The sequence below is a fragment of the Pseudomonas reactans genome (assembly GCF_013387025.1).
Lineage (GTDB): Bacteria > Pseudomonadota > Gammaproteobacteria > Pseudomonadales > Pseudomonadaceae > Aquipseudomonas > Aquipseudomonas reactans.
Map to the genome: position 1 here is coordinate 112,526 of NZ_JACAQP010000004.1, position 55,247 is coordinate 167,772.

The 55,247-nt window shown below is 61.1% G+C and carries 54 protein-coding genes and 1 other RNA gene (1 of these 55 cut by a window edge); 31 read left to right on the plus strand and 24 right to left on the minus strand.

The annotated features are described in order from the left end of the window. A partial coding sequence (locus tag HX793_RS31185) for a hypothetical protein (RefSeq protein ID WP_256354619.1) occupies positions 1 to 545 on the plus strand: 545 nt, incomplete at its 5' end. On the opposite strand, the gene HX793_RS03955 is transcribed toward HX793_RS31185, so the two are convergent. Further along, positions 542 to 1,009, minus strand: a complete 468-nt coding sequence (locus HX793_RS03955) for a TIGR02444 family protein (protein ID WP_177097190.1) — start codon at positions 1,007 to 1,009, stop codon at positions 542 to 544. The genes HX793_RS31185 and HX793_RS03955 overlap by 4 nt on opposite strands. Before the next feature lie 50 nt (positions 1,010 to 1,059). Here HX793_RS03955 and HX793_RS03960 point away from each other — a divergent pair, with 50 nt between their 5' ends. The 3 genes from HX793_RS03960 (at position 1,060) to HX793_RS03970 (ending at position 4,340) form a co-directional block, all read left to right on the plus strand. Next, positions 1,060 to 2,970 carry an ATP-binding cassette domain-containing protein gene (locus HX793_RS03960; RefSeq protein ID WP_016975857.1) on the plus strand — a complete coding sequence of 637 codons (1,911 nt, stop codon included), beginning with the start codon at positions 1,060 to 1,062 and terminating at the stop codon, positions 2,968 to 2,970. Continuing rightward, the gene (locus HX793_RS03965) at positions 2,970 to 3,536 is read left to right on the plus strand and encodes a mechanosensitive ion channel family protein (RefSeq protein WP_016975856.1); all 567 of its coding nucleotides are present in this window, start codon (positions 2,970 to 2,972) and stop codon (positions 3,534 to 3,536) included. Before HX793_RS03960 ends, HX793_RS03965 begins: the two co-directional genes overlap by 1 nt. Positions 3,537 to 3,707: 171 nt before the next feature. Then, positions 3,708 to 4,340, plus strand: a complete 633-nt coding sequence (locus tag HX793_RS03970) for a LysE family transporter (protein ID WP_028618426.1) — start codon at positions 3,708 to 3,710, stop codon at positions 4,338 to 4,340. 121 nt (positions 4,341 to 4,461) lie between these two features. On the opposite strand, the gene HX793_RS03975 is transcribed toward HX793_RS03970, so the two are convergent. From HX793_RS03975 to HX793_RS03990, 4 genes are read right to left on the minus strand one after another with little or no spacing between them, the layout of a single operon-like run. Then, entirely contained in the window at positions 4,462 to 5,202 is a 741-nt protein-coding gene (locus HX793_RS03975; RefSeq protein ID WP_177097188.1) for a penicillin-binding protein activator LpoB, read from the minus strand. A gap of 3 nt (positions 5,203 to 5,205) precedes the next feature. After that, complete coding sequence (gene lpoB, locus HX793_RS03980; protein WP_028618424.1) at positions 5,206 to 5,793, minus strand: penicillin-binding protein activator LpoB; 588 nt, start codon at positions 5,791 to 5,793, stop codon at positions 5,206 to 5,208. Between the two features lie 35 nt (positions 5,794 to 5,828). Then, entirely contained in the window at positions 5,829 to 6,200 is a 372-nt protein-coding gene (locus HX793_RS03985) for a YcfL family putative periplasmic lipoprotein (RefSeq protein WP_177061156.1), read from the minus strand. A gap of 10 nt (positions 6,201 to 6,210) precedes the next feature. After that, positions 6,211 to 7,605 (minus strand): COG3014 family protein, encoded by a 1,395-nt coding sequence (locus HX793_RS03990; RefSeq protein ID WP_177097187.1) that lies wholly within the window; start codon positions 7,603 to 7,605, stop codon positions 6,211 to 6,213. 257 nt (positions 7,606 to 7,862) lie between these two features. Between HX793_RS03990 and HX793_RS03995 the strand changes: the two genes are divergently transcribed. Together HX793_RS03995 and HX793_RS04000 are read left to right on the plus strand one after the other, a co-directional pair. Continuing rightward, positions 7,863 to 9,758, plus strand: a complete 1,896-nt coding sequence (locus HX793_RS03995; RefSeq protein WP_177097185.1) for an FTR1 family protein — start codon at positions 7,863 to 7,865, stop codon at positions 9,756 to 9,758. Position 9,759: 1 nt separating this feature from the next. Further along, the gene (locus HX793_RS04000) at positions 9,760 to 10,215 is read left to right on the plus strand and encodes a YaiI/YqxD family protein (protein ID WP_177052623.1); all 456 of its coding nucleotides are present in this window, start codon (positions 9,760 to 9,762) and stop codon (positions 10,213 to 10,215) included. A gap of 182 nt (positions 10,216 to 10,397) precedes the next feature. Here HX793_RS04000 and elbB read toward each other — a convergent pair whose 3' ends face one another. Beyond that, positions 10,398 to 11,063 (minus strand): isoprenoid biosynthesis glyoxalase ElbB, encoded by a 666-nt coding sequence (elbB, locus tag HX793_RS04005; protein WP_016975848.1) that lies wholly within the window; start codon positions 11,061 to 11,063, stop codon positions 10,398 to 10,400. 116 nt (positions 11,064 to 11,179) lie between these two features. Between elbB and HX793_RS04010 the strand changes: the two genes are divergently transcribed. After that, positions 11,180 to 12,415, plus strand: a complete 1,236-nt coding sequence (locus HX793_RS04010; protein WP_016975847.1) for a sterol desaturase family protein — start codon at positions 11,180 to 11,182, stop codon at positions 12,413 to 12,415. Here HX793_RS04010 and HX793_RS04015 read toward each other — a convergent pair. Continuing rightward, positions 12,396 to 13,031, minus strand: coding sequence for a DedA family protein (locus HX793_RS04015; RefSeq protein ID WP_033897595.1), 636 nt, complete (start codon positions 13,029 to 13,031; stop codon positions 12,396 to 12,398). The genes HX793_RS04010 and HX793_RS04015 overlap by 20 nt on opposite strands. 208 nt (positions 13,032 to 13,239) lie before the next feature. Between HX793_RS04015 and hemB the strand changes: the two genes are divergently transcribed. Continuing rightward, positions 13,240 to 14,253: a porphobilinogen synthase gene (hemB, locus tag HX793_RS04020; RefSeq protein ID WP_177052624.1), complete on the plus strand. Its 1,014-nt coding sequence runs from the start codon at positions 13,240 to 13,242 to the stop codon at positions 14,251 to 14,253. Positions 14,254 to 14,271: 18 nt separating this feature from the next. Continuing rightward, positions 14,272 to 16,494 carry a polyphosphate kinase 1 gene (gene ppk1 / locus HX793_RS04025; protein WP_016975844.1) on the plus strand — a complete coding sequence of 741 codons (2,223 nt, stop codon included), beginning with the start codon at positions 14,272 to 14,274 and terminating at the stop codon, positions 16,492 to 16,494. A 194-nt stretch (positions 16,495 to 16,688) separates the two neighbouring features. Here the strand turns inward: ppk1 and ppx are convergent, their stop codons facing one another. Next, entirely contained in the window at positions 16,689 to 18,191 is a 1,503-nt protein-coding gene (ppx, locus tag HX793_RS04030; RefSeq protein ID WP_033897523.1) for an exopolyphosphatase, read from the minus strand. A 444-nt stretch (positions 18,192 to 18,635) separates the two neighbouring features. Here ppx and HX793_RS04035 point away from each other — a divergent pair, with 444 nt between their 5' ends. The 4 genes from HX793_RS04035 (at position 18,636) to HX793_RS04050 (ending at position 23,163) form a co-directional block, all read left to right on the plus strand. After that, positions 18,636 to 19,286: a DUF1120 domain-containing protein gene (locus tag HX793_RS04035; protein ID WP_177097183.1), complete on the plus strand. Its 651-nt coding sequence runs from the start codon at positions 18,636 to 18,638 to the stop codon at positions 19,284 to 19,286. Between the two features lie 140 nt (positions 19,287 to 19,426). Next, positions 19,427 to 20,119, plus strand: a complete 693-nt coding sequence (locus HX793_RS04040; RefSeq protein WP_177097181.1) for a fimbria/pilus chaperone family protein — start codon at positions 19,427 to 19,429, stop codon at positions 20,117 to 20,119. 7 nt (positions 20,120 to 20,126) lie between these two features. Next, positions 20,127 to 22,643 carry a fimbria/pilus outer membrane usher protein gene (locus HX793_RS04045; RefSeq protein ID WP_256354611.1) on the plus strand — a complete coding sequence of 839 codons (2,517 nt, stop codon included), beginning with the start codon at positions 20,127 to 20,129 and terminating at the stop codon, positions 22,641 to 22,643. Then, positions 22,633 to 23,163 (plus strand): DUF1120 domain-containing protein, encoded by a 531-nt coding sequence (locus HX793_RS04050; RefSeq protein WP_177097179.1) that lies wholly within the window; start codon positions 22,633 to 22,635, stop codon positions 23,161 to 23,163. Before HX793_RS04045 ends, HX793_RS04050 begins: the two co-directional genes overlap by 11 nt. Here HX793_RS04050 and HX793_RS04055 read toward each other — a convergent pair. From HX793_RS04055 to HX793_RS04070, 4 genes are read right to left on the minus strand one after another with little or no spacing between them, the layout of a single operon-like run. Next, entirely contained in the window at positions 23,144 to 23,881 is a 738-nt protein-coding gene (locus HX793_RS04055) for an amino acid ABC transporter ATP-binding protein (protein ID WP_177097176.1), read from the minus strand. The genes HX793_RS04050 and HX793_RS04055 overlap by 20 nt on opposite strands. Continuing rightward, positions 23,868 to 24,518 (minus strand): amino acid ABC transporter permease, encoded by a 651-nt coding sequence (locus HX793_RS04060; protein ID WP_016978951.1) that lies wholly within the window; start codon positions 24,516 to 24,518, stop codon positions 23,868 to 23,870. Before HX793_RS04060 ends, HX793_RS04055 begins: the two co-directional genes overlap by 14 nt. After that, on the minus strand, positions 24,515 to 25,183 hold the full coding sequence (locus tag HX793_RS04065; protein ID WP_028618408.1) for an amino acid ABC transporter permease: 669 nt from the start codon (positions 25,181 to 25,183) through the stop codon (positions 24,515 to 24,517). The genes HX793_RS04060 and HX793_RS04065 overlap by 4 nt, the downstream gene beginning before the upstream one ends. Before the next feature lie 17 nt (positions 25,184 to 25,200). Next, positions 25,201 to 25,986 (minus strand): transporter substrate-binding domain-containing protein, encoded by a 786-nt coding sequence (locus HX793_RS04070; protein WP_095013955.1) that lies wholly within the window; start codon positions 25,984 to 25,986, stop codon positions 25,201 to 25,203. A gap of 255 nt (positions 25,987 to 26,241) precedes the next feature. Here HX793_RS04070 and HX793_RS04075 point away from each other — a divergent pair, with 255 nt between their 5' ends. The 5 genes from HX793_RS04075 (at position 26,242) to HX793_RS04095 (ending at position 31,474) form a co-directional block, all read left to right on the plus strand. Continuing rightward, a complete protein-coding gene (locus HX793_RS04075; RefSeq protein WP_016978955.1) occupies positions 26,242 to 26,937 on the plus strand; it encodes a FadR/GntR family transcriptional regulator in 696 nt (231 codons plus the stop codon). Positions 26,938 to 27,058: 121 nt separating this feature from the next. Beyond that, positions 27,059 to 27,388, plus strand: coding sequence for a thioredoxin TrxA (trxA, locus tag HX793_RS04080; RefSeq protein WP_015886460.1), 330 nt, complete (start codon positions 27,059 to 27,061; stop codon positions 27,386 to 27,388). A 235-nt stretch (positions 27,389 to 27,623) separates the two neighbouring features. Then, entirely contained in the window at positions 27,624 to 28,883 is a 1,260-nt protein-coding gene (rho, locus tag HX793_RS04085; protein WP_016973082.1) for a transcription termination factor Rho, read from the plus strand. A 156-nt stretch (positions 28,884 to 29,039) separates the two neighbouring features. Then, a complete protein-coding gene (ubiD, locus tag HX793_RS04090; RefSeq protein WP_003176824.1) occupies positions 29,040 to 30,506 on the plus strand; it encodes a 4-hydroxy-3-polyprenylbenzoate decarboxylase in 1,467 nt (488 codons plus the stop codon). Beyond that, positions 30,506 to 31,474, plus strand: a complete 969-nt coding sequence (locus HX793_RS04095) for a CDP-6-deoxy-delta-3,4-glucoseen reductase (RefSeq protein ID WP_033897532.1) — start codon at positions 30,506 to 30,508, stop codon at positions 31,472 to 31,474. The genes ubiD and HX793_RS04095 overlap by 1 nt, the downstream gene beginning before the upstream one ends. On the opposite strand, the gene HX793_RS04100 is transcribed toward HX793_RS04095, so the two are convergent. Further along, on the minus strand, positions 31,471 to 31,953 hold the full coding sequence (locus tag HX793_RS04100; protein WP_177052629.1) for a sn-glycerol-3-phosphate transporter: 483 nt from the start codon (positions 31,951 to 31,953) through the stop codon (positions 31,471 to 31,473). The genes HX793_RS04095 and HX793_RS04100 overlap by 4 nt on opposite strands. A 327-nt stretch (positions 31,954 to 32,280) precedes the next feature. On the opposite strand from HX793_RS04100, the gene HX793_RS04105 reads away from it, so the two are divergent. Together HX793_RS04105 and HX793_RS04110 are read left to right on the plus strand one after the other, a co-directional pair. After that, positions 32,281 to 34,668, plus strand: a complete 2,388-nt coding sequence (locus HX793_RS04105; protein WP_177097174.1) for a TonB-dependent receptor plug domain-containing protein — start codon at positions 32,281 to 32,283, stop codon at positions 34,666 to 34,668. Positions 34,669 to 34,694: 26 nt separating this feature from the next. Then, complete coding sequence (locus HX793_RS04110; RefSeq protein WP_016978959.1) at positions 34,695 to 35,348, plus strand: gamma-glutamylcyclotransferase; 654 nt, start codon at positions 34,695 to 34,697, stop codon at positions 35,346 to 35,348. On the opposite strand, the gene glpT is transcribed toward HX793_RS04110, so the two are convergent. Both glpT and HX793_RS04120 read right to left on the minus strand, forming a co-directional pair. Then, entirely contained in the window at positions 35,345 to 36,682 is a 1,338-nt protein-coding gene (glpT, locus tag HX793_RS04115) for a glycerol-3-phosphate transporter (protein ID WP_016978960.1), read from the minus strand. The genes HX793_RS04110 and glpT overlap by 4 nt on opposite strands. Positions 36,683 to 36,934: 252 nt before the next feature. Beyond that, positions 36,935 to 37,912 carry an NADPH:quinone oxidoreductase family protein gene (locus HX793_RS04120; protein ID WP_016978961.1) on the minus strand — a complete coding sequence of 326 codons (978 nt, stop codon included), beginning with the start codon at positions 37,910 to 37,912 and terminating at the stop codon, positions 36,935 to 36,937. A 150-nt stretch (positions 37,913 to 38,062) separates the two neighbouring features. Here HX793_RS04120 and HX793_RS04125 point away from each other — a divergent pair, with 150 nt between their 5' ends. After that, positions 38,063 to 38,470, plus strand: a complete 408-nt coding sequence (locus HX793_RS04125) for a flagellar basal body-associated protein FliL (RefSeq protein ID WP_016978962.1) — start codon at positions 38,063 to 38,065, stop codon at positions 38,468 to 38,470. A gap of 19 nt (positions 38,471 to 38,489) precedes the next feature. Here HX793_RS04125 and HX793_RS04130 read toward each other — a convergent pair whose 3' ends face one another. The 4 genes from HX793_RS04130 to HX793_RS04145 form a co-directional block, all read right to left on the minus strand. After that, positions 38,490 to 39,605 (minus strand): ABC transporter permease, encoded by a 1,116-nt coding sequence (locus HX793_RS04130; protein ID WP_177097172.1) that lies wholly within the window; start codon positions 39,603 to 39,605, stop codon positions 38,490 to 38,492. Next, positions 39,605 to 42,322 carry a ribosome-associated ATPase/putative transporter RbbA gene (rbbA, locus tag HX793_RS04135; RefSeq protein WP_177097170.1) on the minus strand — a complete coding sequence of 906 codons (2,718 nt, stop codon included), beginning with the start codon at positions 42,320 to 42,322 and terminating at the stop codon, positions 39,605 to 39,607. Before rbbA ends, HX793_RS04130 begins: the two co-directional genes overlap by 1 nt. Further along, complete coding sequence (locus tag HX793_RS04140; RefSeq protein WP_177097168.1) at positions 42,319 to 43,284, minus strand: HlyD family secretion protein; 966 nt, start codon at positions 43,282 to 43,284, stop codon at positions 42,319 to 42,321. The genes rbbA and HX793_RS04140 overlap by 4 nt, the downstream gene beginning before the upstream one ends. Positions 43,285 to 43,458: 174 nt before the next feature. Further along, positions 43,459 to 43,908 (minus strand): EVE domain-containing protein, encoded by a 450-nt coding sequence (locus HX793_RS04145; RefSeq protein WP_177097165.1) that lies wholly within the window; start codon positions 43,906 to 43,908, stop codon positions 43,459 to 43,461. A gap of 195 nt (positions 43,909 to 44,103) precedes the next feature. On the opposite strand from HX793_RS04145, the gene HX793_RS04150 reads away from it, so the two are divergent. Beyond that, the gene (locus tag HX793_RS04150; RefSeq protein ID WP_010207387.1) at positions 44,104 to 44,253 is read left to right on the plus strand and encodes a hypothetical protein; all 150 of its coding nucleotides are present in this window, start codon (positions 44,104 to 44,106) and stop codon (positions 44,251 to 44,253) included. A 7-nt stretch (positions 44,254 to 44,260) separates the two neighbouring features. On the opposite strand, the gene HX793_RS04155 is transcribed toward HX793_RS04150, so the two are convergent. The 4 genes from HX793_RS04155 to HX793_RS04170 all read right to left on the minus strand — a co-directional run bounded on the left by HX793_RS04155 (position 44,261) and on the right by HX793_RS04170 (position 45,680). Further along, positions 44,261 to 44,890: a 5-formyltetrahydrofolate cyclo-ligase gene (locus tag HX793_RS04155; RefSeq protein ID WP_177097158.1), complete on the minus strand. Its 630-nt coding sequence runs from the start codon at positions 44,888 to 44,890 to the stop codon at positions 44,261 to 44,263. A 57-nt stretch (positions 44,891 to 44,947) separates the two neighbouring features. Then, positions 44,948 to 45,126, minus strand: a non-coding RNA gene (gene ssrS, locus HX793_RS04160) — 6S RNA. A 30-nt stretch (positions 45,127 to 45,156) separates the two neighbouring features. Beyond that, positions 45,157 to 45,474: a cell division protein ZapA gene (locus HX793_RS04165; protein WP_003176812.1), complete on the minus strand. Its 318-nt coding sequence runs from the start codon at positions 45,472 to 45,474 to the stop codon at positions 45,157 to 45,159. After that, positions 45,471 to 45,680, minus strand: a complete 210-nt coding sequence (locus HX793_RS04170; protein WP_007982902.1) for a TIGR02449 family protein — start codon at positions 45,678 to 45,680, stop codon at positions 45,471 to 45,473. The genes HX793_RS04165 and HX793_RS04170 overlap by 4 nt, the downstream gene beginning before the upstream one ends. A 138-nt stretch (positions 45,681 to 45,818) precedes the next feature. Between HX793_RS04170 and HX793_RS04175 the strand changes: the two genes are divergently transcribed. The 9 genes from HX793_RS04175 to gcvH all read left to right on the plus strand — a co-directional run bounded on the left by HX793_RS04175 (position 45,819) and on the right by gcvH (position 55,162). Beyond that, positions 45,819 to 46,376: a YecA/YgfB family protein gene (locus tag HX793_RS04175; protein ID WP_095013944.1), complete on the plus strand. Its 558-nt coding sequence runs from the start codon at positions 45,819 to 45,821 to the stop codon at positions 46,374 to 46,376. Positions 46,377 to 46,396: 20 nt separating this feature from the next. Continuing rightward, entirely contained in the window at positions 46,397 to 47,719 is a 1,323-nt protein-coding gene (gene pepP / locus HX793_RS04180) for a Xaa-Pro aminopeptidase (RefSeq protein ID WP_177052636.1), read from the plus strand. Continuing rightward, positions 47,716 to 48,903: a 2-octaprenyl-6-methoxyphenyl hydroxylase gene (ubiH, locus tag HX793_RS04185; RefSeq protein ID WP_177097155.1), complete on the plus strand. Its 1,188-nt coding sequence runs from the start codon at positions 47,716 to 47,718 to the stop codon at positions 48,901 to 48,903. Before pepP ends, ubiH begins: the two co-directional genes overlap by 4 nt. Continuing rightward, positions 48,896 to 49,381 (plus strand): DUF4442 domain-containing protein, encoded by a 486-nt coding sequence (locus HX793_RS04190; protein ID WP_177052638.1) that lies wholly within the window; start codon positions 48,896 to 48,898, stop codon positions 49,379 to 49,381. Before ubiH ends, HX793_RS04190 begins: the two co-directional genes overlap by 8 nt. 9 nt (positions 49,382 to 49,390) lie before the next feature. Further along, positions 49,391 to 50,608: a 2-octaprenyl-3-methyl-6-methoxy-1,4-benzoquinol hydroxylase gene (locus tag HX793_RS04195; RefSeq protein ID WP_177052784.1), complete on the plus strand. Its 1,218-nt coding sequence runs from the start codon at positions 49,391 to 49,393 to the stop codon at positions 50,606 to 50,608. Between the two features lie 95 nt (positions 50,609 to 50,703). Beyond that, a complete protein-coding gene (locus HX793_RS04200) occupies positions 50,704 to 51,708 on the plus strand; it encodes an extracellular solute-binding protein (RefSeq protein WP_133075516.1) in 1,005 nt (334 codons plus the stop codon). Positions 51,709 to 51,869: 161 nt separating this feature from the next. Next, positions 51,870 to 53,486: an ABC transporter permease gene (locus tag HX793_RS04205; RefSeq protein ID WP_177002560.1), complete on the plus strand. Its 1,617-nt coding sequence runs from the start codon at positions 51,870 to 51,872 to the stop codon at positions 53,484 to 53,486. Between the two features lie 156 nt (positions 53,487 to 53,642). Beyond that, a complete protein-coding gene (gcvT, locus tag HX793_RS04210; protein ID WP_016978975.1) occupies positions 53,643 to 54,725 on the plus strand; it encodes a glycine cleavage system aminomethyltransferase GcvT in 1,083 nt (360 codons plus the stop codon). Positions 54,726 to 54,778: 53 nt separating this feature from the next. Further along, positions 54,779 to 55,162, plus strand: a complete 384-nt coding sequence (gene gcvH / locus HX793_RS04215; protein ID WP_095013937.1) for a glycine cleavage system protein GcvH — start codon at positions 54,779 to 54,781, stop codon at positions 55,160 to 55,162. A gap of 41 nt (positions 55,163 to 55,203) precedes the next feature. Here the strand turns inward: gcvH and HX793_RS04220 are convergent, their stop codons facing one another. Beyond that, positions 55,204 to 55,247 carry the end of a DegT/DnrJ/EryC1/StrS family aminotransferase gene (locus tag HX793_RS04220; protein WP_177097153.1) on the minus strand. 1,096 nt of this gene lie beyond the right edge of the window, so the window shows 44 of its 1,140 coding nt (coding positions 1,097-1,140); its start codon lies off the right edge, out of view; its stop codon occupies positions 55,204 to 55,206.

Sequence of the window (55,247 nt, forward strand, 5' to 3'; positions counted from 1 at the left end):
AACCAGCCGCCAAGCCAGCTGCCAAAACTGCTGCTGCAAAACCAGCCGCCAAGCCAGCTGCCAAAACTGCTGCTGCAAAACCAGCCGCCAAGCCAGCTGCCAAAACTGCTGCTGCAAAACCAGCCGCCAAGCCAGCTGCTAAAACTGCTGCTGCAAAACCGGCCGCGAAGCCAGTTGCGAAAACGGCTGCTGCAAAACCAGCCGCGAAGCCAGCTGCTAAACCTGCTGCTGCGAAACCGGCCGCGAAGCCAGTTGCGAAAACGGCTGCTGCGAAACCAGCCGCGAAGCCAGCTGCCAAACCTGCTGCTGCGAAACCAGCCGCCAAGCCAGTTGCTAAAACTGCCGCTGCGAAACCAGCGGCCAAACCTGCTGCTGCAAAGCCAGCTGCCAAACCGGCCGCTGCCAAGCCAGTTGCCGCGAAACCAGCACCGGCCAAGCCAGCAACGCCTGCTGCTGCCCCGGTAGCGTCCACCGCTTCAACTGCACCGGCCAGCAGCGCGACTGCACCGGTAGCGCCAAGCACCACTCCAACCAGCGCTTCCTAAGCGTTGGTGACCACGACGCGCAGCTGCTGCAGCGCGTCGTGGTCAAGGTTGGCGGCATCCTCAGCCGCCAGTCTTTCCAGCCATCGTTGCTGACCTCTGGCATTTTCCATCGGCCACGCTCGCGCCAGCGCTTCCAAACGCGCCAGCAATTGCCGTTCAGCCTCCAATTCCAGAGCTTTGACCCGTTCGCGCAACCCTGCCAAATCCTCATCCTGCTGCGCCAGGGTGCGCCACTGCGTGCGCACTTGTCGTAACGGTTCGATCACTTGTGTCTGCCAAGGCCTGGCAATTTTTTTCAGCGCTTCTATGCGTTCGGCGGTCACTGTCACCGCGCGCTGCTCCAGCCACGCGCCACACAGCAACAGGCACACATCCGCACCTTGATCCTGTAAGCGCAGGCAAGCGGCTTCAACGCCTGGTCGGGCGTAGGTCGAAAGGGCAAAGCTCCACAGGTCAGCGCACATATTCACACCCAAGCCAGCGGCCAACGAAGCTGGTAGACTCCGCCGCCATTATGATCCGACTTCAAAGCCTAACATTACAGCGTGGCCCGCAACGTCTTCTCGAAGACGCCGAGCTGACCCTGCACGCCGGTCACAAAGCCGGCCTGATCGGTGCCAACGGCGCCGGCAAATCCACGTTGTTCGCCCTGTTGCTGGGTGAGCTGACCCCGGATTCCGGGGACTGCCTGCTGCCAGCCGACTGGCGCATCGCCCATATGCGCCAGGAAATCGACACCCTGGACCGTATCGCGATCGACTACGTGCTCGATGGCGACCTGCGCCTGCGCCAGGTGCAACACGACCTGGCTGAGGCCGAGAAAGCCCAGGACGGTGCTGCCCAGGCCCGCCTGCACGCGGAACTCGACAGTGCCGACGGCTACACCGCCGACGCCCGCGCCCGCAAAATGCTCGCCGGCCTTGGCTTTACCAACGAACAGATGGACCGCCCGGTTGCTGACTTCTCCGGCGGCTGGCGCATGCGCCTTAACCTGGCCCAGGCCCTGATGTGCCCGTCGGACTTGTTGCTGCTCGATGAACCGACCAACCACTTGGACCTCGATGCGATCCTGTGGCTGGAAGACTTCCTCAAGAGTTACCAGGGCACCTTGCTGCTGATTTCCCACGACCGGGATTTCCTCGACGCCGTGGTCGACAACATTGCCCACGTCGAACAGAAGAAAATCACCCTCTACCGTGGCGGCTACACCGCATTCGAGCGCGCTCGCGCCGAACGTCTGGCCCAGCAGCAACAGGCGTTCGAGAAGCAACAGGCGCAGCGTGCGCACATGGAAAGCTACATCGCCCGCTTCAAGGCCCAGGCCACCAAGGCCCGCCAGGCCCAAAGCCGGATCAAGGCCCTGGAGCGCATGGAGGAGTTGTCGGCGGCCCATGTCGATTCGCCGTTCGACTTCGTGTTCCGCGAATCGGTGAAGATCTCCAGCCCGTTGCTGGATCTTTCCGATGCGCGCCTGGGTTACGGCGACAAAACCATCCTGGAAAAAGTGAAGCTGCAGCTCACGCCGGGTGCGCGCATCGGTTTGCTTGGCCCCAATGGCGCGGGTAAGTCGACGCTGATCAAGAACCTGTCCGGTGAGCTTTCGCCCCTGGCCGGCCGACTGACCCGAGGCGAGAACACGGTGGTGGGCTACTTCGCCCAGCATCAGCTGGACTCTCTCGATTCCAAGGCCAGCCCGTTGCTGCACCTGCAGCGTCTGGCGCCGACTGAGCGCGAGCAGACCCTGCGCGACTTCCTCGGCGGTTTCGACTTCCGTGGTGCGCGTATCGACGAGCCGGTGCTGAACTTCTCCGGCGGCGAAAAAGCCCGCCTGGCCCTGGCATTGATCGCCTGGGACCGTCCGAACCTGCTGCTGCTCGACGAACCGACCAACCACCTGGACCTGGAAATGCGCCTGGCGCTGACCATGGCGCTGCAGGAGTTCAGCGGCGCGGTATTGGTGGTGTCTCACGATCGCCATTTGCTCAAAAGCACCACGGATAACTTCCTGCTGGTGGCGGACGGCAAAGTCGAGGAATTCGACGGCGACTTGGACGACTACGCACGCTGGCTGACGGACTACCGCCTGCGCAACGCGCCGGTCAGCAACACCCCGGTCAACCCGGACAAGACCGACAAAAAGGCCCAGCGCCAAGCCGCCGCCGCGTTGCGTCAGCAACTGGCGCCGCACAAACGTGAGGCTGACAAGCTGGAAGCCGAACTGGGCAAGGTGCATGAGCGCCTGGCCAAGATCGAAACCAGCCTGGGCGACAGCGCCGTCTACGAGGCCGCCCGCAAGGACGAACTGCGCGACCTGCTGGCCGAACAGGCCAAGCTCAAGGTGCGTGAAGGGCAGTTGGAGGAAACCTGGATGGAAGCCCTCGAATTGCTCGAAACCCTGCAAGCGGAGCTGGAGGCGCTGTCCTGATGGAAGCGTTGCAGTTGCCGATACCGACGCAGTGGGTCGAGCCCGTGTGGGTTGGCGTGCAAATCCTGCTGATCCTGCTGGCGGGTTACCTTGCCCAGCGTTTTGTCGCCAAAGGCCTGACCCGGCTGGGTGAGCGCTACCCGTTCCCGCCGCAGCTGCTGATGCCGCTGCGCGGTGGCCTGCGCTGGCTGATCATGGGCAGTGCGCTGATCTTTGTGCTGGGTCGCCTGGGCGTGTCCGCCACGGTGTTGTGGACGGCGCTGTCGGGGTTTGTCGCAGTGGCGGCGGTGGCGTTCTTCGCCATGTGGTCGGTGCTGTCCAACCTGCTGTGCGCCATTCTGATCTTCACCGTCGGGCCGTTTCGCCTGGGTGATATTGTCGAACTGGTGGATACCGTCGACAAGCCGGGCGTGAAGGGCCGGGTCGTGGCAATCAATCTGCTCTACACCACGTTGGTCGAAGTGGCAGAGGCCGGTACCGACAGCGCAATGGTTCAAGTGCCCAACAGCCTGTTCTTTCAGCGCTCTGTGCGGCGTTGGCCCGGCACTCCTCTATCTCCTCTGTAGGAGCGAGCTTGCTCGCGAAGGATCGTCAACGATAACGCAGCGCATTCAGTTAGCTTGCATCGCCTGTGGGTTTTTCGCGAGCAAGCTCGCTCCTACAAAAAATCTATAGCCAGCCTTTGGTCGGCGGAGTTAGCTTAAGGCACAACAGCAAACTCCCTCCTGAGGTGTGCAATGGCACTCGATACGTGGCTGGCCTTTTTCCTGGCCAGTTGGATCATCTCCCTTTCCCCCGGCGCCGGCGCTATCGCCTCGATGTCCAGCGGCCTGCAATATGGTTTCCTGCGCGGTTACTGGAACGCGATTGGCCTGCAACTGGGCCTGGCGATGCAGATTGCCGTCGTGGCATGCGGCCTGGGTGCCATCCTGGCGACATCCTCCACCGCGTTCTATGCAATCAAATGGTTTGGCGTGGCGTACCTGGTGTATCTGGCCATCAAGCAATGGCGCGCGTTGCCCATGGACATGACCGATGACGCGGCCGTGCGCCCGATCGGCAAGCCGATGGCGATGATGTTCCGTGGTTTCCTGGTGAATGCCAGCAACCCCAAGGCCTTGGTGTTCATGCTGGCGGTGCTGCCGCAGTTCGTGAACCCGCAGGCGCCGCTGCTGATCCAGTACCTGATCCTGGGTGCGACGATGATCTGCGTCGATATGGTGGTGATGGCGGGGTATACGGGGCTGGCGTCGAAGGTGTTGCGGCTGTTGCGTACGCCTAAGCAGCAGAAACGCATGAACCGTACGTTTGCCGGGTTGTTTGTTGGGGCGGCTGGCTTTCTCGCCAGCCTGCACCGCGCCACGGCATAACTGAAGAAACCGAATCAAAAATGTGGGAGCTGGCTTGCCTGCGATGGCGGTGTATCTGATACACGGCTATCGCAGGCAAGCCAGCTCCCACATTGGTTTGTGTCGCTTGTGAAATCGGGGTTCAACGCAGGATTTTGGGTGCTTCATCCCTTGGCAGGCTGTTGCGCAGCGCCGGCTTGCCCGGGTCTTGATACCCGCCCCCCAATTGCTCCGCCAACTGCCGCGCCACATCCTCACCCAGTGCTTTCGACACGTCCTTCACCACACGCGGCCGGTTCAGGCTCACGCGCACGTCACGGCTGTTCACCAGCTTGGTGTCCTGGCCTTCGCCCATCGCCGTAAACGCCGAGGTGATCTCGTAGGTGCGCGTGTTGATCAGGCTGAAATCCGCCACCAGCGTCAGGCCCAACACGGCTGAGTAGCTGTTGGTGTGGTCCAGGGCGTTGATGTCCTGGGTGAAATCGATGGCCGACAGGGTGCCGAACAGCACATAGTCGGCGCCCTTGAAGTGACCGGCCTTGATACGCTTGATCACGTCGTAGACGTCACCCTTGGCATCGGCGGTGTAGGGCGTGCCCTGTACCAGCTGGAACTGGCGCGACTTGAGAATCTCGCCCTTGATATCGCCGCTGAATTTGCGCAGCTCGGTCTGTTCGATATAGCTGGTACGGCTTTCGTACTCGCTGTAGTTCGACGCACCGCTGGCGTGGTGGCTGCTTGCCTGGAAGTTGTTGCTGGCCGATACCTGGTGGATGTATTCCTCGACCCGCGCCTCGTAGGCCAGGTCGGTCACCGCGATCTTCGGTGCGGCCGAGGCGCCAAAGGCGCACAGCAGGCCGATCATGCCGATCCATGTACGCATTGCTTAGCGCTCCGTGGTCTTGCGGATTTCTTTTTCGTCCATCCATTCGGCCAGGCCGCTCTCGACGTCGACCAGTTGCAGGCTGAACTTGTAGAACACGTCCTTGTAGTCCGAGCTGCGCTTGACGATGGAGCTGATGGAGCCTTCCAGGCGGTACTTGGCGGCGACCATGTTGCCGGTCTTGCTGACAGTGGACTTCTTGTACAGGCCGCTCTGGTTCTGCAGCTTGAGCTGGTCGACCTGGCTCTGCATGTCGGTGTTGTCGCTGGCGAAGCGGGCAGTGCCGGTCTTCATCAACTGGGTCTTGATCGAGGTGGTGATCTCGCGGGTGTCGATGTACTCGCTGGTCTTGTTCTTCACGTCATACACCTGCACCACCGGGCGGCCCTGCAGGATGCCGGACTGGGCCAGGGAGCGGGTCATGCTTTCGGCGATCATCTGCAGGTCGGTGGAGCCGAACTCGTTGGTCACCGTTTCCACGGCTTTGGTGTCGCCGTAGCTGATGTTCTTGCTGCCCAATACGGGCGAGGTGTTGGAGCAGCCGCTGGCCAGCAGGGCAACGACAGCGAGCATCGAGAAGCGTGCAAACATGGGGAATTCTCTCTGAAACGTAAAAGGGGAACGGCTCAAGGCGTCTTCACTTCAAGGCGGAAGTCCGCCGCCTGCGGCAGGTTGGCAATGGCCGGCAGGAAGGTCGCCTGGTTGGCGTACAGGTTCAGCACTTTCCAGGTTTCTTCGTCGCCCACCGGGAAGCCGTCAGCGCCCAGCCAGGCGAAGCGGTAATACATCGTCTGGTTGCTGCTGGTGACGTTGCTCAATTGCACCTTGGCGGTGAGGAAACCGTTTTCGCGCGCAACGCGGATGGCACCGACGGCGATGCCCTTGAACTTGCCCATCACCACGATTTTGCTGGCGGCGCTGCCAGGCTCCGGCGATGGCGGGGTGGCGCAGCCGGCCAGCAGGACCAGCGCCAGGGCGCCGAGGATAAAATGACGCATAGCGTGCTCCTTAAGGTTGTTTGAGGGCGATGGCCTGGGTAGCGGTGCTCGGCACCACATGGGCGGCCAGGCCACCGGCGAATACCTGGTTACCCACGACGCGCAGGGTGATCACCTGATAACGCTGGTCAGCCTTGACCGTCACCAGCGTGCCGCCCAGGGCGTTGGGCAGGCTGACCTGGTGCTCGCCGTGCTTGAGGCGCAGACGCGTCACCTGGGTCATGTCCAGCAGGGTGCGCCAGGTGCGCGTGTCGGCGCCTTCGGTGACCGCCGAGGCGATACCCAGCACCAGGCCCGCCATGGGGTTGGTCTTGTTCAGGTTGTTTTGCGCCACGCCGCGGCTGACCGCACGCACCGTGGTGCGCAGGATGATCCCCGGCATGTCATCGCGCAGGGCGCGGCGGGACATGGCCGTGGTGCTGTTGAGTGCCGTGAGGTTCTGTTGCTGGCCGTCGACGCCGATCTGGGCGAAGGTCGCGGTGGACGTGTCGGCCTTGATCACCGGGAACGACAGCGGCGTGATCACCAGATTGCCGTTGATCGGGATCGGAATCGGCAGGCGAATCGAGTCGCGGGCCGGCGCCAGGCCGCTCTGCACCACGATCAATACGTCGGTTTCATCGGCGCCGACCTTGGACTTATCGAGGTCCAGCAGGGCCTGTTCCAGTAGTGGCGTATTGGGCCGCAACTCGGCCGCCTTGCGGTAGCCGGGGGCCGCCAGATCTTTTTCGCCCAAGGCTTCGTAGACGAAACCAGCCAGGTAATGGCTGAACGCGCTTTGGTAGCTGTTCTTCAGGCCGACCACTTCCGGAGCATCCAGGGCTTCCACCGGGTAGCCGCGCAGGTCTTTCACCTGGGTGGTGACACCTTCACGCTCCGCTTCGTCTTCGCGCTTGAGGTATTCCTTATCTCGCAGGTCCGCGATTACCGCTTCGCGTTCGTGAGTTTTCTTGATCTCAGTGCGTGCGCCATCGAAGTCGTTCAAGGCCAGCAGGTTCAGGGCCATCTGCGTGGTCAGCATGACCTTTTCGTAGTCATAACCTTCGTAGCGCCGCACCTTGTCGTTGGCGAGGAAACTGCCGAACTGGGCCAGGTACTTGGCAGTGTCGAACTTGACCGCCTCTTCCCACTTGTAGACTTGCAGATCAGCACTGCGCCAGGCGGTCTGACTCCCCGTCAAATCACCCTTGGCCCGCAGCAACTCACCCTTCTCGAAGAAATAGAGCAAGTCTTTGTCTTCACCGCTGTTGTTCTTTTCCAGCAGCGTCAACGCCGCGTCGACATTCCCGGTGGCCAACTGCTGATTGGTAGCCTGCAACTCGGTGTCATAGCTGCGAAACATCGAACAGCCCGACAACAACGTCACCGCCGAGAGCGCAAGCAAAGGTAAAGCGCGAAATGCCATGCAGCCTTCTTCCCTGAAAGTAGTAACCACTGTGGTAATTCCTCATAAAAACGAGGAACGAAATTCCCTTTCGCACTAACAGGGCGCGGCATTATAAGTGCCATTGCTGGCAAAACAATGGCTATTTGCCCACAAAAAACGCCACCACCCGCTCCTAAAATTCCCCGCCTCTAAGAACACCAAATCACTTACGCCTTGAGTCAAACCCTTTAAGGCTTAACAATGTGTTACTTCGTATTTCCATTTGAGATTCGTTCATGACTGCCCCCTTCCGTTTTCTCGCCTGGCTACTATTGCCGGCGTTGATGTCGTGCAGCTTCAACCTGTTGGCCGCAACTGCCGAGGGCGCCCCGCAAGCCCTGCATTTGCTGGACTACATTGGTGCTGACTATCCACCGACGGTGGAGGCGGGCAAGGTTATCGATGAATCCGAATACCGCGAACAGGTGGAGTTTCTCGGCGTGTTGCAAGGGCTGGTGGCAGAACTGCCGCAACGCCCGGAACGCGCGGCGTTGGTTAAAGGCGTCGACGAACTGTTAGCGGCGGTAACCGCCCATCAGGACGGCGCAACGGTTGCTCGGCAAGCCCGGCAATTAGGTGCCCAACTGGCCGTGGCCTATGAAGTCAGCCAGGCCCCGGCAATCACCCCTGATCCAACGCGAGGTGCGCCGCTCTACGCCCAGCATTGCTCGGTGTGCCACGGCACCGCAGGCGCTGGTGATGGCCCGGCCAGCGTCGGTATGACGCCGCCACCGGCTAACCTGCGCGACCCTGTGCGCCTGGACCGCTTGAGCCTCTACGCGATCTACAACACCCTCGGCCTGGGCGTCGAAGGCACCGATATGCCGTCCTTCGCTGATCAACTCGACGACCGTCAGCGCTGGGACCTGGCCACCTACATCGCCGGCTTCACCGCCGACCCGGCCGCCGCGAAAAGCGAGCAACCGTTCAACCTCGCCGACCTGGCGCGCCAGACGCCGAACGAAGTCCTGGCCGCCAACGGTGAGGCTGCCGCCGCCACGTTCCGCGCCCAGCGTGCGCAACCGCCGCAGGTCAAGCGTGGCCCTGCGCAGTTGCTCGATTACACCGCCACTACTCTGGACAAGAGCTTGGCCGCGTTCCGCAACGGCGACCACGAACAGGCCTACGACCTGTCGGTAGCTGCCTACCTGGAAGGCTTCGAGCTGGTGGAAAGCTCGCTGGATAACGTCGACGCCAACGTGCGCAAGGACACTGAGAAGGCCCTGATGGCCTATCGGCAGTCGTTGCAGGACGGTTTGCCGGTCGAGCAGGTGCAGCAGCGCCTGGATGTGGCCAAAGGCAAACTCACCGAATCCGCCGGCTTGCTGGGCAGCGACGGCCTGAGCTGGTCGCTGAGCTACATCTCGGGCCTGCTGATCCTGCTGCGCGAAGGCCTGGAAGCCATCCTGGTGCTCGCCGCGATCCTCGCGTTCCTGCGCAACACCGGCCAGCAGTCGGCGGTGCGTAGCGTCAACGTGGGCTGGGGGCTGGCGCTGTTGGCGGGCCTGGCGACCTGGGCGCTCGCCGCTTATGTGATTGACGTGAGCGGCGCCCAGCGCGAGTTGCTGGAAGGCTGCACGGCGCTGTTCGCCAGCGTGATGGTGCTTTGGCTCGGCGTGTGGATGCACGACCGCCGCCACGCAGCCGCCTGGCAGGACTACATCAAGAGCAGCCTGGTAGGCGGCGGCGGGCGTTTCGGCTTTGCGATGCTGGCGTTCTTCTCGGTGTACCGCGAGCTGTTCGAGGTGATCCTGTTTTACGAAACCCTGTGGCTGCAAGCCGGCCCGGCTGGACACAACGCCGTGCTGGCGGGCGGTGCGACGGCGCTGGTGCTGCTGGTGGGCCTGGCGTGGGTGATTCTGCGCGGTTCGGCCAAGCTGCCGCTGGCGCTGTTCTTCGGTATCAATGCGGCGTTGCTGTGTGCGCTGTCGGTGGTGTTCGCCGGGCATGGCGTGAAGGCGTTGCAGGAAGCCGGCATCTTCGGTACGCGGCCGGTCGCGTTCTTTGACTTCGACTGGTTGGGCATCCACGCCGATGCGTACTCACTGAGTGCGCAGGCTGTGGCGATCCTGGCGATTGTGGTGCTGTATGGTCGCAGTCGTTTGGCCGAAAAACGCCGAGTGGCGGCCTGACATGCGCGTGTGGATCGATGCCGACGCCTGCCCTCGGGCAGCCAAGGACCAGGTGGTGAAGTTCGCCCTCAAGCGTCAGTTCGAGGTGGTGCTGGTGGCCGGGCAAAGCCAGATCAAGCCGAGCTTCTCCTGTGTGAAGCTGATTGTGGTGCCCAGCGGTCCGGACGCGGCGGATGACTACCTCGTAGAGCACGCGGTGCCTGGCGAGTTGGTGATCTGCAGCGACGTGCCATTGGCCGACCGCCTGGTGAAAAAGGGCGTCACCGCCCTCGATCCACGGGGCAAGGAGTTCAGCCCGGCGAACATGAGCGAACGCCTGGCGGTGCGCAACCTGTTCACGGATCTGCGTGAACAGGGCCAGATGGGCGGTGGGCCAGCGCCTCATGGCGAAAAAGAAAAGCAGGCGTTTGCCAATGCCCTGGATCGAATCCTCACGCGCCTGATGCGCCAACCCTGACCCTGCGGCGAAGAGTTTTTGTGGCGAGCGGGCTTGCCCCGCGCTGGGGTGCGCAGCAGCCCTAAAACCTGCCAACGCTTTATGTCTGACACGCCGCAGTGATCTGCCTGGGGCGGCTTCGCCACCCAACGCGGGGCAAGCCCGCTCGCCACAACAAGCCCGCTCACCACAGTTGGGGGCAATCAGTCGTTTTCGTGGGTTAACTCCAGCACCCGGTCCACCAGCTTGTTGATCCCTGAAGCGACCTCGCTGATGTTTTTGCCAAGCATATAGGCCGGCGTGCTCACCAGTTTGCGCGCCTTGTCCTCGACGATATCTTCCACCGTGCACTCTTGGTGGGTGGCGCCCATCTTGTCCAGCGCGGCGGCGGTGTCGGCGCAGTTGCCGATGGTGCAGGTCACGCCCGGGCCATAGATCTTCGCCGCCAGGGCCGGTGAGATGCAGATCAGCCCCACGGGCTTGCCCGCTTCAGCAAAGGCCTCGGCCAATTCCAGAACCTGTGGGTTGACGCTGCAGCCTGCGCCTTCCACGGCAAAATTCGACAGGTTCTTCGCCGCGCCAAACCCGCCGGGCACGATCAGCGCATCGAAATCTTCGGCATTGGCTTCGCGGATGTCTTTCACATCACCGCGGGCAATCCGAGCCGACTCCACCAGCACATTGCGCGACTCGGGCATTTCTTCGCCGGTGAGGTGGTTGATCACATGCAGTTGCGCGATGTTGGGGGCAAAACATTGGACCTGAGCGCCACGCTGGTCCAGGCGCAGCAAGGTGATCACGCTTTCGTGGATCTCTGCGCCGTCGTACACGCCGCAGCCGGAAAGGATCACTGCAATTTTTTTGCTCATGGGCATTTCTCCTGGGGTCTTGGCGTTAAATGTCTACTAATTTGTCATCTGTTGCCAATGGGCTCTTGCGCCGCTACACCTAATCTAGATGTAACAAAAATAAACCGGACCAGACCATGGACTTCGTGCCTTACGCGGTACCGTTTTTCATCGCCTTGATCGTGGTGGAGCTGCTTGCCGACCGCTGGCGCGGCGAGCGCAACTACCGGGTGGCGGATGCCATCAACAGCCTCAGCACCGGCGTGCTGTCCACCACCACTGGGCTGTTGACCAAGGGTGTAGGGATCTTGACCTACGCGTTCGCCCTCAAACATCTCGCATTGATTGATCTGCCGGCCCAAAGCGTCTGGACCTGGGTATTCGCCTTTGTGTTCTACGACTTCTGCTACTACTGGCTGCATCGCATGGGCCATGAACGCAACATCCTGTGGGCGGCGCACTCGGTGCATCACCAGAGCGAGGACTACAACCTCAGCACCGCCCTGCGCCAGACCAGCACCGGCTTCCTGCTGAGCTGGATTTTCTACCTGCCACTGGCCGTACTCGGTGTGCCATTGGTGGTGTTTATCAGCGTGGCGTCGCTCAATTTGCTCTATCAATTCTGGGTACACACCCGGCATGTGCCGAAGCTTGGCTGGTACGAATGGTTTTTTGTCACGCCGTCCAATCATCGGGCCCACCATGCACAGAATGCTCTTTACATGGATCGTAACTACGGCGGGGTGTTCATTATTTGGGACCGGCTGTTCGGCACCTTCCAAGAGGAAGATGACAACGAACCAGTGATTTTCGGCGTGACCACGCCCTTGGCCAGTTGGAATCCACTGTGGGCCAACCTGCAGTTTTATGCGCAGTTGTGGAGCGATGCGCGACGTACCGAGCGTTGGTGGGACAAGCTGCGCATCTGGTTCATGCGCACCGGCTGGCGCCCGGCGGACGTAAAGGCCAAGTACCCGTTGGCCAAGCATGACCTGACCCAGTTCCGTAAATTCGAAGTGCCGCTGGATGTTCGCCAGCAGGTCTACATCGCTCTGCAATTTGCGGCGTACGTGGGCTTTGGCAGCTATTTGATGAATTTCGGCGAAGGCTTGCCCACGGCAGCGCTGATCCTGGGTTGGAGTGTCATGGCACTGGGGTTGTTTACCTTGGGTGTGGCCTTGGAGAATCGCCCGTGGGCGCTGAAGGCGGAGCTTTCGCGGCTGGTGCTGAATGTGCCGCTGGTGTGGCTGGCGCCGTTGGTTGGGCTATGGCCCGCCAGCAACTTGGGCTGGCTGGGCCTGCTGAGCTACAGCCTGCTCAGCGTGATCGGCCTCTACTGCTGCAGAAGCCGGTTTACTCGACTGGTGTCTTAGGCGTTTCGACCGGGACCGGCTCGGCAGCGAGCCGGGCCTTGGCCTCGGCGCAGGCCTCGCGGGCGATGCGCGCGTTCTTGATGCGGCGGCGCAGCCACAGGCCGAAGCCCAGTAGCAGCAACGCGCCCAGCACCCACAGCTCGTACTTCTTGATGCTGCCCAACATACCTTCCAGCACCGCGCCGAAGTGATAGGCCGCAGCGCCGAGAGCCAACGCCCAGATCGCTGCGCCAATCCCGTTTAGGATCAGGTAGCGTAGGGGCGGATAGCCGGACAGGCCGATCGCCACCGGCATGACCGTGCGCAACCCATAGACGAAGCGGAAGCTCAGCACCCAGATATCCGGGTGCTTGCGGATATGCTCCAGGGCCTTGTCACCCATCAATTGCCAGCGCGGCTTGCGCGCCAACAGCTTGCGGCCGTGCTTGCGGCCCATGTAATACCAAAGCTGGTCGCCGGCGTAGCTGCCGAAAAAGGCAACGACCACCACCAGGTTGATATCCATGTAGCCACGGAACGCCAGGAAGCCTGCGAGAACCAGAATGGTCTCGCCTTCAAAGAAGGTGCCCAGGAAGAGCGCAAAGTAGCCGAAGTCATGCAGAAATTGTTGAAGCATGGTCTGGGGTGCTGGCGAAATGAACGCGCAGCCTACGCCTTCACGAAGATTCATGAAAGTATCGAGATGTGTCACGAAGTGAACAATTCCTACGGAAATGACGAATGCGACTACAGGGCGCATCCTTAAGCACAACTGTCATACCTTCGTCATAATGGCCGCTTATAACTGCAACGCTCGCCCGTGAACCCGGGCTCAGGAGTCTGTCGTGAGCTTTACCCCTGCCAATCGTCTGTTCCCCGCCACCCGTCTGCGTCGCAATCGTCGTGATGATTTTTCTCGCCGCCTTGTACGTGAAAACATACTGACGACGAATGATCTGATCTTGCCGGTGTTTGTGCTGGACGGGGAAAATCGTCGGGAAGCGGTGGCTTCGATGCCCGGTGTGGAGCGTTTGACCATTGATTTGCTGCTTGAAGAAGCTGCCGGTTGGGTCGAACTGGGGATTCCGGCGTTGGCGTTGTTCCCCGTCACGCCGTCTGAACTCAAGTCCCTGGATGCTGCCGAAGCCTGGAACCCGGACGGGATCGCCCAGCGTGCCACCCGCGCCCTGCGCGAGCGTTTCCCGGAGCTTGGGGTGATCACCGACGTGGCGTTGGACCCGTTTACCACCCACGGCCAGGATGGCATTCTGGACGAAGACGGCTATGTTCAGAACGACATCACCGTCGATGCGCTGGTCAAGCAAGCCTTGTCCCACGCCGCCGCTGGCGCCCAGGTGGTTGCGCCGTCAGACATGATGGACGGACGCATCCAGGCGATTCGCGAAGCCCTGGAGCTGGCCGGTCACGTCAATGTGCGCATCATGGCCTACTCGGCCAAGTACGCCAGCGCCTATTACGGCCCGTTCCGCGATGCAGTGGGCTCGGCACTTAACCTGGGCAAGGCCAACAAGGCTTCGTACCAGATGGACCCGGCCAACAGCCACGAAGCCCTGCACGAAGTGGCGGCCGACCTGGCCGAAGGCGCTGACATGGTAATGGTCAAGCCGGGGATGCCGTACCTGGACATCCTTTACCGGGTCAAAGAAGAATTCAAAGTGCCGACGTTTGTCTACCAGGTCAGCGGCGAGTACGCGATGCACATGGCTGCAATACAGAATGGATGGCTGAGTGAAGGGGTGATCCTAGAATCCCTCACAGCCTTTAAACGCGCCGGGGCTGATGGCATTCTGACCTACTTCGCCGCCCGCGCCGCCCAATTGCTTAGAGAGCAACAATAGCCCTCACAGGAACTTTCAATGAATACCGAAGGACTCTCAGAAGTTGCCGTAAAAGACGCTCACCCGGTGGTTGAACAAGTCACCGAGACCCCGCCGGAGCATGAGCCCGCCGCGCCTGCTGTGGTAGCCGAGCCGCCCGTGCCGGCCCCGGTGGCGGCGGTGACCAACCTGGATGACAGCAGCCTGTACATCCACCGCGAGCTGTCACAACTGCAATTCAACATCCGCGTGCTGGAGCAGGCGCTGGATGAGTCCTACCCGCTGCTGGAGCGGCTGAAGTTCCTGCTGATCTTCTCCAGCAACCTGGACGAGTTCTTCGAGATCCGCGTCGCCGGCCTCAAGAAACAAATCACCTTCGCCCGTGAGCAAGCCGGCGCCGATGGCCTGCAGCCGCACCAGGCCCTGGCGCGCATCAGCGAGCTGGTGCACGGCCATGTAGACCGCCAATACGCGATCCTCAACGACATCCTGTTGCCGGAACTGGAGAAACACCAGGTCCGCTTTATCCGTCGCCGTCACTGGACCACCAAGATCAAGACCTGGGTGCGTCGTTACTTCCGTGACGAGATCTCGCCGATCATCACCCCGATCGGCCTCGACCCGACGCACCCGTTCCCGTTGCTGGTGAACAAGAGCCTCAACTTCATCGTCGAGCTTGAAGGTATCGACGCCTTCGGTCGCGATTCCGGCCTGGCGATCATCCCGGCGCCGCGTCTGTTGCCACGGATCATCAAGGTACCGGAAGAGGTAGGGGGCCCTGGCGATAACTATGTATTCCTGTCGTCGATGATCCATGCGCACGCCGATGACCTGTTCCAGGGCATGAAGGTAAAAGGCTGCTATCAGTTCCGCCTGACCCGAAACGCCGACCTGGCGCTGGACTCCGAAGACGTCGAAGACTTGGCCCGTGCCCTGCGCGGCGAGCTGTTCTCGCGACGCTACGGCGATGCGGTGCGCCTGGAAGTCGCCGACACCTGCCCTAAGCACCTGTCGGACTACCTGCTCAAGCAGTTCAACCTGGCCGAGTCCGAGCTGTACCAGGTCAACGGCCCAGTCAACCTGACGCGGCTGTTCAGCATCACCGGCCTGGACAGTCATCCGGAGCTGCAATACACGCCGTTCACGCCGCAGATCCCGAAACTGCTGCAAAACAGCGAGAACATTTTCAGCGTAGTGAGCAAGCAGGACATCCTGCTGCTGCACCCCTTCGAGTCCTTTACCCCGGTGGTCGACCTGCTGCGCCAGGCGGCAAAAGACCCGCATGTATTGGCTGTTCGCCAGACCCTGTACCGTTCCGGCGCCAACTCGGAAATTGTCGATGCCTTGGTCGACGCGGCGCGTAACGGCAAGGAAGTCACGGCGGTGATCGAGCTGCGTGCGCGGTTTGACGAAGAGTCCAACCTGCAACTGGCCAGTCGTCTGCAAGCGGCCGGTGCAGTGGTGATCTACGGTGTGGTCGGCTTCAAGACCCACGCCAAGATGATGCTGATCCTGCGCCGCGAAGCCGGTGAAATCGTGCGTTACGCGCACTTGGGCACCGGTAACTACCACGCCGGCAACGCCAAGCTCTACACCGACTACAGCCTGCTGACTTCCGACGACGCCCTGTGCGAAGACGTCGGCAAGCTGTTCAGCCAGCTGATCGGCATGGGCAAGACCCTGCGCATGAAGAAGCTGCTGCACGCGCCGTTCACGCTCAAGAAGGGCATGCTCGACATGATTGCCCGCGAAACCCAGTTCGCCCTCGACGGCAAGCCGGCACACATCATTGCCAAGTTCAACTCGCTGACCGATCCGAAGATCATTCGTGCGTTGTACAAGGCCAGCCAGTCCGGCGTGCGCATCGATCTGGTGGTGCGCGGCATGTGCTGCCTGCGTCCGGGCATTGTCGGGGTATCGCACAATATCCATGTGCGTTCGATCATCGGCCGCTTCCTGGAGCACACGCGGGTCTTCTACTTCCTCAATGGCGGCGAAGAGCAGATGTTCCTCTCCAGTGCCGACTGGATGGAGCGCAACCTCGATAAGCGTGTCGAGACGTGCTTCCCGGTGGAAGGCAAGAAGCTGATCATGCGAGTCAAGAAGGAGCTGGAAAGCTACCTCACCGACAACACCCACAGCTGGAGCCTGCAGTCAGACGGCCGCTACGTGCGCAACACGCCGACCGGCAACCAGAACCCGCGCAGCGCGCAGGCGACGTTGTTGGAGAAGTTGGGTAGCCCGATTCTGACGGTGAATTGAGTAGCGGTTTGTATGAGCAGGCTTGTGTGGCGAGCGGGCTTGCCCCGCGTTGGGCTGCGAAGCAGCCCTAAAACCAGACGCCGCATTCTGCCAGACAGAATGCGGCGTTTTTATTGGGGCTGCTTCGCAGCCCAACGCGGGGCAAGCCCGCTCGCCACAGCAAGCACAACCAGCCGCTCCGGTCGCCTGCGCGATCAGCGCAGGTTCAGGCTGAACCCCACCCGCGTCAACCACTCGGCTTCCTGGGCAAAGTCCGCCTGGGTCAACTGGTTTTCATCCAGCCAGCCCTTCGGGAATACCACATCCAGGCTGTCGCCATTGGCGCGCAGGGTCACCTGGGGCATTTCCTGGGTGCCGCGAATGTGGTGGAACAGGATCGCAAAGCGCAGCAGCACGCACAGGCGGATCAGCTTGATGCCTTCGTCACCGAATTCAGCGAACTTGTCCTTGGGGATGTTGCGGCGATGGCCGCGTACCAGCAGGGCGAGCATTTGCTGGTCTTCGCGGGAGAAGCCGGCCAGGTCCGAGTGCTCGATCAGGTAGGCGCCGTGCTTGTGGTAATGGTAGTGGGCGATGTCCAGGCCCACTTCATGCACCTTGGCGGCCCAGCCCAGTAGCTCGCGCCAGACGCCGTCTTCCAGGTCCCAGTCCTCAGCCACCTGGTCGAAGGCGTGCAGGGCTTTGCGCTCGACGCGGGCGGCTTGTTCCAGGTCGACGTGATAACGCTCCATCAACGAAGTGAGCGTGCGCTCACGCACGTCTTCGTGATGGTGGCGACCCAGCAGGTCATAAAGCACGCCTTCGCGCAGGGCACCGTCACAGTGGTCCATGCGTTGCAGTTCGAGGGCGTCGAAGATCGCTTCCAGAATCGCCAGGCCGGCCGGGAAGATGGTGCGGCGATCGGGCTTGATGCCGTCGAAGTCGATTTTTTCGGCGTCCCCCAGCTTGAACAGCTTGCGCTTGAGCCATGCCAGGCCTTCGGCGTTGACTTCGCCGGTGCCATGGCCGCCGGCTTTCAGGGCCAGGCCGATGGCGCGGATGGTGCCAGACGAGCCGATGGCTTCATCCCAGGTCAGGCGGTGCAGGGCGTGTTCGATGCTCATGATCTCCAGCCGCGCCGCCGTGTAGGCCTGGGCGTAGCGCGCCGGGGTGATCTTGCCGTCCTTGAAGTAACGTTGGGTGTAGCTGACGCAACCCATCTGCAGGCTTTCGCGCAACAAGGGCTCGAATCTTTGCCCAATGATGAATTCGGTACTGCCGCCGCCGATGTCGGCGACCAGGCGTTTGCCGGGGGTGTCGGCCAGGGTGTGGGACACGCCCAGGTAGATCAGGCGAGCCTCTTCTCGGCCGGAGATGACTTCGACCGGATGTCCAAGGATTTCCTCGGCGCGGCGGATGAATTCGCCACGGTTGCGGGCTTCGCGCAATGCGTTGGTGCCGACGATCCGCACGGCGCCCAGAGGCATGCCGTTGATCAACTGGGCAAATCGCTTCAGGCAATCGAGCCCACGCTGCATGGACTCTTCATTGAGCTGGCGCTCGTCGTCGATGCCGGCAGCCAGTTGTACTTTCTCGCCGAGCCGCTCAAGGATACGGATTTCACCGTTCTGGGCCTTGGCCACGACCATGTGAAAGCTGTTGGAGCCCAGGTCGATGGCGGCGATCAGGGACAGATTCTTGGCTTGGGATTGCGGCATGGTTTGGGGGTCTCGGTCGATAACCCAGCCATCGTGCCACGATCGACCTTTGGTGCCAACGCGTACGGCTTCGGTAATTTTCCTGCGGGCGTCTGTGAGGGATTCTTGAGGGGGGTGTAGGGTGGCTTTCTAAGTTCAAAGAGAATGGAGTTTTATCTGTGTAGGAGTTATTAACTATTTGCGGTAGTTGTGGAATTTATGGCTTTTCCTGCAAGGCGGAGGCTATTGTCTTAGTGGGTTGAAGTTTTAACCTACGTGCTATTTAGGTTTGGCTCACTTTTTATTTTTACGTCTCGTACAGTTATTAGTGTGTTCTCTGATTCATTAATCAGGTGCCAAAGCCACAGACTGTCATCCGGCAATTACGCCGTGGTGTTATTTATTTATGGTCGGATTTTTCGGCCGTCGTAGATGCACCTACTCATTACAGATGACAGGTTGAATATGAAAAAAATGTTGGGTGTGACAGTGGGTGCTCTTTGCTTGGTCGCAAGTATCGGTGCTCACGCAACGAATGTTGCTGAACTGATTGTACGAGGGACAATCAAACCGGCGGCTTGCAACCTTAGCCTCGCCGGTGGTGGCATTGTCGATTACCAGACAATTCCCGTCTCAAGATTGTCCGCGACGCAGTTCACTCCTCTTGACCCGAAACCTGTGAGCTTGAACATCAGTTGCGGCCAAACGCCAGCGCAGTTTCGAGTTGAGCTGACTGACCGACAATCTTCCTCCAAAGTGGCAGGCATCCTGGGTGCCGGGTTCACCGAGGCGCAGAACTATGGCCTGGGTGCCGTGAATGGCAAGCGTACCGGTGGGTACTCCGTTACTCTCAAAAACCTGCAATCGTCCAGCGGAACTCTGAGCCCTATCATGCGAAGCAGCCGGGGAGCGTCCTGGCAGATCAGTGACGGTAAAGTTGCGCAATCGCCAGCCCAGTATTCATGGCGCAGCGGTGCCACTGCGGTACCTGCATTCGTCACCACGCTTACAGGCACGCTTGAAGTGAAAGCCGTTATCAACCGCACGAACGATTTGGACCTGACCCGTGATGTAACGCTGGATGGTCGCACCAGTCTGTCGGTGGATTACATCTAAGCACGTCTTTTAATAGCCGGCATGAACGTAAAGATATTGACCTGTCTTTGCTAAGTGCCGGCTGTTTTAACGTATGCGTTTGTTGGTGTTCGACGTTATGTCTGTGGGGAAAATCGGTGAATGCTCTATCAATAATCGTAATGTCGTTGTTGCGCTATACAAGCTTGTGCCTTTTTTTGTGTGGTATGGCAGTAGCGGACGGAATGCAGCCGGAAACAACCGTAGTCATTCTGAATGAGGAAGAGGGTGAGGCGACACTTAATGTTAAAAATACGGACCCTGGCCCTGCGTTACTTCATTCGGTCATACACAACATACCCGAAGACTTGGAGCTCTTATTGATCGTGACGCCCCCGATTACGCGGGTTGAAGCGGGCGACACTCAATTGGTTCGTTTCATCAGTACTACGAAAAAACCGCTCAAGACCCAGCGCCTGAAACGCGTTTCCTTTGAGGGTATCCCCGAAGCACGTGTGCCCGGCGGTGCGACCATTGGTATCACCCTGCGCCAGAGCCTGCCATTGATCCTGCACCCCAAAGGCTTGCCCAAGCATGACGCGCCCTGGCAGTTGCTGGCATGGAGGCGTGAAGGGAATCAGTTGAAGGTCCACAACAACAGCGCTTACGTCGTGCGCATGGGGATGGAAGTACAGCTGCACCCACAAGCAGGCGTGGCAACGTTGCCGCGCACCTACATCCTGCCGGGCGAAGTGCTGACGCTCGCGTCGGCCGGTTCGGTAGCGGGAGTGATGGCCGTGGAGATTCATCCGGCCACGGTCTACGGGTTTACGGTGGACAGTTACCGCGCGCCCGTCACAGCAGATGCGGATTGACGGGCCTATGAAAAACACCAGGCATACCCGTCGCTCTGCCAATAGCGTGCCGAGCAATGTTTCCCAGCTTCGTTCCAGAATTCTGCTGGGGCTCGCGACGCTATGGAGTCTGCCAGGCACTAGCGCAGCGGTTGGACTGGGGCAGGGTTTTGACGTGGCCGCGTTGACCTCCCTTGGGATTGATCCGCAGGTGTCTGAATACTTTCGCAGCGCAGCGCGCTTTCGTGAAGGTGTCCATGTGGTCGGGCTGCGAGTCAATGGCACGCCGCTGGGGTTGGTTGACGCCCGTTTCGACTACCAGGGCCAGTTATGTTTTACCCCAGCGTTGCTGGCAAAAGCCGGTCTGGTTACCCCGTCCAGGCTTTTGCGCGAGGGCATCACCCCTGATCAGGCCTGCCATGATTTTGTTGGGGAATACCCGGCGACGATGGTACGGCTTCGCCCCAGCAGCGACGAGGTCACCCTGGTGGTGCCGACCCAGTCCCTGCGTGCGCCGGAGTGGGAGAGTGGGGATTTTTCCGAGGGTGGCGCGGCCGCCATCTTCAACTATGACGTATTGGGGTTCGATACCCACTCGCGCAGTGGGTCAAGTCGCTTCGTATCGGCCTATACCGAGGCGGGATTCAATCTGGGTAATTGGATTGTACGCAGCCGTCAGTTTTATGTTTCCGACAATGGCAAGACGCGCACCGAACAGGTGAACGCCTATGCCCAGCGTGATATCGCGGCGTTGCAGTCGACCTTCCAGGTGGGGCAGATTTCCAGCAACAACCCGATTTTTGGCGGTGTACAACTGACAGGCTTGCAGTTCTCCCCGGACGGGCAGCAGCGCAGCGGTGCGGGCGACAGCAATGTCGTGGTTGAAGGGCTGGCTCAAAGCCAGTCGCGGGTCGAGGTTCGTCAGTCGGGCGCATTGATCCACTCCACCCTGGTGCCGGAAGGTCCTTTCAGGCTGACGGGATTACCGTTGCTGAACAGCACCAGCGACCTCGACGTGAGCGTGATTGACGTGCGTGGGGCAAGGCGCAGTTTCGTGGTGCCCGCTGCCTCCTTTCGGGGTGGGGCTCCGGTGGAGCCGGGGTACTACTTTTCCCTCGGTAAGGTGCGTGAAACAGCCATCGACAACCAGGAATCGCCCGTGGTCGCCATGGGCAGCGGCACCTGGGGGCTGGGCCAGCGCTCGTCGCTGGGTTTCGGTCTGCTGAGTACCGATGAGTATCAGTCGGCCGGCGGATCGCTGAGCAGTGTGTTTTTCCATCAGATGACCGTGGGCGTGCGTCATAACCTGTCCCGTGATGCTCAAGATGAAGTGGGCGGCGCGCGTAGCACGCTGTCTTTGGTGACTCCGTTATTCGCCAATCTTGATGTCAACCTGAGCGCCTCGGCCCAGAGTCGCGGCTACCGGGAGGTACTGGACGCTGGTCAGGCGTCGCGAGGGTATAACCTTGATGCGCGTTTCAAGCGCCAGTACACGGCAGGTTTGAACTGGGCTGACCCGTCCCTGGGTGGTTTCTCCTTTGGTTTTACCCGCAACTCGCAATTTGACGGGCAATCCAACGATCACCTCTTTGCCGCGTGGAACAACACGTTCAACGGCGTGGGTGTCGCACTGATCGCCGACGCCCAGGTAGGTGCGACCGAGCCTCGGCGCCTGGACCCGGTTCGGGGCGGCCGTCGCGACGAGCGGCAGGACGAAGGCACGTCGGTCAGGCTGCAGGTCACGGTGCCCCTGGGTGCTGATCGGCGTGTGAGTTCTTATGTCAGTCGTCGAGGTGACCGGCTGGATGCCGGCACCGCCCTCAGCGAGCGGGTCAACGACTATGTGAACTACGAGGTCGGTGTTGATCGGGACATGAAAGAGCGTGAGCAAAGTGTGCGCGGTCGTGTGGACGTCTTGCCGCTGTATACCCGCGTGAGCTTGGGCATCGACCGCGATCCGTCGAACACCCACTATTCCGGCCAACTGCAAGGCGGCATCGTGGCCCATGAGCGCGGCGTGACCTTCTCACCGTATGCGGTGCAGGACACCTTTGGCATTGTTTCGGTGGGCGATATCGGGACGGCCAAGGTTTCGACGCCCCAAGGACCGGTATGGACCGATTTCAGCGGCCAGGCGGTGATCCCCGGGCTGCAGGCCTACAGCAACAACCATCTGCAGGTGCAGACCCAGTCGCTGCCCAAGCGCGTTGACTTGAAAAACGGCACCAAGGTGCTCGCTGCCGGTCGGGGTTCAGTCAATATTCTCAACTTTGATGTGGTGAAAGTCCGTCGTCTGTTGCTTGAAGCCCAGGACGAAGAGGGCCGGCCACTGCCTCAAGGCGCCGCAGTGTTCGGCCAGGACAACACCTTTATGACCAGTGTGGTGGGTGACGGCATGATTTTCCTCAGCAATATCGATGGTCCGCAAACCTTGAAGGTTTCACTGCCGGATTCGCAATCCTGCCTGCTGCAAGTCAACCCGGAGCAAGAGCCTGACGATGACAAACTCTATGAAACCGCACCGGTGGTCTGCCATGTTCTCTAAGCGCAGGCACCTGTGGCTGTTGTGGATGGCTTTTGTGGCGACCCAGGCGCAGGCTGAAAACTGCCGGATGACCCTGAGTGAGCCCCGTGTCGACTATGGTGTGATTCGCCCAGCGCAAGCTCCCTCCGGCAGGGCGCTAATGACGCTGGACACACCGCGCACGCTGCACTTGAGCGTGCTTTGCACGGACCCTTCGGTGATGTCGCTGCGTTTCAACGGCGCAGCCGCCGATGCCCAGGGCTTCCAGTTTGGTCGACAGGGACGTTTTACCTTGAACCTGAGGCAGGCTCAGGTCGACGGCAGGCCGGTATCGTGGCAGTCCGATGACACCCCCAGCGGACGGTTGCTACCGGGGCGTATGTTATCTGCAAGCGTAGGCGGTACACCGGTGACGGGCCGTCGGCTGACAGCCCAAGTGGAGGTCGCGGTTCAACTGCCGGCCAATGCCCTCGCGGTGTCTCGTGAGACGCTGCTGGAAGGCCACGGCCAATTCGAACTGGTCAGCCCGGCTGTTCCGTAGAACCAATGAAATTGGCCAGCTCGGCGGTTTGCGGGCTGGCGAACAACACTTTGGGGTCGCCCACCTCATGCACCTTGCCCTGATGCATGAACACCAGCTTGTCGCCGACTTCACGGGCGAAGCGCATTTCGTGGGTCACCATGATTAGGGTCATGCCGTCCTTGGCCAGTTGGCGCACCACGCTGAGCACTTCGTTGACCAGTTCCGGGTCGAGGGCCGAGGTGATTTCGTCGCACAGCAGCACTTTGGGTGACATGGCCAGGGCGCGCGCAATCGCCACGCGTTGTTGCTGGCCGCCAGACAGGCGATCGGGGAAGGCGTCGAACTTTTCGCCCAGCCCGACGCGCTCCAGCATTTGCTTGGCCAATTGAGCCGCCTTGGCCTTCGGCACTTTCTGCACCACTTGCGGCGCGAGCATGACGTTTTCGCCGACGGTCAGGTGTGGGAACAGGTTGAACTGCTGGAACACCATGCCGACTTTCTGCCGCAGGCTGCGCAGGTCGGCGCGGGCGGCGTCGAGGTATTCGCCATCGACTTCAATCACGCCGTCGTTGATCGACTCCAGGCCGTTGAGGGTACGCAGCAAAGTGGATTTGCCCGAACCGCTGCGGCCGATGATCGCCACCACCTGGCCTTCTTCAACGCTCAGGTCGATGCCTTTGAGTACATGGTGATCGCCGTAATACTTATGCAGGGCGGAAATTCTAAGCAGAGGCATGCAGTCTCCTTTCCAGGTAGCGCGCACTGAGGGACAAGGGGTAGCAGAGCAAAAAGTAACCAAGGGCCACCAGGCCGTAGACCATGAAGGGCTCAAAGGTCGCGTTGGCGAGCATGCCGCCGGTCTTGGTCAGTTCGGTGAAGCCGATGATCGAGGTCACGGCGGTGCCTTTGACCACCTGCACCGAAAACCCCACGGTGGGCGCGACGGCGATCCGCAGCGCTTGGGGCAGGATTACGTAGCGCAGTTGCTCAAGCGGGTTAAGTGCAAGGCTGGCCGAAGCTTCCCATTGCCCGTGGGCAATTGAGTCGACGCAGCCGCGCCAGATTTCGGCGAGGTAGGCGCTGGTGAACAACGTCAGGGCAATTGCCGCCGCCAGCCAGGGCGAGATATCCACGCCGAGCAGGGCGATGCCGAAAAACACCAGGAACAGCTGCATCAACAGCGGCGTACCCTGGAACAGTTCGATATAGGTGCGCGCAAGGTTGCGTGGAAAGGCTTTGCGGCTGATGCGCAAGGTCATCACCAGCAAGCCAATCACGCCGCCACCGACAAACGCCACCAATGACAGCAGTAAGGTCCACTGCAGGCCCGTCGCCAGGTTGCGCACGATGTCCCAGAACGAAAAATCACTCATCGGCTGTTCCTCATCACGAAGCGGCGGCCGATCCAGTTGAGCAACTGGCGAATCATCAGCGCCATGCACAGGTACACCAGGGTGGTCAGGGCATAGGTTTCGAATGCACGGAAATTGCGCGACTGGATAAAGTTGGCGGCAAAACTCAGCTCTTCCGTGGCGATCTGCGAACACACCGCCGAACCGAGCATCACGATAATGATCTGGCTGCTCAGGGCCGGCCACACCTTGCCCAGCGCCGGCAGCAGCACCACATGGCGGAAGGCTTCGAAGCGTGTCATCGCCAGCGCGGCGGCGGCTTCGAGCTGCCCGCGCGGGATGGCTTGAATGCCGGCGCGGATGATTTCCGTGGAGTAGGCGCCCAGGTTGATTACCATCGCCAGCACGGCAGCTTGCCACTCGGTGATCTTCAGCCCCAGGGACGGCAGGCCGAAGAAGATGAAGAACAGTTGCACCAGGAACGGCGTGTTGCGGATCAACTCGACATACACACCGAAGATCCACGCAAACGGCTGGATCTTCCACGCCCGCACCACGGCGCCAACGGTGCCCAGGGCCACGCCGAGGATGGCGCCGATGGCGGTCAGTTCCAGGGTGAACAGCGCGCCGCGCAACAGCAGGTCGGTATTGGCAAGCACCGGCACGAAGTCAAATTGATACGCCATGAGTCAGCTCCGTCGTTTCAGAGATCGGCGGGCAATGGCTCTTTAAGCCATTGCAGTGCGTTCTTTTCCAGGCTGCCATCGGCCTTGGCCGCGACCAGGATCTGGTTGACCTTCTCCAGCAGTGCCGGCTCGTTCTTGTTCACGCCCACGTACACCGGCGAATCCTTGAGCTTCACTTTCAGCGCGGGCACGCGTTTCGGGTTGCGTTCGCTGATCGCCACCATCACCACGTTGCCGCTGGCGATCAGGTCGACCTGGCCAGCCAAGTAGGCGGCGATGGTCGAGTTGTTGTCTTCGAAACGCTTGATCGTGGCTTCCTTGGGCGCGACGGCGGTCAGCTCGATGTCTTCAATGGCGCCACGGGTCACGCTGATGGTCTTGCCCTTGAGGTCGTCGGTGCTGCTGATGGCCGCTTCAGGCGGGCCGAACACAGCCAGGTAGAACGGTGCATAGGCCTTGGAGAAGTCGATGACCTTTTCCCGCTCGGCGTTCTTGCCCAGGCTGGAGATCACCAGGTCGACCTTGCCGGTGGTGAGGAAGGGAATGCGGTTGGTGCTGTTGACTGGGGTGAGTTCCAATTTGACCTTGAGCTGGTCGGCCAGCAGCTTGGCGGTGTCGATGTCCAGGCCGCGGGGTTTCATGTCGGGACCGACCGAGCCGAACGGCGGGAAGTCCTGGGGTACGGCGACCTTGAGGGTGCCACGGGCGACGATGTCGTCCAGACCGTTGGCCTGGGCGGGTGCCTGGCTCAGCATCAGGCTGGCAAACAGGGCAGTAAGCAGGGCGCTGTAGCGCTTGGTCATGGCAACTCTCCGAGAAGGGCGAAGGAATTTTCTGGATTTGCTCAGTGCACAGCCCATGCCATCACCCTGAATAGTCCCTGCAAGCCATGGATTTGTTGAGTCGGGGTGGTCTTACTGGTCTGAACAGTTGCAGCGGTTTTCGCACCCTTTTCGAGCGGCGATAAAACCTCGCGAGCCCCTTTGGGGCGTGGCTTGCCGTCGGCCGCGAATAGCTTTACAACTAGCCGCTCAGTTGTCTGGAACCTTGAGTTTTCTATGAATTCCATCGCCCAAGCCGTACCGGAAGCGGCCCTGCAGGCCATCCGCAAACTGATCAAGGAGCAAGGCTTCGGGCCGGGCGATGCCTTGCCGTCGCAACGGGATCTGGCGGTGCAGTTGGGGGTCAGCCGGGCGTCGTTGCGCGAAGCGTTGTCGTCCCTGAGCGCATTGGGTGTGGTCAGTGTGCAGCCAGGGAAGGGCGTGTTCGTGCAGGCCGCCGAGGAATCACCGGGGTTTGCCTGGCCCTTTGCGGCCCAGGCCACGCCGCTGGATATCTTCCAGTTGCGCTATGCGCTGGAAGGGTTCGCGGCGGGGCTGGCGGCGGTGACGCTGACCCTTGATGAGTTGGACAGCCTGGAAGACAACGTCGAGGCCATGCGCAAGGTACTCAAGGCCGGCGACTTCGAGGCGGCCGCGCGGCTGGACTTCGAATTCCACCAGCGCATCCTGCTAGCCAGCGGTAATCAGGCGATGGTGAGCATTCTGAGTGCCAGCGCCGAGGTGTTTCTGGAGAGCCAGAAGCTACCGTTCATCCGGCCGGAGCGGGCCATGGAAACCTGGCAGGAGCACCGCCGGATCCTGCGCGCCCTGGCCCGGCGCGCCAGTGCGGCGGCGCAGAAAACCATGCAGGAACACGTGCGCAATGCGGCGCTGCGTACGGGCATTGCCTTCGTGACTCCCGTCACGCCGTGAGTTGGGCTATACCCAAACTCATGCACCACCATAGCAAGAGTCAATCAGAGGCGGCTTCCTGAACGCGGGAAGGGCGGCTATGATGGGCCACGTTTTTTTTGCTTACAATCCGGAGACATCCATGAGCAACGATCTTATCAAGCACGTCACCGACGCGACCTTTGAGGCCGAAGTACTCAAGGCTGCTGGCCCGGTGCTGGTTGACTACTGGGCTGAATGGTGCGGCCCTTGCAAAATGATCGCTCCAGTCCTGGACGACATTGCGACCACCTACGAAGGCAAGCTGACCATTGCCAAGCTGAACATCGACGACAACCAGGAAACCCCGGCCAAGCACGGCGTGCGTGGTATCCCGACCCTGATGCTGTTCAAGAACGGCAACGTCGAAGCGACCAAAGTAGGCGCGCTGTCGAAGTCTCAGCTGCAAGCTTTCCTCGACGCGAACATCTAAGCGTCGTCAAAAAAGCCCCGCAAATTAGCGGGGCTTTTTCGTGAAACAGGGCTAGACGCTCCGAAACTCAGGTGGTACATTCGGCCCCGCACTGGTTTCTCCACTGCCCCCTGCATGCCGTCGCCGACGCACTCCTTTTCGATTAGTACGCGATCCTGTCGCCTTCTCCGCGGCGCGGCCTCATTAAGCCAAAAGCTTAATTTCCCCCCTCCATAAATGATTACGTCATTCCTATATGAATCTGACTGAACTCAAGCAAAAGCCGATTACCGACCTGCTCCAGCTGGCCGAAGAAATGGGCATAGAAAATATGGCCCGTTCGCGCAAGCAGGACGTGATTTTCTCCCTGCTGAAAAAGCACGCGAAAAGCGGCGAGGAAATCTCCGGTGATGGCGTGCTGGAGATTCTCCAGGACGGCTTCGGCTTCCTCCGCTCTGCTGACGCCTCCTATCTTGCCGGCCCCGACGATATCTATGTCTCGCCGAGCCAGATCCGTCGCTTCAACTTGCGCACCGGTGACACCATCGTTGGCAAGATCCGCCCTCCGAAGGAAGGTGAGCGTTATTTCGCCCTGCTCAAGGTCGACACGATCAACTTCGATCGTCCCGAGAACGCGAAAAACAAGATTCTCTTCGAGAACCTGACGCCGCTGTTCCCGACCGTGCGCATGAAGATGGAAGCCGGTAACGGTTCCACCGAAGACCTGACCGGTCGTGTGATCGACCTGTGCGCCCCGATCGGCAAGGGCCAGCGTGGCCTGATCGTCGCACCGCCGAAAGCCGGTAAGACCATCATGCTGCAGAACATTGCAGCGAACATCGCGCGTAACAATCCTGAAGTTCACCTGATCGTGCTGTTGATCGATGAGCGTCCGGAAGAAGTGACCGAAATGCAGCGCACCGTGCGCGGCGAAGTGGTTGCCTCCACGTTCGATGAGCCGCCAACCCGCCACGTGCAGGTTGCCGAAATGGTGATCGAGAAGGCCAAGCGCCTGGTCGAGCACAAGAAGGACGTGGTGATCCTGCTCGACTCCATCACCCGTCTGGCCCGTGCCTACAACACCGTGATCCCAAGCTCTGGCAAGGTATTGACCGGTGGTGTCGATGCCCACGCCCTGGAGAAACCGAAGCGTTTCTTCGGCGCCGCGCGGAACATTGAAGAAGGCGGCTCGCTGACCATTATCGCCACCGCACTGGTTGAAACCGGTTCGAAGATGGACGAAGTGATCTACGAAGAGTTCAAGGGTACCGGCAACATGGAACTGCCCCTGGACCGTCGTATCGCAGAAAAACGCGTGTTCCCGGCGATCAACATCAACCGTTCCGGCACCCGCCGCGAAGAGTTGCTGACCGCCGATGACGAACTGCAGCGTATGTGGATCCTGCGCAAGCTGCTGCACCCGATGGATGAAGTTGCAGCCATCGAGTTCCTGGTCGACAAGCTGAAAACCACCAAGACCAACGACGAGTTCTTCCTGTCGATGAAGCGTAAGTAATACGACGTTTCAGGTCCGAAAGAATGGCGCCCTCAGGGGCGCCATTTTTTTTCGCCTGCTTTTTAAGCGCCGTTGGCACCCAAATGCACCGCGATAAGCTGCCAGCGGCCGTCATAGCAGGTAGGATGTACGCCTATTTTACGGGTGGCATGGTTAATGAAATTCAAGGATCTTCGGGATTTCGTGCAGCAACTTGAGCAGCGCGGAGAGTTGAAACGTATCCAGATGCCGATTTCCCCGGTGCTGGAAATGACTGAGATTTGCGACCGTACCCTGCGTAACAAGGGCCCGGCGCTGCTGTTCGAGAACCCGACCGGCTTTGATATCCCGGTGCTCGGCAACCTGTTCGGCACGCCCGAACGCGTGGCCTTTGGCATGGGCGCCGAGTCGGTCAGCGAGCTGCGCGAGATCGGCAAGCTGCTGGCCTTCCTCAAGGAGCCCGAGCCGCCCAAGGGGCTCAAGGATGCCTGGTCGAAGCTGCCTATCTTCCGCAAGATCATTGCCATGGCCCCTAAAGTGGTCAAGGACGCGGTGTGCCAAGAGGTCGTCATCGAAGGCGACGACGTCGACCTGGCCATGCTACCGGTGCAAACCTGCTGGCCCGGCGACGTCGGCCCGCTGATCACCTGGGGCCTGACCGTCACCAAGGGCCCGAACAAGGACCGCCAGAACCTCGGTATCTACCGCCAGCAAGTGATCGGCCGCAATAAGGTGATCATGCGTTGGCTGAGCCACCGTGGCGGCGCGCTGGACTTCCGCGAATGGTGCGAAAAGCACCCCGGCAAACCTTTCCCGGTCTCCGTGGCCCTGGGTGCCGACCCGGCGACCATCCTCGGCGCCGTGACCCCGGTGCCCGACAGCCTGTCCGAATACGCGTTTGCCGGCCTGCTGCGGGGTAACCGCACCGAGTTGGTGAAGTGCCGTGGCAACGACCTGCAAGTGCCGGCCACGGCCGAAATCATCCTCGAAGGCGTGATTCATCCGGGCGAAATGGCCGATGAAGGCCCGTACGGCGACCACACCGGCTACTACAACGAAGTCGACAGCTTCCCGGTGTTCACCGTCGAGCGCATCACCCACCGCATCAAGCCGATCTACCACAGCACCTATACCGGCCGTCCGCCGGATGAGCCGGCCATTCTGGGCGTGGCACTCAACGAAGTGTTCGTGCCGATCCTGCAAAAGCAATTCCCGGAGATCACCGATTTCTACCTGCCGCCCGAAGGCTGCTCGTACCGCATGGCCATCGTGACCATGAAGAAGTCGTACCCAGGCCACGCCAAGCGGGTAATGCTCGGTGTGTGGTCGTTTTTGCGACAGTTCATGTATACCAAGTTCGTTATTGTCACCGACGACGACATCAATGCCCGCGACTGGAACGACGTGATCTGGGCCATCACCACGCGCATGGACCCCAAGCGCGACACGGTGATGATCGATAACACACCGATCGACTACCTCGACTTCGCCTCGCCGGTGTCGGGTCTGGGTTCGAAGATGGGCCTGGACGCCACTCACAAGTGGCCGGGTGAAACCACCCGCGAGTGGGGCCGGGTGATCGTCAAGGATGAAGCCGTCACCGCCCGTGTCGATGCGATCTGGAAAGAATTGGGAATAGATTGATGCGTGTAACCCTGCAACCTTCCGGCGCCGTGCTGGAACTGGTCCCCGGCGAGCGAATCCTCGAAGGCGCGCGCCGCCTGGGCTACGAATGCCCCCAGGCCTGTCGCAACGGTGTGTGCCACGTGTGTGCCGCGCTGCTGGTGGAAGGCCGCGTGCAGCAGGCCGGTGAAGTACGTGATCACGGCGAGTTCTACACTTGCATCGCCGAGCCGCTGGAAGATTGCATTGTGTTGTGGGATGGCGTGCTGGCGCCGGGAGAGTTGCCGTTGCGCAAGTTGTCGTGCCAATTGAGTGAATGCGTCGAGGTGGGTGGCGATGTGTGGCGCGTGCGCCTGCGTGCGCCGGCCGGCAAGGCGGTGCGTTACCACGCCGGGCAATACCTGATGATCGAGCGGGAGAACGGTGAAAAGTCCGCGTTTTCCCTGGCCTCGGCACCCCATGCCGGGCGCGAGCTGGAGCTGCATGTACTGGCCCGCGAGGACAGCGCGCGCACCTTGCTTGAGCAGCTGCAACGCAACCAGATGGCGCGCGTCGAGCTGCCTTTTGGTGATACCCACCTGGCCGAGCTGCCGGATGGGCCGCTGGTGCTGATCGCCGCCGGCACCGGCATGGCGCAGATGCACAGCCTGATTGAACACTGCCGTGCTTCTGGCTTCAAACACCCGGTGCACCTGTACTGGGGCGTGCGCCGTCCGGAAGATTTCTACGAGATTGAGCATTGGGACCAGTGGCTGCAACTGCCCAACCTGTTCCTGCACAAAGTTGTCAGTGACCTGTGCGGCTGGGAAGGGCGCTGCGGGCTGTTGCATGAAGCGGTGTGCGAAGACATCACCGACCTCAAGGCTGTGCACGTCTACGCCAGCGGTTCACCGGCGATGATCTACGGCACGCTGGACGCACTGGTCGAGGCTGGTATGGATGCGCACCAGATGCGTGCCGATGTGTTTGCCTACGCGCCTCGGCCCTAAAAGCGTACGCCAGTCGTGACCATTGCGGCATTGAACCCCAGCAACACCAATTCCGCCGCCACCGGCCCGTAATGCGCGCCCACCGACGGAATGATCACCGGCGCCACGCCGAAACGGTTCAACGGGATCTTGTCGCGGTACTTGCCGCGATAACCCTGGATCGCCCCGCCCGTCAGCTTCAAATACACCGGATAGTCGGCCATGTCGTAGCGTTTTCCCGCATACGCATAGTACGAGCGCTGCCGGAACGAGTTGCGAAACGTCGCCCCGCCATACACAAATCCTGAGGCTTCATTGCGCTCCAGGCCGATCAGGTCCTGGTTGTTGTTGTGCTCGGGGTCGGGCGCGAAATGCCGGGTGTAGACGCTGGTCTGCGCGTACCAGAAGCCCTTGTCGTCTTCGGTGATCGGCGCTTCGCCTGCCAACGCGGTGGTGGCCTGGGCCAGGAACAGAAGGCCAGGCAATCGGAATTTTTTCATGGGTGCGACCTCGGTAGTCGGTTCGATGGGCGGCTAGTTGGGTCGTGATCTGTGTCCTATTTTGACGGCTTGGCACGTTTCAAGGCTGAACCGAGGCTGAAGGTAGCGGGATTGGCCCTCGCAATCCTGACGAATGGGCGGGTTTGCTTATGCATTCGCTTATGCTTTAAAGGTATTTAATTTGTTACATAAATATCCTTAAGCTATATCGCAACGGACTACCGACTCAATCACAACCACCAATAACTGACCGCCACCGCCCGCCAGCCGGATCGATCGTATGAACTCAGGACACGACGTTCTGGTTTTTGATTCAAGGGGAGCGGTATGGGGAGCTACAAGCAACACGCGCTGTACTCGGCGATTTTGTCGGCCAATTTGCTGACCGCCGTGGGTTTCAATCCTGTCTTCGCGGCCGAAACGTCCGCCACCGATGCACCCAAGCTCGACACCGTGATCGTCACCGGCACCCGCGCCCAAGAGCGTACGGCCAGTGCGTCGCTGTCGCCGATCGATGTGATTTCCGGCGACACTCTGCGCAGCACCGGTTCCGATGAGCTGGGGGCGGTGTTGGCGCGGCTGATTCCGTCAATCAACTTCCCGCGTCCGAGCCTGGTGGACGGCGCCGAACTGGTGCGCCCTGCGCAGTTGCGTGGGTTGTCGCCGGATCAGGTGCTGGTGTTGGTCAATGGCAAGCGCCGCCATACCAGCGCCTTCGTCAACCTAGGCGGGGCGGTGGGCCGCGGCTCGGCGCCGGCGGATTTGAACGCGATTCCGCTGTCGGCGGTCGACCATATCGAAGTGCTGCGCGACGGCGCCTCCGCGCGTTACGGCTCGGACGCGATTGCCGGGGTGATCAACGTGATCCTCAAACACGCCGACCATGGCGGTTCGATCTCCTCCAAGTTCGGCGAGTACAAGAAGGGCGACGGCATCCAGCGCAACCTCAGTGGCAATACCGGCGTGGCATTGGGTGACAACGGCTTTATCAACCTCTCGGCCGAAGGCGCTGACAACGACTACACCAACCGCGCCGGCAAGGATTTGCGCCCAGCCAGCGTAGGCTCCACGACCTACGGCCAGCAGGTGTTTCGCCAGGGCGAGCCGGCCACCAACGAAGGCAAATTCCAGTTCAACTCGGAATATTCCTTCAACGATGCGGCCGAGTTCTACACCTTCGGCGGCTACAGCAAACGTCGCGGCGAGACGGCGGCGTTCTACCGGGCGAGCAATGCGTCCAACAATATTCCGGCGCTCAACCCCAATGGCTACCTGCCGTTGATCAAGGGCAACCTGGAAGACACGTCGTTGGTGGTGGGCCTGCGCGGGCTGTTGGCCTATGACTGGCATTACGACTTGTCGGCCAACTACGGCAAGAACCAGTACGAACTGAGCACCGAAACCATCAACACGTCACTGGGTCTGGCCACGCCGCGCAAGTTCGACAACGGCACCCTGAGCAACGACCAGAAGCAAGTCAGCCTGGACCTGTCCCGTGAATTCGACGTGGGCTTCCTGCCGTACCCGGTCTCCGTGGCCTTTGGCGGTGAATACCTGCGCCAGGGTTATGAGATTGAGGCGGGTGAGCCGGCATCCTACTACCAGACCGGCAGTTCGGGCCTCGGCGGCTTCCGTGATGCCGACGCCGGCAGCAGTTCACGTCACAACTGGGCGCAGTACCTGGACCTGGAAACCAACTTCACCGAAAAACTCAGCGCGTCGGCGGCCGTACGGCATGAGGATTACAGTGACTTCGGTTCCAATGTCAGCGGCTCGCTGTCGGCCCGCTACGACTTCACCCCGCAGGTGGCCTTGCGCGGCAGCATTTCCAACGGTTTCCGCGCGCCGTCCCTGGCTCAGCAGAACTTCGCGTTTACTTCGTCGCAGTTGATCGGCAGCGACATCCGCGAGGCCGGCACTTTTCCGGCCTCCAGCCAGGTCGCACGCCTGCTGGGCGCGGAGGACCTGAAGGCCGAGAAGTCGCGTAACTACAGCCTCGGTCTGGTGCTGGAGCCCGCCGATGACCTGACCGTGACCGTGGATGTGTACCGCATCGATATTCGTGACCGCATCAGCCTGTCGTCCAACCTCAACCTGGACCCGGCCACCCAGGCTTATCTGCGCGCCAATGGCGTGGGCAACATCAACTACACCACCGCCCGCTACTTCACCAATGCTACGGACACCAGCACCGACGGCGTCGATCTGGTTGCCAACTACCGCTACCAGTTCGATAACGGCATCCGCTGGAACAGCACCGTGGGCTACAACTACAACCACACCAAGGTCACGGACGTGAAGCCCAACCCGGCCATCCTCGACAGCCTGGGCGCCAATCTGGTGCGCGTGGACCGTCGCGAGAAGAGCGGTTTGCTCGGCGATACCACGCCTGAACACAAGCTGAGCCTGGGTAACGACTTCACCTTCGGCAATTGGGCGCTGCACAGCAACCTGGTGCGCTATGGTGAATTCACCAGCTACCAGGCCGACAAGGCCAACGACCAGACCTTCAAGGCGGCCTGGGTGTTGGATTTGTCGGCGGACTACAAGTTGAAGAACTGGACCTTCACCCTCGGCGGCGACAACGTCACCGATAAATACCCGGAAAAGGTCAATGCCTTCGCCAGCAGTGGTGGCAATTTGGCCTATAGCACTTTTTCGCCGTACGGTTACAGCGGCGCGTTCTATTACGGTAAAGTTGCCTATAACTGGTAATACACAGGAGACCTAAGCGATTTGCCATGACCGTCATTGAATCCGATCTTTTGCAATTGGCTTACCCTCCGCGGCTCGATCTTGGGCCGCAACTCACTCACGAACAGTTGATGAGCTCAATGCAGGCCACCATGGCCCAGCACAAGGGTGGGCCGGTCTGGCTTTTCGCTTATGGTTCGCTGATCTGGCGCCCTGAATGCTCGTCGACCGAGCGGGTGCGGGCACGGGTCCACGGTTATCATCGAGGCCTGTACCTATGGTCCCATGAGCATCGGGGTACGCCGGAACTGCCGGGGTTGGTTTTCGGTTTGGATCGCGGTGGCTCTTGCAGCGGGTTTGCCTACCGCCTGCCGGAAGATCAGCTGGAGGCCTCGCTCTATGCCTTGTGGCAGCGCGAGATGCCTTATCCCTCCTACCGGCCGCATTGGCTCAGTTGCCGTCTCGAAGATGGCAGCACGGTGCAGGCGTTGGGATTTGTCTTGGAGCGGCACTTGCCCAGCTACGCCGGTAACCTGCCCGACATCGTGCTGAACCATGTGTTGCAGAGCGCTTGCGGGCGTTACGGCACTACTCGCGATTATGTCGAGCAGACCGTCAACGCCCTGCGTAGCCACGCCATGCCAGATAAGAACCTAGAGGCGCGGCTCAAGCGTTGTGCAAAGGGTGGCTCAGGCGCTTAACGCGCCGAGCTGACGCTGTTGGTGTGCCACAGCGTTGGGATCAGGAAGGCGATGGCCAAGATGCACGCGCCAATCAGCAGCACGAAACCACCGTCCCAGCCGAAGTGGTCCACGGTGTAGCCCATGGCCGCACTCGCCGCCACCGAACCGCCCAAGTAACCGAACAGACCGGTGAAGCCCGCAGCCGTGCCGGCGGCTTTCTTCGGTGCCAGTTCCAGCGCCTGCAGGCCGATCAGCATCACCGGGCCGTAGATCAGGAAGCCGATGGAGAACAGCGCGATCATATCGACCATCGGGTTGCCTGGCGGGTTGAGCCAGTACACCAGGGTCGCCACGGTCACCAGTGCCATGAACACGATGCCGGTCAGGCCACGGTTGCCACGGAAGATCTTGTCCGACATCCAGCCGCACAGCAGTGTGCCTGGGATACCGGCCCACTCATAGAAGAAGTACGCCCACGAGGATTTATCCACGGTGAAGTGCTTGGCTTCTTTCAAGTAGGTCGGCGCCCAGTCCAGCACGCCGTAGCGCAGCAGGTAGACGAACACGTTGGCGAAGGCGATGTACCACAGCATTTTGTTGCGCAGCACGTACTTGACGAAGATTTCCTTGGCGCTGAATTCGTCTTCGTGGCTGGCGTCGTAGCCTTCCGGGTAGTCGTTCTTGTACTTCTCGATAGGCGGCAGGCCCACCGATTGCGGGGTGTCGCGCATGGTGATGAAGGCAAAGGCCGCCACCAGCAGAGCCACAGTGGCCGGTACGTAGAAGGCTGCGTGCCAGTCGTTGAACCAGGCCATGCCCAGCAGGAACAGCGGGCCGATCAGGCCGCCACCGACGTTGTGCGCCACGTTCCATACCGACACCACGCCGCCGCGTTCTTTCTGCGACCACCAGTGCACCATGGTGCGCCCACTTGGCGGCCAGCCCATGCCTTGGGCCCAGCCGTTGATGAACAGCAAAATGAACATCATGGTCACGCTGGACGTCGCCCAAGGTGCGAAACCGAAAATGAACATCACCCCGGCCGAAACCAGCAGGCCGAAGGGCAGGAAGTAGCGTGGGTTGGAGCGGTCGGACACCAGGCCCATGAGGAACTTGGACAAGCCGTAGGCAATCGCGATGGCCGACATCGCCAGGCCCAGTTCGCCACGAGTGTAACCCTCGTCGATCAAGTAGGGCATGGCCAGGGAGAAGTTTTTGCGCAGCAGGTAGTAACCGGCGTAACCGAAGAAAATACCGGCGAAGATCTGCCAGCGCAGGCGTCGGTAGGTACTGTCTATTTTTTCTTCAGGCAGGGGCGCCTGATGGGCGGCAGGACGAAAGAAAGCAAACATTCAAGAGCTCCAAATTTCTTGTTTTGACTGCGGATGCGAATGTTACAGTTTCGTTACCGAAAATAGCATCGCCTCTTATCTGCAAACACAGGAAATGAGAGCAATTGCATGTTCTCTTACGAACATGTCGCGAATAGATAAGTGGTGGTCGTAAACAGATCTGTAGGAGCCGGCTTGCCGGCGATGAGGCCCGAAAGGTGGCGGTCATCTTTCTGAGGTCATCGCCGGCAAGCCGGCTCCTACAGGGGAAGGTCAGCGAGTCTGGACGACGACCTTGCCCACAGCCTTGCGCTGCCCCAGGTCATTGATCGCCTGGGCGGCTTGTTCCAGCGGATAGACCTGCGACACCAAAGGTTTGAGCTTTCCTTCGCCATACCAACTGAACAACTGCTGGAAGTTCGCCGCATTGTCCTGCGGCTGGCGCTGGGCAAACGAACCCCAGAACACCCCGACCACCGCCGCACCCTTGAGCAACGCCAGGTTCACCGGCAGTTCCGGAATGCGCCCGCTGGCGAAACCCACTACCAGCAGGCGGCCGTTCCAGGCAATGGCACGGATGGCCTGGTCAAACAGGTCGCCACCCACCGGGTCGTAGATCACATCGGCGCCGTTGCCGTCGGTAAGGCGCTTGATCTCGTCTTTCAGGCTGGCTTCGCTGTAGTTGATCAACTCATCGGCGCCGGCGGCCTTGGCCACGGCGAGTTTGTCGGCACTGCTGGCGGCGGCGATTACCCGCGCGCCCATGGCCTTGCCGATTTCAACGGCGGCCAGGCCCACGCCACCGGAGGCGCCGAGCACCAGCAGGGTTTCGCCGGGTTGCAGGTTGGCGCGTTGTTTCAGCGCGTGCATGGAGGTGCCGTAGGTCATGCTGAAGGCGGCGGCGGTGTTGAAGTCCATGCTCGGCGGGATCGGCAACACGTTATAGCCCGGCACCGCGACCTGCTCGGCAAAACTGCCCCAGCCGGTCAGCGCCATCACCCGGTCACCGGCTTTAAGGTGGCTGACCTTTTCCCCAACTTCACTGACCACGCCCGCCGCCTCGCCACCCGGCGAAAACGGGAACGGCGGCTTGAACTGGTACTTGCCCTCGATAATCAGCGTGTCCGGGAAGTTGACCCCGGCGGCATGCACGTCCAGCAGGATTTCGTTCTTCTTGATCGCCGGGCTTGCGACCTCTTCCAGCACCAGGGTTTCGGCAGGGCCGAAGGCTTTGCACAGCACAGCTTTCATCGGACTATTCCTTTTGGCGTCGTGGCCGATAAGTGTAGGAGGGTACGCCCGTGGGTCAACGAGCATGCCCGGGCCTGATAAGCCGCCATAAGCTTGTGCTCTGCCTTGCTAGCGTTATGCTACCCGGCAACCGAATGTGAGGAATGAACTGTGAAAGCGTGGATCCTGTTGATGCTGGCCCTGACGTTGCCGATGGCGGCCCAAGCCGAAGAAGCCAAAGAAGGCGAGGCGCCGAAGGTCAGCTATATCAGCCTGAGCCCGCCATTTGTGGGCAACTACGGCCTGGATGGCACGGCGAAACTCAAGGTGTTCAAGGCCGACATCGCCCTGCGCGTGACCGGCCCCGAAGCGGCGGCTGCCGTCAAAGCCAACGACGCGTTGATCCGTAATCAACTGGTGGCGCTGTTCACCCAGCAGACCAACGAGGCCATGAGTACCGTGGAAGGCAAGGAAAAACTGCGCCAGGAAGCCCTCAAGCAAACCCAGCAAGTGATGAATGACGAGACCGGCAAACCGGTGGTGGAAGATCTGCTGTTCAACAACTTGATCATCCAGTAATCACCAATAGGGTGCGGTTTCAGGAAGCCAGGCTCTTCCTGAACCGCGCCAGTGCCACTGCAAAAAACACCAACCCAATCCCCGCCAGCGCCAGCAAGTCCGGCCACACCACGCTCACGCCCGCATCGCGGAACAGAATCGCCGCGCTCAAACTCACAAAATGCGTCGACGGCGATCCTTGCATCACCCACTGCAACCACTCGGGCATGCTGTCCAACGGCGTACTACCGCCGGAGAGCAGCAGCATCGGGATGATCACCGGGATTGCCAGCAGGCCGAACTGCGGCGTCGATCGCGCGAGCGTCGCCAGGAAAATCCCCAAGGCCGTGCTGGCAAACAAGTACAACGCGGTCACGACCAGAAACAAGCTCAATGACCCGGCCAGCGGCACGCCGAGCAAACCTTTGACCACCACTTCCAGCGACAGCCAAGTGCACAGCACCACCACCAGCATATTGCTCCAGATTTTCGCCAGCATGATCTCCAACGCCGTCAGCGGCAGCACCAACAGATGGTCGAGGGTGCCGTGTTCGCGTTCACGCAGCAGCGCGGTGCCCGTCAGGACAATGGCGAGGATGGTGATGTTGTTGACGATCTGGATCACCGCCAGAAACCAGCCACCCTCCAGGTTGGTGTTGAACAGCGCGCGAGTCGTGAGCAGGGCGGGCGCCTGGTTGGTGGCGGCTTGCCCGCTGTAGGTCAGCAATTCCCGCTGGAAAATCCTCCCGATGTAGCCCGCGCCCATGAACGCCTGGCTCATGGCCGTGGCGTCCACGTTCACCTGCACGCCGGGTTGGCGACCGGCCAGCAGGTCAGCCTGGAAGTTCGCCGGCACATTGATCACGAAGGTGTATTCGCCGCTGTCCATGACCCTGTCCAACTGGTCATAGGCCAACGGCGTGGGCGCTTGAAATTCGGGCGGCTGCAGCGCCTCGGCCAGTTGCCGCGATAGCGAGCTGTGGTCTTCATCGACAAACGCCACGCTGGCGTTGTGCACGCCGATCACCGAGCCGGCGGCGGGCATATAGATGGCGACGGTGAAGGCGTAGAACAGAAACAGCAGCAACACGCTGTCATGGCGCAGGCTGGTCAGTTCCTTGATCCCCAGGCGCAGGATATGCGCGAACTTATGCATCAGGCCTCCTGCTTCTTGAGCATGACCAGGCTCAGCCCGGTAAACCCGACAAAGAACCCGAACAGCGCCAGGCATTGCGGCCACAACTGGCGCAGGTCCAAGGCCTTGGTGAAGGTGCCCACGGCGACATCCAGGAAGTGCCCCGCCGGAAACAGCATGCCCATCAACGCCGCTGCGCCTTCAAGGGACGAGCGCGGCACGATCAATCCGGAGAATTGAATGGTCGGTAGGCTGGTGATGATCATGGTGCCGAGGATCGCCGCGATCTGAGTGCGGGTGAACGCCGAAATCAGCAGGCCCATGCTGGTGGTCGCCAGCACATAGAGCAGGCCGCCGAACGCCAGCGTCAGGCCGCTGCCCTTGAACGGCACGCCGAACAGCCAGCGGTTCATCGCCACCAATACCGCCAGGTTGACCAGGCTCACGGCCAGGTACGGCGCCTGTTTACCGAGCAGAAACTCCAGGCGCGTCAGGGGCGTGGCGTAGAAGTTGGTGATCGAGCCCAGCTCCTTCTCGCGCACGATGCCGAGGGCGGTGAGCATCGCTGGGATAAACGCCAGGATCAGCGCCATCACACCGGGGCCGATGGCATTCACGCTGACCACGTCTTGGTTGTAGCGAAAGCGCGTTTCCAGCTTGGCGGCGGCTGGGTTGTTGCGCGGCAGGCTGCTCAGTTCGGCCAGTTGCTGCAGGTTTTCCTGGTGCACGGCCTCGACATAGTTGCGGCTGGTTTCTGCGCGAAACGGCATGCCGCCATCGAGCCAGGCGGCCACGCTGGGCTGGCGGCCGGCGTAGAGATCGCGGCCAAAGCCGGGTGGTATCTCCAGGGCCAGTTTGATTTCCGAACGTTGCAGGCGCCGGTGCAATTCAGTTGAGTCCTGAATCGGCGACTGCTCGGCGAAATAGCGTGAACTGCGAAACGCCTCCAGGTAGGCGCGGCTTTGCGGTGTCTGGTCCTGGTCGTAGACGGCGAAGGCGAGTTTTTCCACATCCAGGGAAATGCCGTAGCCGAAGATCACCATCATGAACATCGCGCCCAGCAACGCGAAGGCCATGCGCACCTTATCGCGCAGAAGCTCTTTGCCTTCGCGGCTGGCCACGGCCAATAGGCGGGCCAGGCTGAAACCGCGTTTGCTCACGGGCGGCGCGCTGGTTTCACTGACGGTTGCGGCGGGCGCCGTGGGCTCGGGTTCGCCTTGGGCCTGTTCCAGGCAGGTGACGAACGCTGCTTCCAAGGTGTCGCCCTGGAACTGCCGTTGCAGCGCATCCGGCGTATCGCAGGCGAGCACCTTGCCCGCGTGCATCAGGGAGATGCGGTCGCAGCGCTGGGCTTCGTTCATAAAGTGCGTGGACAGGAAAATCGTCACACCTTGTTCGCGGGATAGCTCGATCAGCAATCGCCAGAAGTCATCCCGCGCCGCCGGGTCGACGCCCGACGTAGGTTCGTCGAGGATCAGCACTTCCGGGCGATGCAGCACCGCCACCGCCAATGACAGACGCTGGCGCAGGCCGAGTGGCAACTCGCCCGACGGTTGTTCGGCGACATCCCCCAGGTCAAACCGCTGGATCAGCTCATCGATGCGCGGGCCGCTGTCGGCCTTGGGCAAGTCGAACAGTTGCGCATGCAGCACCAGGTTCTGGCGCACGCTGAGCTCGCCATACAACGAGAAGCTTTGTGACATGAAGCCCACGCGCTTGCGGGTCGCGAGGTCCTTGGCGTTCACCGGATTACCCAGCAGCGTCGCGCTGCCCTCGGTGGCGGGCATCAGCCCGGTGAGCACCTTCATGGTGGTGGTCTTGCCGCAGCCGTTGGAGCCGAGGAAGCCGAAGATCTCGCCGCGACCAATGGCGAAGCTGACCTTGTTCACGGCGGTGAAATCGCCGAAACGCAGGGTCAGGTCGTGAGCTTCGATGGCGATATCGGCGTTGTCGCTTTGCCGCGGTGGAATCACCAGCGGCTGGTTGTCGTGGGCGCTGTCGCCCTGGAAGTGGGTGAAGGCTTCGTCCAGTTTGCCGCTGGCGGTCGCGCCCGCCAGTTCACGGCTCAGGCCGTCTGCAATCAGCTTGCCGCGATCGAGCATCAGGCAATGTTCGAATTGCTCGGCTTCTTCCATGTAGGCCGTGGCCACTAGCAGCGTCAGTTGCGGGCGTTCGCGGCGCACGGTTTCTACCAGTTCCCAGAAACGTCGGCGGGACAGCGGATCGACGCCGGTGGTGGGTTCGTCGAGGATCAACAGGTCAGGGTCGTGGATCAGCGCGCAACACAGGCCGAGTTTCTGCTTCATCCCGCCGGAGAGCTTGCCGGCCGGGCGTTCTGCGAAGCGCGCAAGGTCGGTGGCCAGCAGCAGGTTGTGCATGCGCTGGTCGCAGTCGGCTTTCGACAGGCCAAACAACGTGGCAAAGAAACGGATGTTCTCGCTGATGGACAACTCGGGATACAAGTTGCCGCCCAGCCCTTGAGGCATAAAGGCGATGCGCGGGTACAGGCTGTTGCGGTGGCGGCGGTCTTCAATCGCACCGCCCAGCACTTGCAGTTGACCGTCCTGGAGCTTTTTGACCCCGGCGATCAAGCCCAGCAGGCTCGACTTGCCCGCGCCATCCGGCCCGATCAACCCGCAACGCGTACCGGCCGGGAGGCTGAACGTGATGTCGAGCAGGGCCTGTTGCTTGCCATAGCGATGGTTGATCGCCGTGGCTTGCAGCGCCAGGCCGGTCATTGCAGGTTGGCCGGCCAGTCGATATCGGCCGTGCGCACGTAGCCGGCGCCGGGCATGCCGGGTTTGGCCTGGGGTACGGCGCTGGGCTGGGTCAGGCGCAGTTTGACGCGGAACACCAGTTTCTGGCGTTCATTGCGGGTTTCAACTTCTTTGGGGGTGAACTGAGATTTGGCGGCGACAAAGCTGATCTTGGCCGGCAACGGTTGGTCAGGCAGGGCGTCGAGCAGAATACGCGCATCGCTGCCAACGGTGAGGCGGCCGGTGACGGAGGCGGGCAGGTAGAGGTTCATGTATTGATCGTTGGGATCGATCAGCAACAGGACACGCCCGCCCGCGCCGAGCACTTCGCCCGGCTCGGCCAGGCGCAGCTGGATAATGCCGTCGATGGGCGCGCGCAGGCTGCTGTCGTCGATCTCGCTGGTGAGCTGGGCGACCTGGGCCTCGGCGGCGCCGATCGCGGCCTTCACCGAGTTGACTTGGGCTTGTGCTGCGATCACGGCCGCATTGCCGGTGTTCTGCCGCGCCTGCTGTTGGTCAATCAACTGGCTGCTGGCGAAACCGCGCTTGTACAGTTCCTGGGTGCGCTTGAGTTCCTGGTTGGCCAGCAGTTGCTCGCTCTGGCGCAATTGCACGTTGGCCTCGGCGGCCGCGAAGTTTTCCTTGGCGCGCAGCACTTCGGCTTCGGCCTGGGCGCGCTGGGCTTCCAGCGTGCGGGTGTCCATGCGTGCGAGCAGTTGGCCTTTGAGGACCTTGTCGCCTTCGTCCACGCGCACCTCTGTCAGGCGTCCTGGGATCTTGGCGGCGATCTGCACTTCGGTGGATTCCAGGCGGCCGTTGCCCATGCTCAGGCCTTCGGGCAAGCGGTCCTGGGTGGAGCGCCAATAACCGAAGCCACCGGCGCCCAGCAACAGGGCGATGAGGGCGATGGCGAAAAGGCGAGAGGTGTGGTGGTTCGTCGACATGGCTGCTTCCTGCGGCGTTAGCGTCCTAGTTTGAGCGGTTTGCCCCTGCGTAGTGTTGATACCCATCAACTGTAGGAGCGGGCTTGCCCGCGAAAAACGTCAACGATAACGCGTACTCTCTGATTTGACGCGGTGTCCTGGCGTTTTTCGCGAGCAAGCTCGCTCCTACAGTGCTTAGCGCAGCGCCAGTACGGCGGCCCATTGCTCGGGCGTGACGGCCATTACTGAGAGCCGGCTGCCTTTTTGCACCAGTGGCAGTTCGGCAAGGGCGGCTTGTTGTTTCAGGTAGCCCAGGCCAAGCACTTTGGGAAAGGTCTGGACATGCGCGACGTTGATCGCGCTCCACGGATTTTTTTCCGGGGTGGCCTTGGCGTCGAAGTAGTGGCTTTCGGGCTCCAGCGCGGTGGGATCCGGGTAGGCCGCCTCCACGATTTTGCCGATGCCGGCAATGCCTGGCTCCGGGCAGCTAGAGTGGTAGAAGAAAAATTGGTCACCCACCGCCATCGCTCGCAGGAAGTTGCGCGCCTGATAGTTGCGCACCCCATCCCAGCGCGCTTCGCCGAGCTTTTCCAGGCCTTTGATGGAGAGTTCGTCGGGCTCGGATTTCATCAGCCAATAGGCCATTTTGGGGCTCCTGAAATAAGCAGTGGGCAAGTTGTCAGGCAATTTGATGACAAACCGACAGTCGGTTGGCGTCAAGGTTTGCGTGTTGGTTCACGTTACCGCAGAATGCCGGCTTTTAAAGCTTGACGCAGCTGCAACGGACTACTTTGGAACGTTGTTGTCATCGTGTACGAGGTGCCTGCAGGGGGGCAATCGATGCAACGTAAACCGGATTTACTATGGATTTTGGTGATTTTGTTTGGTCTGGGCGTCGTGACCACCGGGTATGCCCAAAGCTTATGGTCGAACAAGACCGATGCTCCCGTTGAACTGGCTCAGCAGCAGCCGCAACCGTTCAAACGCTGACTCTTCTTCAAGGCGCCGCTGATTCCAGTGGCGTCTTCGCAATGTACCAATGCTTATCGGTGACGGTGCCCGCCAACGGCACATCCCAGCTTGCTTGTGCCAACCGCTCGACCTTCTGGCATTCATGGGCCAGGCCCAGCAGCGTCGGCTTGCGCCAGCTTTGACGGCGCGCCAGGTAGGCCAGGCTGCGATCGTAGAACCCGCCGCCCATGCCCAGGCGCCCGCCGACATCATCGAACCCCACCAACGGCAGCAGCACCAGGTCCAGCGCCCAGACTTTGCGTTGGCGGCTGATGTTCACCCGTGGCTCCAGGATGCGAAAACGGTTGGGCAGCAGCTTTTCCCCAGGCCGGACACGCTGGAACACCATCTTGGTTCGCGGCCACGCGCTGAGCACCGGCAGGTAAGTGGCCTTGCCCCGGCGCTGTGCGGCGCGCAGCAGCAGGCGCGGATCGATTTCACCGTCCGTCGGTAGATACAAAGAGATATGTTTGGCCCGGCGAAACAGCGGGTGCTGTGCCAGTTGCCGATACAGGCCGTGGGCGGCCTTGCGCTGCTCGCTCGGCGTGAGGGCGCGGCGGGCTTTACGCAACATGCGTCGAAGTTGCGGACGGGAAAGCGGCGCAGGTTCGGTCATGGTTTTCGGCTCATAAAACAATGCCAGTCCGAGGACTGGCATTGAGTTTGGGAATTCAGGCTCCCCGACAGAGCCGCTGTCGACTTAGCCCTTGAACCCGAAAGTTCAAGGTGGAAGATGCAGTAGGCTTTAAGGCTTTCCGTCTAGCGGACATGCACACCAGCCCAACGTGCAACTTCCAGGGTAGTGCGAATCGGCTCAGGGACATCGCCGACTGGCAAACACGCCAGGGAGTGGGGCGAGTATACCTTAAACAGTCGCGGCAATCAGCCCTTGGGTGCGTCTGAATCGCTGGAAAGCACCAGATCGACACGCTCCAGCAGGTCACGCACCTGCTCACGCGTCGAGCCGCTGGCCTGCACGTCAGGGCGCTCCTGCTTATGCAGCAAATCGTGGGTAATGTTCAGCGCGGCCATCACGGCGATACGGTCGGCGCCGATCACTTTGCCGCTGCTGCGGATTTCACGCATCTTGCCATCCAGGTAGCGGGCGGCGCTCACCAGGTTGTTGCGCTCTTCCTGGGGGCAGATGATCGAATATTCTTTGTCGAGGATCTGCACGGTGACGCTATTGCTTGAACTCATGAGTCTTGCTCCAGGGCCTTCAGGCGCGAAATCATCGATTCGACCTTACGCCGGGCGATTTCGTTTTTTTCAATGAGGTGAGCGCGTTCCTCGCGCCAGGTCTTTTCCTGAGCTAATAGGAGTCCGTTTTGGCTCTTTAGTTGCTCGACCCGGGTAATTAGCAATTCGAGTCTGGCCATCAGCGCTTGCAGGTCGGTGTCTTCCATTGGGTTCCACTGGATTTGTCTGATGAATGGCAACTGCAGGATAAACGATCTGACGCCCTTGATAGTCTTGGTACGTCTGCCGGTGCTAGGATACAGCGCTCCATTCTAGACATTGCGCCGTCTGGCGCCTAGCTCACCATGCCTATTCAGAACTCCCCGTACGACGCTTTTTCCAAACTGCTGAGCACCAGCGGCCATCCCTGCTCGCCTGCCGAACTGCACGGTGTGTTGCTGGGCCGTAGCTGCACCGGCGTTGGCTTTGATGCCGACAACTGGCTGGCTGACGTGGCCGAGCTGCTTGAGACCGAGCCGACCGACAACGTGCGTAACGCGTTGATCGGCTTGCAAGAGATGGTCAAGGGCGAGCTGACCGGTGACGACGTCACCGTGGTCCTGCTGCTGCCGACCGACGATGCGCCGCTCGCCGAGCGCGCCGCCGCCCTGGGCCAATGGTGCCAAGGCTTCCTCCACGGTTTCGGCGTGAACGCCGGCGGCCTGGAACTGAGCACCGACGCCAAGGAAGTGTTGCAGGACCTGGCGGCGATCTCCCAGGTGCAAGACGCCCTGGAAGAGTCCGAAGACGGCGAAGGCGACTACATGGAAGTCATGGAATACCTGCGCGTCGCGCCGCTGCTGCTGTTCACCGAGACCAAAAAGTCCGCTGAACCTGCTTCGCCCAAGCCGTCGCTGCACTAAGAAAGGAAGCCCATCTGCCCATGATCCATATCCCCCGAGCGGAATACACCCGACGCCGCAAGGCGCTCATGGCGCAGATGGAACCCAATAGCATCGCGATCCTGCCTGCCGCTGCCGTGGCGATCCGCAACCGCGATGTCGAACACGTGTACCGCCAGGACAGCGACTTCCAGTACCTGAGCGGTTTCCCCGAGCCGGAAGCGGTGATCGTGCTGATGCCCGGTCGTCAGCATGGCGAGTACGTGCTGTTCTGCCGCGAGCGCAACGCCGAACGCGAGCTGTGGGACGGCCTGCGCGCCGGCACCGAAGGCGCGATCCGTGACTTTGGCGCCGACGACGCGTTCCCCATCACCGATATCGACGACATCCTGCCCGGCCTCATCGAAGGTCGCGACCGGGTGTACTCGGCCATGGGCAGCAATGCCGAGTTCGACCGGCACCTGATGGAATGGATCAACGTGATCCGCTCCAAGGCCCACCTGGGCGCCCAGCCGCCGAACGAATTCGTTGCCCTGGATCATCTGCTCCACGACATGCGCCTGTATAAATCGGCGGCAGAAGTGAAGGTGATGCGCGAGGCCGCGCGAATCTCCTGCGCGGCCCACGTGAAGGCGATGCAGGCCAGCCGCGCCGGTCTTTATGAATTCAGCCTGGAAGCCGAGCTGGATTATGAATTCCGCAAAGGCGGCGCGAAAATGCCGGCCTACGGCTCCATCGTTGCCGCCGGGCGCAACAGCTGCATCCTGCATTACCAGCAGAATGACGCGCTGCTCAAGGACGGCGACCTGGTGCTGATCGACGCCGGTTGCGAGATTGACTGCTACGCCAGCGACATCACCCGCACCTGGCCGGTCAATGGCAGGTTTTCGCCGGAACAGAAGGCGATCTACGAAATTGTGCTGGCCTCCCAGGAAGCCGCGTTTGCCGAGATCGCCCCGGACAAGCATTGGAACCAGGCGCATGAGGCAACCGTGCAGGTGATTACTGCCGGTTTGGTGAAGCTGGGGTTGCTGCAGGGTGACGTCGACGAGTTGATCGCCAGCGAAGCCTATAAAGCCTTCTACATGCACCGCGCTGGCCACTGGCTGGGCATGGATGTGCATGATGTGGGCGAGTACAAAGTGGGCGGTGAATGGCGGGTGCTGGAAGTCGGCATGGCGCTGACCGTAGAGCCGGGCATCTACATTTCGCCGGACAACCCGAATGTGGCAAAGAAATGGCGTGGCATTGGCGTACGCATCGAGGACGACGTGGTAGTGACCAAGCAAGGCTGTGAAATCCTGACCGGTGGCGTGCCCAAGACCGTCGCTGAAATTGAAGCGTTGATGGCGGCTGCCCGATGAGCCGGGTCAATCTGGCGATCATCGGCGGCGGCTTGGTCGGCGCCAGCCTGGCGCTGGCGTTGCAGGCCGGGGCCAAGGCGCGGGGCTGGAAGATCGTGCTGATCGAACCCTTTGCGCCGGGCGACAGCTACCAGCCGAGCTACGATGCGCGTTCTTCGGCGTTGTCCTTTGGCGCTCGGCAGATTTACCAGCGCCTGGGCCTGTGGCAGGACATTTCGCGCCGAGCCGAACCGATCAAGCAGATCCATGTGTCCGATCGCGGTCGTTTCTCCACCGCGCGCTTGTCTGCCATGGAAGAGGGCGTGCCGGCCCTCGGCTACGTGGTGGAAAACGCCTGGCTGGGCCAATGCCTGTGGCAGGGCCTGGACAAAGAGGTGGTCAGTTGGCGCTGCCCGGCCGAAGTCACGCGCATGGAACCGCTGCCCGATGGCTATCGCCTGACGCTCAACGATGAAACCGTGCTGGAATGCGACCTCGCCGTACTGGCGGACGGTGGCCGTTCCGGTCTGCGCGAGCAATTGGGCATCGGCGTGAAAACCCGCCCGTACAACCAGAGCGCGTTGATCGCCAACATCACTCCAAGCGAATCCCATAACGGCGAAGCCTTCGAACGTTTCACCGACGAAGGCCCGATGGCCTTGTTGCCGCTGCCGGACAACCGCTGCGCACTGGTGTGGACGCGCATTGGGATGGACGCCCAGCGCCTGGCCAATCTCGATGAGCGCAGCTTCTTGAGTGAATTGCAGGGCGTGTTCGGCTACCGCCTGGGCACGCTGAAGCAAGTGGGCGCCCGTCATCTGTACCCGCTGACATTGGTGGAAGCCGAGGAGCAAGTGCGCTCGCACCTGGCGATCCTCGGCAACGCGGCCCACAGCCTGCACCCGATTGCCGGGCAGGGCTTCAATCTGTCCCTGCGCGACGCGAATGCGCTGGCCGAGGCCTTGTTGGCCGGGCCTGCGGTGCCGGGTGACCTGGCGACCTTGCAGGGTTATCGCGAGCGCCAGCGCCTCGACCAGAAACTCACCGTGGGCTTCTCCGACCAGGTCACGCGCCTGTTCGGCAGCGCCCAACCGCTGGTCGCCCTGGGCCGCAGCATGGGCCTGCTGGGCCTGGACTTGCTGCCGCCGGCCAAGCGCTGGTTCGCCCGTCAGGCCATGGGCCTGGGTACTCGTCCCGATGCGTAATGGGTTGATCCAACGTGTGGGCAAGGCGCGGTTATTGCGTTGGTTCCTGAGCCTGTACCCGCCTTACCTCGGCGCGGGTGTACGGGTGCAAGAACTGAGCACGGACTTCCGGCATGCCAAAGTGCGCATGGGCTTGGGCTGGTATAACCGCAACTACGTCGGCACGCAGTTTGGCGGCAGCCTGTATTCGATGGTCGACCCGTTCTACATGCTGCTGTTGATGGAGAACCTTGGCCGCGACTACATCGTGTGGGACAAGGCGGCGAGTATCGATTTCATTTCGCCGGGCAAAGGCCCGGTGTATGCCGAGTTTTCCATCGATGATGCCTTGCTCGATGAGATCCGCCGGCAGACCGAAGGGGGTGAGAAGTACTTGCCCCACCTCAAGGTCCAGATTCATGACGGCTCCGGCACCCTGGTGGCGCGAGTCGACAAAACCCTTTACGTGCGGCGCAAGCCGCCAGCGAGACAGGCTTAAAGCATGGACATGCGCGCAGATGTGCTGATTGTCGGGGCCGGAATGGTCGGAAGCGCCCTGGCGCTGGCGTTGCAGGGCAGTGGCCTGCAGGTGCTGCTGCTCGACGGCAGCCCGCTGAGCGTCAAGCCGTTCGACCGCGAGGCCGCATTCGAACCGCGCGTGAGCGCGTTGTCGGCCGCCAGCCAGCGCATCCTTGAACGCTTGGGCGTATGGGACGGCATCGTGTCGCGCCGCGCCAGCCCTTATGGTGAGATGCAGGTGTGGGACGGCAGCGGCACCGGTCAGATTCACTTTTCGGCCGCCAGCGTGCATGCCGAGGTGCTTGGGCATATCGTCGAGAACCGCGTGGTGCAGGATGCGCTGCTCGACCGTCTGCATGACTGCGACCTGGGCCTATTGGCCAATGCGCGCCTGGAACAGATGCGCCGCTCCGGCGATGACTGGCTGCTGACCCTGGCCGACGGCCGCACATTGCGCGCGCCGCTGGTGGTGGCTGCCGATGGTGCGAACTCCGCCGTGCGCCGCCTGACCGGCACCGCCACCCGTGAATGGGATTACCTGCATAACGCCATCGTCACCAGCGTACGCAGCAGCCAGCCGCACCAGCGCACCGCGTGGCAACGGTTTACCGACACCGGCCCATTGGCGTTCTTGCCGCTGGTGCGGGACGGGCAGGAGGATTGGTGTTCGATCGTCTGGTCGACCACGCCGGCTGAGTCCGAGCGCTTGATGGCGCTGGATGATGAAAGCTTCTGCCGTGAGCTGGAGCGCGCCTTTGAAGGACGGCTCGGCACCGTGCTGAGCGCCGACCCACGCGTCTGCGTGCCACTGCGCCAGCGCCACGCCAAGCGCTATGTGGCCGAAGGCCTGGCGTTGATTGGCGATGCGGCGCACGTCATCCATCCCTTGGCGGGGCAGGGAGTAAACCTGGGTTTCCTGGATGCCGCGACATTGGCTGAAGTCTTGTTATCGGCCACCGAGCGCGGCGAGCGCCTGGCCGATGTGAAAGTGCTGAGCCGCTACGAGCGCCGACGCATGCCGCATAACCTGGCGTTGATGGCGGCGATGGAAGGCTTTGAGCGCTTGTTCCAGGCTGATCAATTGCCGCTGCGCTGGTTGCGTAATGCCGGGTTGAAGCTGGTCGACCAGATGCCCGAAGCCAAGGCTGTGTTTGTGCGCCAGGCGCTGGGCCTGAGCGGGGATCTGCCGGAGCTGGCCCAGCCCTGAAACAGTCGTGCAACATCTGGTAACGCCTCCACCAAGCGCTACCAAATGTGAGTCCTTATCATTTGCCCTCTTTTTGCAAATGAGAGACCGCACCCATGTTGGCACCCAAGCGCCTCCTGACTGCCCTGGCACTCACCCTGATCGGCAGCACCACCGTGCAGGCCGCCGACGAAGTGGTGGTCTACTCCTCGCGCATCGACGAACTGATCAAACCGGTGTTCGACGCCTACACCAAGAAAACCGGCGTGCAGGTGAAGTTCATCACCGACAAGGAAGCCCCGCTGATGCAGCGCATCAAGGCCGAGGGCGAAAACGCCACCGCCGACCTGCTGCTCACCGTCGATGCCGGCAACCTCTGGCAGGCTGAGCAAATGGGCATCCTGCAACCGTTCACCTCTGAGGTGATCGACAAGAACATTCCCCTGCAATACCGCTCTTCCAAACACACCTGGACCGGCTTGAGCCTGCGCGCGCGGACCATCGCCTATTCCACCGACCGGGTAAAACCGGGCGACCTCACCACCTACGAAGCCCTGGCCGACAAGCAGTGGGAAGGCCGCCTATGCCTGCGCACGGCGAAAAAGGTCTACAACCAGTCACTGACCGCCACCCTGATCGAAACCCATGGCGCGGCCAAGACCGAGGAAATCGTCAAAGGCTGGGTGAACAACCTCTCTACCGATGTGTTCTCCGATGACATCGCTGTGCTTGAAGCCATCAACGCCGGGCAATGCGACGTGGGCATCGTCAACACCTACTACTACGGCCGTCTGCACAAACAGAAGCCAGATCTGGCGGTAAAACTGTTTTGGCCGAATCAGGGCGACCGTGGCGTGCACGTGAACCTGTCGGGCATCGGCCTGACCCAACACGCGCCGCACCCGGAAGCCGCCAAGGCGCTGGTGGAGTGGATGACTACGCCTGAGGCGCAGAAGATCTTTGCCGACGTGAACCAGGAATTCCCGGCCAACCCGGCCGTGCCGCCGTCGGCGGAAGTGGCGACCTGGGGCAAGTTCGTGGCGGACACCTTGCCGGTGGAAGTGGCGGGCAAGCGCCAGGCTGAGGCGATCCGGTTGATGGATCGGGCTGGCTGGAACTAAATTTGTAAAGCGCCGCAGATCGAAATGTGGGAGCGGGCTTGCTCGCGAAAGCGTCGTGTCAGTCGATACATGTGTGACTGATACACTGCATTCGCGAGCAAGCCCGCTCCCACATTGGTTAGCGGCGCCTTGAAAATCTTTATTATTCTGAGAGTTTCTCATTGGCCCACCCCGCCCAACGCCGCTGGTACCTGCCGGTCTTCACCGTCGCCGCCCTGGTGCTGCTGCCGCTGAGCGTGCTGTTGCTGTCCTGGCAAAGTATCGACGCACAAATCTGGTCGCACCTCTGGGAAACCCAGATGCCACGTCTGCTGGGCAATACCCTGACCCTGGTGTTGGGTGTCGGCGTCGGCGTGACCCTGCTGGGCGTGAGCCTGGCCTGGCTGACCAGCCTCTGTGAATTCCCGGGTCGGCGCTGGCTCGACTGGGCGCTGATGTTGCCGTTTGCCATTCCTGCGTATGTTCTGGCTTTTGTGTTTGTGGGCCTGCTGGACTTCTCAGGTCCGGTGCAAACCTTGCTGCGCGAGTGGTTCGGCATGGGCTTGAGGCTACCTCGGGTGCGTTCCACCAGCGGTGTGATCATCGTGTTGGTGCTGGTGTTCTATCCCTACGTTTATCTGCTGGCGCGCAGCGCATTCCTGGCCCAGGGCAAAGGCCTGATGGAAGCGGCACGGGTGTTGGGGCAATCGCCGTGGCGAGCGTTCTGGCATGTGGCCCTGCCCATGGCGCGGCCGGCGATTGGTGCCGGGGTGGCCTTGGCATTGATGGAGACTTTGGCGGATTTCGGCGCGGTCTCGGTGTTCAACTTCGATACGTTTACGACGGCCATCTACAAGACCTGGTACGGCTTTTTCAGCCTGTCCAGCGCTGCCCAGTTGGCCAGCCTGTTGCTGCTGGTGGTGATGTTGGTGCTGTATGGCGAGCGGCGAGCACGGGGCGCCAGCCGACCGAGCAACGAGCGGCCACGGGGCAAGGCGCTGTATCACTTGCGCGGGTTCAAGGCGGCAGCGGCCACTGGCTGGTGCGGGTTGGTGTTCGCCTGTGCCTTTGTCATCCCGATGCTGCAATTGGTCGCCTGGTTCTGGCAGCGCGGTCGCTTCGATCTGGATGAGCGCTATTCCGGCTTGATAGTTCACACGCTTTATCTGGGCGGGATCGCCGCCTTGATTACGGTCAGCGTGGCGTTGGTACTAGCCTTCGCCAACCGGCTGGCGCCGACCCGTGCTATCCGCTCCGGTATCAGCCTGGCCAACGTCGGCTATGCCTTGCCAGGTTCGGTGCTGGCCGTGTCGATCATGTTGGCATTCAGCTATCTGGACCGGGAGTTGGTGGTGCCACTCTCCGGTTGGCTCGGCGGCGCGGGCAAGCCATTGCTGTTGGGCAGCCTGTCGGCGCTGGTGCTGGCGTATCTGGTGCGTTTCCTGGCGGTGGCCTACGGGCCGCTGGAAAACAGCCTGGCGCGCATCCGGCCCTCGTTGCCAGAAGCGGCGCGCAGTCTTGGCGTCAGCGGCCCACGACTGTTTTGCAAAGTGTATCTGCCGTTGCTGCTGCCGGGGACCTTGAGCGCAGCGCTGCTGGTGTTCGTCGATGTGCTCAAGGAAATGCCCGCGACCCTGCTGATGCGCCCGTTCGGCTGGGACACGCTGGCCGTGCGGATCTTTGAAATGACCAGTGAAGGCGAATGGGCACGGGCTTCTTTGCCCGCGTTGACACTGGTGTTGGTCGGCCTGTTGCCGGTGATCGGGCTGATTCGACGCTCCGCCCGACAAATCGGTTAGGTGCCAGTCCTACGGCTTGCGGCTACAATGCGCGGCATTCGGTGCGCTTCGTCTTTCGGAGCGGGTCGCTGGACGTGGCTGCGGGCCTTGTAATTCAAGGTGTTCGGCGCGAACAGTAGCTCCGCGCACCTTCGCCACGCCCGGAAGGAGAAACCCATGGGACAGCGTACGCCTCTGTATGACCTGCATCTCGCCCTCGGCGCGAAAATGGTCGATTTTGGCGGTTGGGATATGCCTCTGCACTACGGCTCGCAAGTTGAAGAGCACCATCAGGTGCGACGCGACTGCGGGGTGTTCGATGTATCTCATATGACCGTGATCGATGTCACCGGCCCCCAGGCCAAGGAATGGCTCCAGTACCTGCTGGCCAATGATGTCGAACGCCTGCATGGCTGCGGCCGTGCGTTGTACAGTGCCATGCTCAACGAAAAGGGCGGCGTGGTGGACGACATGATCGTCTACCGCACCGAGTCCGCTTATCGGCTGGTGGTGAATGCCGCCACCCGCGACCAGGACATGGCCTGGATGCACGCACAACTGGGCAATTACCAGGTGCAACTGCATGAGCGCCCTGAGTTGGCCATGCTCGCCATCCAAGGCCCCCACGCCCGGCAGAAGATTGCCGAGCTGGTGACCCAGTCACGCAGCACGCTGATTCACCAGCTCAAGCCCTTCGAAGGCCAGGCCGACGGCGATTGGTTTATCGCCCGCACGGGTTACACAGGTGAAGATGGCCTGGAGATTGTCCTGCCGGCCGATCAGGCACCGGGCTTTTTCAACGACCTGGTAGGTGCTGGTATTTCCCCCATCGGCCTTGGCGCCCGCGATACCTTGCGCCTGGAAGCGGGCATGAACCTCTACGGTCAGGACATCCATCAGGATGTTTCGCCGTTGGCGTCTAACATGGCCTGGAGCATTGCCTGGGAGCCGGCCGAGCGCAATTTCATCGGCCGCGCCGCGCTGGAAGCGGAAAAAACGGCGGGTGTGCAGTTCAAACTGGTCGGGCTGGTACTGGAAGAACGCGGGGTTTTACGCGCTCACCAAGTGGTTCGTATCGCCAATATTGGCGAAGGGGAGATCACCAGTGGTAGTTTCTCTCCTACGCTGAGCAAATCCATTGCCCTGGCGCGAGTACCGACGGCAACCGCTGATCGGGCCGAAGTGGAAATCCGCGGCAAGTGGTACCCGGTTCGAGTGGTCAAACCGACCTTCGTGCGCCATGGCAAAACCTTGATCTAACCTATTTCCGGCAGGCCAATGGCCGCTGACATTACTTCTTGAGGACACAGATTATGAGCGATATCCCTGCCGACCTGCGTTTTGCCGAAAGCCACGAATGGGCACGCCTGGAAGCTGACGGCACCGTGACCGTCGGTATTTCCGACCATGCTCAGGAAGCGTTGGGTGATGTGGTGTTTGTTGAGTTGGCCGAAGTGGGCGCGCAGTTCGACGCTGCTGGCCAAGCGGGTGTGGTGGAGTCGGTGAAGGCCGCCTCGGACATCTACGCTCCGGTTGCAGGCGAAGTGATTGCCGTCAATGAAGAGCTGAGCGGTAGTCCTGAGCTGCTGAACTCCGACCCGTACGGCGCGTGGATCTTCAAGCTCAAGCCGAATAACCCAGCTGATCTGGAAAAACTGCTGGATGCTGCTGGCTACAAAGCCGCCATCGGCGAGTGATCCTGTTGCGGGAGTCGGTTATCCGGCTCCCGCAATGTGTTTCAGCGCTGTAGAACCGCCTTCACTGCCGCTACCGACTGCTCCA

What these genes read in the sequence shown, in the direction of transcription:
- HX793_RS03955 (WP_177097190.1), bottom strand. Translation starts at nt 1,009, where the DNA reads ATGTGCGCTGACCTGTGGAGCTTTGCCCTTTCGACCTACGCCCGACCA.
- HX793_RS03960 (WP_016975857.1), top strand. Translation starts at nt 1,060, where the DNA reads ATGATCCGACTTCAAAGCCTAACATTACAGCGTGGCCCGCAACGTCTT.
- HX793_RS03965 (WP_016975856.1), top strand. Translation starts at nt 2,970, where the DNA reads ATGGAAGCGTTGCAGTTGCCGATACCGACGCAGTGGGTCGAGCCCGTG.
- HX793_RS03970 (WP_028618426.1), top strand. Translation starts at nt 3,708, where the DNA reads ATGGCACTCGATACGTGGCTGGCCTTTTTCCTGGCCAGTTGGATCATC.
- HX793_RS03975 (WP_177097188.1), bottom strand. Translation starts at nt 5,202, where the DNA reads ATGCGTACATGGATCGGCATGATCGGCCTGCTGTGCGCCTTTGGCGCC.
- lpoB (WP_028618424.1), bottom strand. Translation starts at nt 5,793, where the DNA reads ATGTTTGCACGCTTCTCGATGCTCGCTGTCGTTGCCCTGCTGGCCAGC.
- HX793_RS03985 (WP_177061156.1), bottom strand. Translation starts at nt 6,200, where the DNA reads ATGCGTCATTTTATCCTCGGCGCCCTGGCGCTGGTCCTGCTGGCCGGC.
- HX793_RS03990 (WP_177097187.1), bottom strand. Translation starts at nt 7,605, where the DNA reads ATGGCATTTCGCGCTTTACCTTTGCTTGCGCTCTCGGCGGTGACGTTG.
- HX793_RS03995 (WP_177097185.1), top strand. Translation starts at nt 7,863, where the DNA reads ATGACTGCCCCCTTCCGTTTTCTCGCCTGGCTACTATTGCCGGCGTTG.
- HX793_RS04000 (WP_177052623.1), top strand. Translation starts at nt 9,760, where the DNA reads ATGCGCGTGTGGATCGATGCCGACGCCTGCCCTCGGGCAGCCAAGGAC.
- elbB (WP_016975848.1), bottom strand. Translation starts at nt 11,063, where the DNA reads ATGAGCAAAAAAATTGCAGTGATCCTTTCCGGCTGCGGCGTGTACGAC.
- HX793_RS04010 (WP_016975847.1), top strand. Translation starts at nt 11,180, where the DNA reads ATGGACTTCGTGCCTTACGCGGTACCGTTTTTCATCGCCTTGATCGTG.
- HX793_RS04015 (WP_033897595.1), bottom strand. Translation starts at nt 13,031, where the DNA reads ATGCTTCAACAATTTCTGCATGACTTCGGCTACTTTGCGCTCTTCCTG.
- ppk1 (WP_016975844.1), top strand. Translation starts at nt 14,272, where the DNA reads ATGAATACCGAAGGACTCTCAGAAGTTGCCGTAAAAGACGCTCACCCG.
- ppx (WP_033897523.1), bottom strand. Translation starts at nt 18,191, where the DNA reads ATGCCGCAATCCCAAGCCAAGAATCTGTCCCTGATCGCCGCCATCGAC.
- HX793_RS04035 (WP_177097183.1), top strand. Translation starts at nt 18,636, where the DNA reads ATGAAAAAAATGTTGGGTGTGACAGTGGGTGCTCTTTGCTTGGTCGCA.
- HX793_RS04040 (WP_177097181.1), top strand. Translation starts at nt 19,427, where the DNA reads ATGTCGTTGTTGCGCTATACAAGCTTGTGCCTTTTTTTGTGTGGTATG.
- HX793_RS04045 (WP_256354611.1), top strand. Translation starts at nt 20,127, where the DNA reads ATGAAAAACACCAGGCATACCCGTCGCTCTGCCAATAGCGTGCCGAGC.
- HX793_RS04050 (WP_177097179.1), top strand. Translation starts at nt 22,633, where the DNA reads ATGTTCTCTAAGCGCAGGCACCTGTGGCTGTTGTGGATGGCTTTTGTG.
- HX793_RS04055 (WP_177097176.1), bottom strand. Translation starts at nt 23,881, where the DNA reads ATGCCTCTGCTTAGAATTTCCGCCCTGCATAAGTATTACGGCGATCAC.
- HX793_RS04060 (WP_016978951.1), bottom strand. Translation starts at nt 24,518, where the DNA reads ATGAGTGATTTTTCGTTCTGGGACATCGTGCGCAACCTGGCGACGGGC.
- HX793_RS04065 (WP_028618408.1), bottom strand. Translation starts at nt 25,183, where the DNA reads ATGGCGTATCAATTTGACTTCGTGCCGGTGCTTGCCAATACCGACCTG.
- HX793_RS04070 (WP_095013955.1), bottom strand. Translation starts at nt 25,986, where the DNA reads ATGACCAAGCGCTACAGCGCCCTGCTTACTGCCCTGTTTGCCAGCCTG.
- HX793_RS04075 (WP_016978955.1), top strand. Translation starts at nt 26,242, where the DNA reads ATGAATTCCATCGCCCAAGCCGTACCGGAAGCGGCCCTGCAGGCCATC.
- trxA (WP_015886460.1), top strand. Translation starts at nt 27,059, where the DNA reads ATGAGCAACGATCTTATCAAGCACGTCACCGACGCGACCTTTGAGGCC.
- rho (WP_016973082.1), top strand. Translation starts at nt 27,624, where the DNA reads ATGAATCTGACTGAACTCAAGCAAAAGCCGATTACCGACCTGCTCCAG.
- ubiD (WP_003176824.1), top strand. Translation starts at nt 29,040, where the DNA reads ATGAAATTCAAGGATCTTCGGGATTTCGTGCAGCAACTTGAGCAGCGC.
- HX793_RS04095 (WP_033897532.1), top strand. Translation starts at nt 30,506, where the DNA reads ATGCGTGTAACCCTGCAACCTTCCGGCGCCGTGCTGGAACTGGTCCCC.
- HX793_RS04100 (WP_177052629.1), bottom strand. Translation starts at nt 31,953, where the DNA reads ATGAAAAAATTCCGATTGCCTGGCCTTCTGTTCCTGGCCCAGGCCACC.
- HX793_RS04105 (WP_177097174.1), top strand. Translation starts at nt 32,281, where the DNA reads ATGGGGAGCTACAAGCAACACGCGCTGTACTCGGCGATTTTGTCGGCC.
- HX793_RS04110 (WP_016978959.1), top strand. Translation starts at nt 34,695, where the DNA reads ATGACCGTCATTGAATCCGATCTTTTGCAATTGGCTTACCCTCCGCGG.
- glpT (WP_016978960.1), bottom strand. Translation starts at nt 36,682, where the DNA reads ATGTTTGCTTTCTTTCGTCCTGCCGCCCATCAGGCGCCCCTGCCTGAA.
- HX793_RS04120 (WP_016978961.1), bottom strand. Translation starts at nt 37,912, where the DNA reads ATGAAAGCTGTGCTGTGCAAAGCCTTCGGCCCTGCCGAAACCCTGGTG.
- HX793_RS04130 (WP_177097172.1), bottom strand. Translation starts at nt 39,605, where the DNA reads ATGCATAAGTTCGCGCATATCCTGCGCCTGGGGATCAAGGAACTGACC.
- rbbA (WP_177097170.1), bottom strand. Translation starts at nt 42,322, where the DNA reads ATGACCGGCCTGGCGCTGCAAGCCACGGCGATCAACCATCGCTATGGC.
- HX793_RS04140 (WP_177097168.1), bottom strand. Translation starts at nt 43,284, where the DNA reads ATGTCGACGAACCACCACACCTCTCGCCTTTTCGCCATCGCCCTCATC.
- HX793_RS04145 (WP_177097165.1), bottom strand. Translation starts at nt 43,908, where the DNA reads ATGGCCTATTGGCTGATGAAATCCGAGCCCGACGAACTCTCCATCAAA.
- HX793_RS04150 (WP_010207387.1), top strand. Translation starts at nt 44,104, where the DNA reads ATGCAACGTAAACCGGATTTACTATGGATTTTGGTGATTTTGTTTGGT.
- HX793_RS04155 (WP_177097158.1), bottom strand. Translation starts at nt 44,890, where the DNA reads ATGACCGAACCTGCGCCGCTTTCCCGTCCGCAACTTCGACGCATGTTG.
- HX793_RS04165 (WP_003176812.1), bottom strand. Translation starts at nt 45,474, where the DNA reads ATGAGTTCAAGCAATAGCGTCACCGTGCAGATCCTCGACAAAGAATAT.
- HX793_RS04170 (WP_007982902.1), bottom strand. Translation starts at nt 45,680, where the DNA reads ATGGAAGACACCGACCTGCAAGCGCTGATGGCCAGACTCGAATTGCTA.
- HX793_RS04175 (WP_095013944.1), top strand. Translation starts at nt 45,819, where the DNA reads ATGCCTATTCAGAACTCCCCGTACGACGCTTTTTCCAAACTGCTGAGC.
- pepP (WP_177052636.1), top strand. Translation starts at nt 46,397, where the DNA reads ATGATCCATATCCCCCGAGCGGAATACACCCGACGCCGCAAGGCGCTC.
- ubiH (WP_177097155.1), top strand. Translation starts at nt 47,716, where the DNA reads ATGAGCCGGGTCAATCTGGCGATCATCGGCGGCGGCTTGGTCGGCGCC.
- HX793_RS04190 (WP_177052638.1), top strand. Translation starts at nt 48,896, where the DNA reads ATGCGTAATGGGTTGATCCAACGTGTGGGCAAGGCGCGGTTATTGCGT.
- HX793_RS04195 (WP_177052784.1), top strand. Translation starts at nt 49,391, where the DNA reads ATGCGCGCAGATGTGCTGATTGTCGGGGCCGGAATGGTCGGAAGCGCC.
- HX793_RS04200 (WP_133075516.1), top strand. Translation starts at nt 50,704, where the DNA reads ATGTTGGCACCCAAGCGCCTCCTGACTGCCCTGGCACTCACCCTGATC.
- gcvT (WP_016978975.1), top strand. Translation starts at nt 53,643, where the DNA reads ATGGGACAGCGTACGCCTCTGTATGACCTGCATCTCGCCCTCGGCGCG.
- gcvH (WP_095013937.1), top strand. Translation starts at nt 54,779, where the DNA reads ATGAGCGATATCCCTGCCGACCTGCGTTTTGCCGAAAGCCACGAATGG.